Here is a 57,671-nt window from a genome sequence, read left to right on the forward strand (position 1 = left end):
CTAATGAAATTTAAGGCTTTCTTTTTAACGATTACCATTCAAAAACGTAAACCTTCAAAAGCTGAAATCTTACGTGAACAACAAATTAAAAATATTATGGATGATGTGAAAGAGCTCCAGTCCTCTTATTACAATCGTCTTTACTAAATAAATTATAAAGGGGCAATATCTTAATGAAATTTAAAGCATTTTTTTTAACTATCACCATTCAAAAACGAAAATTTACTAAAGCTGAAATCTTACGTGAACAACATATCAAAAACATTATGGACGAAGTGAAAGAGCGCCAGTCCTCTTATTACAATCGTCTTTACTAAATAAATTATAAAGGGGTAAAATCCAATGAAATTCAAAGTATTCTTTTTAACGATTACCATTCAAAAAAACAAACTATCTGAGTCTGATACGCTTCATGACCGACAAATTGAACAGGCTATGGACAACGTCAAAGAACGACAAAGTCATTATTGTAGTCACCTGTAATTCCGATTTGAAAGGAGGAATTCATGTATGAAGTTTCACCTTTTCTTTTTAACCATTACGATTCAAAAAGAAACTATATCTGCAGATGAAGTAAAACAAGAGAAACAGTATAAAAAGATTATAGATGAAATTCGTGATCGTAGAAGCAAGTACTACACTCACCTATAATTATTTGAAATTATATTAGAAACGAAAGGAGTCGATTATGATGTTAATAACGCGGTGTAAAGAAATGATTTGGATAGTTCAGAGGGATTCCACGTAGTTTAACAGGAATACTTTATACATGCATTGCAGTTAATTTGATGTGTAAAAAATATATAATAATACGCATTTCATACAATCTAAAAATTTGAAAAGATACACCACTTTTTTCAGCGGTGTATCTTCCCTAATTTTTTCTATTTCCGATTACTTCGTTTCGTTTTAAACAATCTCACTAAGTTCGAAACAACTGTTTTCGTTACTGCATAAACAGGCACCGCTAAAATCATTCCGATAATTCCAGCAAAGTTCCCTACCCCTAAAATAAGGATAATAATCGTTAACGGATGAATGTTTAATTTCGAGCTCATAATACGTGGAGATATGATGTTACTTTCAAACTGCTGTACAATTGTTACAATAATAATTACGTACAGAGCTTGCATCGGAGATACGAATAGACCTACAATAACAGCTGGTGCTGCTCCGATAAAAGGACCTAAGTTCGGAATTATATTTGTAAGTGCTGCGATAATCCCTAAAACAAAAGCATACGGTAAACCGATGATTAAATAACCAGTAAATGTAAAGGCACCAATAAACATACAAACGAGCGCTTGACCTTGAATATATGCAGATAATGTTTCGTTCGTTTCCTTTATGATACGAAGTCCTTCTTCACGGTAAGACTCTGGTAATACACTAACGGCTTTTCCTGGAAATGCATGTCCATCTTTAAACATATAAAATAAAATGAACGGTACTGTAAAAATAACTAATGCCACGTTCGTGATAATACCAAATAAAGCCGTTGCACTCGACGTAATTGTGTTTGGTATTTCTTTTAAGTATTCAATTGCATTTTTCTCAATTGTTTCAATGGAAACGTAGTTTTGTGTAGATAGCCATTCAAATAATTTATGATGGGATAGATCTTGTATGTATACTTTTCCCTCTTTTATATAAGTCGGCATGTTTTTCACTAAATCCATTAGCTGCTGTGAGATCGTTGGAACGACTACTCCAATAGCAACTCCAGTTAATGTGATGATAAAAAGATACAATAGTAAAATCGCTAAACCTCTCGGTACTTTTTTATTCTCCAAAAAGACTAACAATGGATTAAAAATGAAGTATAAAAATAACGCGATTAAAATTGGGAAAAATAATGTTGATATGAAGATACCAATCGGTTGAAATAGAAACGATATTTTTGTGCAAATAAATATAATTCCTACAACCATCAGCACTTCTAATGTCCAAAAGTGCACTTTCGATTTCAAAAAAACATCCTCCTTTAAACTAGCACTTCTTTTCATTGTACCAAAATAAACATGAATTTCACATAATATTTTCCTTTACAATATTCCAAAATACCATTAAATACACTACAATGAGATTACATACAAATTTGTGGGTAAAGGTGATAAATATGACACAATGCATCATTTGCAGAAAAGATACGAAAGAACTTAGCGAACAATATGTCATACCAGAGATATTATGTGGATATTATTTCACAAACTCCATTTGTGATTCCTGTCATGAACATATGACAACAAATGTTGACCGTCCTTTAATTAGGCATAAGCTAAGTCAATATAAGATTGAGCAAATGAAAAAACAAATCGACTCCCCTCTCTATACGAATGAACACGGTGAAGAGCTGGCAGCCGCTGAAACGGATGTTGTCGAAGTAAGTGATGAAATACTTTATTCCAATGCATTAATTATGAAACTATGTAAAAAGCACGATATTTCACTACACAATGAAATTTGGAAAGAAGAGCGTGTAACAAAAGTAGCTAGTTCTATTCAACGTGAATTACTTTTAGATAACCGTAAATATAAAATGAGTGTATTAAAAATGGCCTATACTTTTGCTGTACAAACAATTGATGGCTACTTTGACGATCCAGATGCGATTGATATTTCTAACATTCTATTAAATGCCGATTTCATGGAATTAAAGGAAAAGAGTATCGTCCGTGACTTAAGCAAAAGTTCTTTATGGAATACATTAAATACAACGAGTGAAAACCATTACTTTATTTTACTTAGTGATAAAGACGGGCTGTTCTGCTTCATTCGCCTATTTGATATTTTTGATGTTGTTGTTCATTTATCAGAAAAAAGGTACGATCTTCCATCACCAATTGTCGGCGTAAATAATGTAGACAAAAAAGGATTTTTTGTAGAAAGCTTAAAACAATATATGGACGGGCTATTTAAAGAAACTAAACCTTCTATTTAATTGACACCAGAACATACGGTCTCCTTTCTTCATGAAAAGACACTGTGTTATAATGAGTATGAATAGAACAATACAATCACATAAAACAATTAAAAACTGTATATAAATAAAAAAGACTAGTGTGCGGCTACACACTAGTCCACGTAACTTAGCAGATTGGATTGTTCATTTATCCTATTTGTTTCGTACAAACACAACAACCCACTTTCTATAGGCATAGGTGGGTTGTTATTTTTTGAGCTTGTCAATTAAGACGACAATAAACGTTAACAATGCAACGAGAAACAGTCCACCTTGCAGCAGCAACGCAATTTCACTCACGAATTATCACCCCCCTCCTACCTGGAGAAGTGATAATTGAACAACCAACCGTACCATAAGTTACCTCTTAATTTTACCATATTTATTAATTGTTTACGATGAAAAACCGCAAGCTTAAAAAATTGCGAGTTTTTTATTTCTCACTATTTTATTAAAGCATATGCATCAGCTATCATTTCACCAACGATTTTATTTTCTTGTTGCTTCTCGTCTTTTAATAAAAGGAATAACAGTTCTGCCACTTCTTCCCCCTCCTTGAACTGATTCATATAAATGAATAAATTCGTTTTTTATATAAAAAAAACCAAAGGTATTTTCGATAAGTTAACTGGGTTTTATTAAAAGACACATATGATTTGCTTGAACATCGTTACTGTTTGTTTGAAATACAGTTCGATTTATATTCATAAAAATAGTATATTTCTTTATTTGAAAGGTATTTTTCACTTACTATTTTTCATGGTCCTTAATCCGCTGTAACCAATAAGAAAACTCACATGCTAAATGCATTTGATGTGAGTTAATAAGGCTATTAGGACAAAGTGCTGGGAACTCAACAACTAGACGTACTTCTATCCCAGTATCAGTATCTTTAAATTGATGTCGAACTCCACCAATAATAGTACCATCTTTCATACGTGCAACACCTGTTGATTGGTATTGATAAGACTTATCTCTAGGTGTTTTTAATCCCGTTTCGTCACCAAAAACAATGAAAAATTGAACCGGGAACGGAGAATTACCTGTAGTTTCGATAACCTCTAATTCATTTTCCCCAAAGGGTCTTAGTACATAGTGATCAGGACAAGCTGATAAATTCACTTGATTATTTTCACGTGATTGTTCAAGCATAAAACTATCAATTCCATTTATAGCTTCTTCTGCTGTAATCCCGTCTAAATAGATACTTGTTTTTGAAAATTTTCGTCTATCGCCAGATAAAACTGAACAAATACGCATACCTATTCCACTTAATCTAAGTTTGGATTTCAACTTATCATACATCTCATTATATGAATATCCCATCTTTACTTCCGTTAGCTTTTTTATCATGGCGTCTGTATCATTTATTTCAGGCTCTTTATATCCTAATGTATTTAAAACTTTTTTAATACGTTCTCTTTTCCATTTTGTAAGTTTCTCTTGCGAAATATTGTTTCCATCGATAATAATCTTCATTTATATTCACCTTCTTTTTGATCGTATCGTAGTGTAGTTAATACTAAATTAACCATTTCTTGCTTCGTATCTAGACTCAACTTTACTTCTGAATGGGCAATACTGCTAAGACCGTATAAAATAAATCCAGAAGCTAATAATGAGTTGTCAGTATAAAAAATCCCCGTTTTCACTCCTTCTTCAATTACTTGTCGAATTAACGGTTGCATTCGTGTGAATAATTTCTGTTCCAGTTGAAAATGTTGTTCCGTCTGAAACGAACTCATATTTTTATAGGGTGCTAATTTTTCAATAAATGTCCAAAATATATCTAGAGAATCTTTCATCTTCTGCATTACAGACCGTTCATTTGAAATAAGTATTTCTTCGATTAACTCCATATTTTTCACAATGAAGCTATTTAAAGTCTCATCAACAAAATCTTCTTTAGATTTAAAGTAATAGTAAAAAAGCCCTGTTGCTACACCCGCACGATTCACAACATCTTTAATGCTAAATCCTCCCATACCATTTTTCATATATAGTTCAAAACCAATATCCATTAACTCTTGGCGTCTTATATCTGGTTCTTTTGATATTCTTTTCATACGTCATCTCCTACTATGTTTTTTGCCACGACTGAATCTGATTCAATCATAAACGACTGAACTTGATTCAGTCAATCTTATTTGATAAATTTAAAAATCAATTTAGAAACTAAGCAACAAAATTCCTACAAAAAAAGAGTAATCCCAAGAAATATGCTTCTAACCTTAGATTTATCCAAAAAGTTAGATCATATAACTAGAGACTACTCATTCTCATTAAACACGTATTTTCTTTTCAAATCGATTAAACTTTATTTTAGCTGCACCATTTCTGTCTCTACAATCATTTGAGGAAGCGACTTTTGAATTATTTCCTTTAATACATAAAGTGCTTCATTCACATAACCACCCTCAAAACCCTCTAAAGGCTCAGGTAATTCATCTTCATCTAAAATAAAATATTCTCCGCTTGGAAGCACCAAAATATCAATAATTAAGTCTTCAAATGACACTAGTTCGTCTGTTATGTGCGTATTTTTTACAATATTAAAATAAGCGCCTAAATACATTCCGTTCTTATCTCTCCATATGTATAAATTGTACGGACGATTTTCCCAGTAGTATGCAATGGTGTAACTTCCTTTTGGGATTGTTAAACTCGAATCATTTGTATTCATCGTAAATGAATACTGAACCTCATGAAATAACATGATACTTTGAGATTTCTTTTCAAGTATTAAGCAATTGTGATCTATTATTGTTGAGTCATGCCGAATTTTTCTTTCTATAATTTCACTTTTAGGCGTTCGTAATTTATTCATTTTTTGTTTCCCCTTATGCTATTTCTAGTCTTAATTATATCCGTTTATATAGCGATAAAGAAGTGTACGGTCTACAATTACACAATAAAACTCCTTCTTATTTAGAAGGAGTTTTTCACTATCCACCATTCATATGTTTTAACCTTTCAGTAACCGCATCATAAAATTTTCTTTCCTCATCCACATTTAAATGCACACGATTTACTGTTTTAGAAAATCCATATAACAACTGCGCTTTAATTGGCTCTTTTAACGTTATTTCAAAAGTTGGAGGTTCCTTTATAAATTCCATAACAGTTGCGTCAAGAACCTCTTTCTTTAAAAGTTCGCCTTTATAAAACGTAATGTTATCAATTTGTGTAAATGGTATAACGATTTTCTTTCCTAATCCAATTTGAATAATTACTTTTTCTTCCGCAACGATAATTGGATTTTTACGTATCGCTTGTATTTCAGCTAAAAAATAAAACATTGCATATATGTTTAAGATAAGTAAAATCCAAGCTCTTACTGGATTCCATTGATGAAGTAAATAATGAAAACCGATACTTTCAATTAAAGTTGCATGAATAATCATGATATAAACACCTATTGCACCGGTCTTTTTATGATATGAGTATGTGAATTCACTTTCTGATACTTTTACACGCCACGATAAAAAAGCATAATAGAATAATTTACACTCAGTAAGAATGATATTTACTGACTTACTTCTTTTCATAGTATCATCAAATGCTTGATCAATCGCATAAGAAAATGAAGAATACTCACTTCTATATTCTTTATATCGTTTTATTATTTTAGGTAGAACTCTAATAATTTTATATATCAGAAACAGTTCAAAACATACGAACAAAATTTCTCCAGCAACTATTACATACGAAACAAATGAAAAAGCTTGTAAATAATCACTAGGAATTATAAATCTTGCGAACACGTATCCTGCTATAACTACAGGAAACATATACGTTAACGAATACCTTTTTCGTATAATAAAGAAATATGTGATGACTGGAATTACAAACATAAAATCTAATAACGAACCAAGCACTACTTCTTTCGGAGCGGCTGGTACAATTGGAAGGGCATACAATAAATAGTTTGACAACATAATTAAAGATACAAGCCCAAACCAAACACCTATTCTCTTCCGAGATATGGTGACATTCATACGTTCACACCTCTATTCAAAAACCTCATTTAAATGGTCTTTATAAAATAAAATGGCACGTTCAAATTCTTTTACTTCCTCTACTTTTACGACCGCTTCCAGCAATAATTTCATCGCGGATTCATGATCGTTTACGTTGTATTTTGCTAGTGATAAAAACACTTTCATCACGTCATTTTTCGGGAACTTCTTTATCCCTGCTTCTAATACAGTAATCGCTTTATCATACTCCCCTATACAACGATACGTACTGCCAAGACCGATATACGCACCGCAAAGGGATTCACCATCAAGTCCGTTCGCGATTGCCTGTTCATAATACGGAACAGCCTCCGTTTCAAGACCCATTACATCATGTATCCAGGCGCATTGATATAGTACTTCTGCATCCCTCGTAAAATTTGTTAACCCTATAAGTATCTCTTTAGACTGTGCATATTTCTTTTCATTTCTAAGTTTAATAGCTCGCTTCAATAAATGTTCCATAAAATCCACTCCTCACAAAATGTTCATTATGCATATAACATGTATTACACATTTACGAGCAGCTAATAGCCTATTCCGTTGATTCGATTTAATAATCAGTAAGGGAGAAGTTCCCTCACTAATTTAATATTAACTCCATTACATACTATGCGACTGCATCTCTTTCTAAAAGCTTAAATTTACATAGAAGTGATACGATTACATAAATGCTCTAACATATTGATAATTTCTTTTGCAGTTTCATCTTTCCCATTACATAACTTCACGTTGCCCTCTTGTCCGATAACATGATGTACAGCGCCGCGAGAATATAAAGAATGCGGTGAGTTCGCTATCATTATACTTGCTTTCGCATCTTCCATCCTTTTGCTTGCTCTTTCAATAAGTTCTGCTTCATTTACGTCACTTTCCAGTTTAAAGCCAACGAGTATCGTTTCTGGATCCCAACTCTTTATTTGTTTTAATACTTTTGGTGCTTTTTTAAAATGAATAATTGGAGCGATGTCACTCGAAATCTTTCCGTTCATATTAAGAATATTTCCATCTTGATCACAAATCTTTTCCACAACCCAATCTGAGCCAGCAGCAGCCATAATAACCGCATCAACTTTTTCATGTGTAATAATACTTTTCATCTTATCTTGTAAATCAATAATCCCCTCAAATGGGTGCAATTCTAATTGGTCATTTACATCCATTGGCTTCTCAGCGAAATAGCCATGCAAATATATTACATTTGCTCCTTTTGTCATTAGCTCTTCTGCAATAATTCTTCCAATTGTACCTTTTGCTAAATTTGTATGTCCACGTACTTGATCCCATTTTTCTAGGCAACCGCCGCTCGTAATTAATACTTTTTTCCCCTTCATCTTAACCATCCCTTACTGATTTTTCGCACGAAACCACTCTGTTCCAAAGTCAACTGCATCGCGTTGTCTCATAAAACGGCACGTCGCATTCCCTATCTTCCCACGCGTAACTGTTCCTTTCCGTTCGTATTCAATTCCAATTTCTACAAACGTGTCAGAATCGTAATCCATTTCAACGAACTCTTTCCATACTCTTACACCTGCTTCTATAATAGGTGCTCCTGCCTTTATTAACTCGCGTGCACCTGTACGTACCTCAGATAAATGTATGGACGTATTGGAGTCGTATCCGACACCAAGTAATAATATGTATCCATCTAAATCATATATTTTTCGTAAGGGCGATTCTTCCCCAAAACTTATGGAAAGTGAATGATTTGCTATAATTTCCTCAGCATGTTTCCCCCATGCTGCAAAACTACTGAGCGGATGATTACTGCGCAATACATTTGGATATGTACGAAAACATTCAACTACTTTTCCCATTGCCCTTGTTGGTGTTATACGTGGGTCAAATGCAGGAACATTATCCCGGATAATTTGCCACCAGTCTTCTGGTACAGGTGGTCTTGACCAATGTTTTGGATCGGATAAATCTGAAGATTGGGTTGGCATAATTATCGTTCCTTCTTCTGTAACAACTTTCATTAACGCTTCTACTACGGCAACTGCCCCACCAGATATCCAACCGATTGAACTTAATGATGAATGAACAATAACTGTCATTCCTTTTTCTATCCCTAAGGTTTTTAAATCGTTTGTAATTGTTTCGATTGTATTTGGAAGTTTTGTACTCGCCACTATTTCATTCATTTTCACGATTGTTCCCCCATTTTGCTTTAAACTAATACATACATATATTATCATATTTTTCTTAATTTTTAACTTAATCATTCCGATTACTATACGTCTGTCGTTTTTATCATATCGAAAAAAGTTAAATTATGGTATATTAATTTGAAATAAATATAAAAAAGTGAACGCAATGAAAAACTTTCAATCTAGCGATCTTAATTTATACTAATATGAAATAGCCCATCACAAATGATGAGCTATGTATTTTATTCATTCTCTAAATAACAATAAAACCTCTCTACTCCCAGGTATTTCTCTCCTAAGCTTTCAATCTTAAAGTTACATTTCTTGTAAAATCCGACTGCCTCTGTATCTGTCTCAGCCTCAATATATGTTAACTCATATTCCCTAATTATTTCTTTAATCATTTGAAGTGCAATGCCTTGATTACGATATTTTTCATCAACAGCTATGTGACACATTCTCGCTCTATTTGTATAAATTAACGCTATACCTATACAACCCTTACTCCCATATTTATATAGCACTGCCTGATCATTTTTATACATTGAAACTGCTTTAATTAAGCTTTCTTCACTCGGACCGGTCGCATGCTTTAATACTTTTTTTATAGGATCTATTTCTATATGCTCAACACGTTGTAACACTCTATCTCCATCCTTTCTCATGAAAAAAGATTAGCTCTTTATTGAAAAAGAGCTAATCTTTTTACGCCGTTATTTTTTCTTCTTTTTTCACAACTACAGCTACATAACTATGAAGTATCATTCCGACAATTACAAGACTCATTCCAACCCACGATAAAGAAGACGGAATTGGAGCCGATAACCAGATCAGCTCTCCTACTAAAGCAAATAAAACTTCACCAGACTGTGTCGCCTCGACTGTTGCTAATTTTTGCGGATCATCTTTTACAAGATCTGTCGCAAAGAAGAATAATACTGTAGCAATTAAACCTGAACTAATCGCTACAATAAAACATTGAAAAACTTGACTACTTGACGGTAAACCGCTTGTAGATACTTCATAGCCAGAAAGTAAAAACCAAAATGGTAAACTTGCTAATGTCATACCGAGAACTCGTTGGAAGACATCTAATTCATCCTTACATACTTGCATCATTTTTCTATTTCCAAGTGGATATGCAAACGCAGCAATGAGTACAGGAACTACGCATAAAATGGTTTCACGAATCCCTAAAGAAGAAGCATGTTCTACTTGCATAAGAACAACACCGAATAAAATAATGCCTGACATTACTAATTCCTTCATTGGAAGTTTTTTATGTAATGGGTCTACCGCAAAAAATGGTGTTAACAAAATCCCTGCAACTATTGTAATTTGCCAAGTTGAAGCGACAAGCCACCCCGGTCCAAACGCACCCGCGAAACTAAGCGGTGCATAAAAGAGACCAAATCCAACAATACTCCATAACAACCATTCTTTCGGATTACTTTTCATATATTGAAAGAGTTGTTTTAAGTTCCCTCTATACAGAACAATAAGTAGCAGCATTGGAACCATAAAGTAATACCGTAATGATGCACTCCAAATCCAACTCCCGCCTCCTAAGTCCATCGACCGGTTTAACACAAAGGTAAAGGCAAAGAAAAACGATGCCAATATCCCTACTGCAATAGCTTTCATTATAAAACCCCTTATAATAGTTTTTTATTAAATAACTTTCAATCTATTCGAATGCAAAATTTTTCAACAGAATATTAACTTATAAAAATAATAATGTTTTTATTTATTATACAATATATTAAAATAACACTAAGAGGAATCTCTACAGCATTCGTTTGGTGAATTACGCTAATCGAAATGTGTATGTATTTTATATCCGCTGTATGCATAATGATCGGTGCATATCGTACAGATGAAGAGTTTTAACTAAAGAAATAAATTAGTTATTTGGATGTAATCATATTAAAACATATAAAATTTCCATGGTATTCACCTTAATGATGTTAGCTGCAGGACTTTCTTTTCTTTTCATTTGTATTTTAGCTTTAATAGATGAGTTTTTCTTCCTTGGTATTCTAATCTTAATCATCCCAGTCCTTTTTTTATACTATGGTTTTTATCTTTTGAAAAAAAGAAGAGAGAACACCGTTTTTTATTGGGATGATGAAGGTATAATAATTGATTTAGATGGGAATAAAGTTTATTGGTATGAGATAGAAGATATTGTATACAGCGGTTTCCCAGAAACAAAAGCGACTGTAATTTCCACTCACTATACTCATCACGAAAATATAAGAATACGCCATAAAAAATGGCAGCCAACAATTGCGCATATAATTTACTGGTATTTAATTGAGCAACCAAAAGACTACCATAAAAATTTGATGTTAACTTGGGAAGAAAAGAAACAAAAGCCAATTTAAAATGAACTCCCCTAATCTATTAATTAAGGGGAGTTTTTCACACTTACATTTAGATTATATGTAAGTGATGTTCTTTGTATAATTTTCTCAATCGATTTATATGTGCTTGATGGTACCGATTATGATCAGCTATATGCCATATTCCCCATCTTATAGTCGCACTTTCTCCCTTTTCATAGGACACTTCCCGGGTTAAATCATTTTCTGTTAGTTTCATACATTCCTCATAAAACATATGTTGCACTGCTTCATAATCTTGCATTAATTCTTGCAATGTATCTTTTCTTAAACTTGGCAATTCCCCTATTTTATTCAACATAGGCCCATATTTATTTTTAAGCCCCTGTGGAACTTCTTCTCCTCTTAAACGATATACCCAGTGTAAATCGACAACTGCTAAATGCTGAAGTAGCTGCCCTATACTATTTTCATTATTTTCAGACCCTTTAAAGGATAGTTCGTCCTCTTCTGTACCTTCTACTAAATTTTGCAATCGTTTAAATGTATCAAGAACTGTTGCATATAAAATGGCTACTTGCGGGTTCATATCTTTTTCTAAATAGAGATCTTTCATAATAACCCCCTTCTTTTAAAGAAACAACACCATATATTCGTCATCACTATATACACCATTCATCTTTAAAGCTCTCTTTTCAATTCCGTAGGTTTTAAAACCCTTTGATCCATATAATCTTTTTGCTGGTTCGTTTGTGGATACAACACCTAAGTTTAATTGCTCAAGTTTTATTTCTCTCGCTCTTTGAATTGCATTTGCAATTAATTCACGTGCTAGTCCGTTACGTCTATTTTGTGCATCTACATACATCGCAACGATATGACCTTTATGCTTATAGGCATCTTTCTCTTCCCTTAATAAAGTGACAACTCCGATTAATTGATTTTCTTCATTAAATGCACCGAATGTACAACTAGTAGTAGATGTCAAATTACCTTCAACTCGCTCAATAGGATTTTCCTGACGAATTGCCTCTTCATAAGTTGTTACAAATGCCTCTGGATTTACTTGTAATGCTTGTAAACGTAAATCCCAATATTTTTCCGCATCTTCTTTAGTAAGTAATCGAATCATTTCCCTATCCCCTTTAGTTAACATAATATTTTTATAGACTATTAAATAAAGATTGATATTCTTCTTTTAACATACTATAACGATAGCGATGAATGAATTCACCATGACGTAATCTATCATTTCTCATTATTCCTTCACAAACAAATCCAGCTTTTTCATAGCTCTTTCTAGCTTGTAAATTATCTTCGTCTACTCGTAGCCATATTTTTTCTAATTCGAATGCAGAAAAGCCAATTTGTAACATACTGTATAGCGCTGCCATTCCATATCCTTTACCCCAATATTCTTTATTTCCAATTGCAATTCCTAATTCAGCATTTTTATTTGTTTGATCAAAGTTTTTTAGGTCTACCCATCCAATGTGTACACCTTCCTTTGTAACGATAGCTCGTTGTTCATAGCCATTCTCTCGACTTACGCATGCTTCAATCCACTTTCTCGTATCTTCACGAGTGAACGGTGGATATTGATCTGGTACGACTAAATGTTTTGTTACTTTTATATCTAATGACCATTGATATCAATCTTCTACATCATCTAGTGTCAGTTCTCTTAATTGAACGAATGGTACATTCATTTTGCTATCCCCTTTTCATTTTCCGATAGAAAACCCTTCGAACACTCTTCCTCCATACTGATCTAGAGTTCTTTCTATAAAACTAATTAATTCATTTTTATCTCCTGTTTTATAAAAATGATCAAAAGCTGCTACAAATTGGTCTGCATATTGTTCGTCATATCTTTTTAACACTCTAATAAACCATTTTGAATTTCCAAGCCATTGTCCATTTACCCTCAAAACATATTCATGTACTAAATCAGCTAATAAGTTTGCGATAAACAACTCTTCTTCTCTCTTTGTTGCACCAATAAAGTCATCCAAAGCATCCGTAATAAAATATCGCTTCTGCTTCATCGTTTCTTCGGTCCATTTTGCTGGTCCTTTATTTAGTAAATCATTCGCCTCTCTTTTTAATTTCTCAACAATTTCATTCTCCCCTTTTAATGCAATCCCTTCTGAAACTAATTGTGGTAACGAAGGTCTCCCGCGGTCACAATCCATTTTAAAAAAGGTTTTATACGTTTCAAAATTATGTACGAATACTTCAACAGGCCAACCATTACTATAGAAAGATTCTCTATAACAAGATGACAAACTTTGGTCAAATATTACAATATCAAGGTCAGATGTTTTCGTAGCCTCTCCTCTAGCAGCACTTCCCCCTAGTAAAGCAACATCACAATTCGAAAATTGTGATGCAATTATGCTTCGTGCCGCTTCAATTGGTCCCATAGCCTTTCCCCTTCTCTTATTTTACTTTCTTTTTTTCAGTTCTTTCTCGTGTCTTCTTGATATAAGCTTCTGCATCTGGCGTTTTGCATGACGTTGCACCATGATCAACTTCTACTTTTCCAATTTCGCGTGCAAATTCAATTGCTTGTTGCTCTAAAGCTTCATTTCGAATCCCTATCGCAATTAAAGCACTATTCATCGCTTCTTTTTTTCTATTTTTTTCATTATGTATATGAACCTTGATCTCTTCTAAATACGGTACGAAGAAGTCATCGTCTAACGTTTTATTTTTTATTGCGATATTCGCTAATAATGACCAACCAGCTCTTCCAATCCATTCATCATCAGACTTTGTCCATTCTTCCATTCTTTCTATCGCGATTGGCGACGTACATATAGCTGTCATAAGAACGTCCATTAAACAATAATAATCAACATCTTGAACCCATCTATTTAGCTGTTCTGATGTTAGTTTCTTCGGATCTAAAATCATCGTTGCTAAAGTCCTTGCGTCCATATTTTTCGTTTCCCATAATGAAATTGCTAAATCATGATCCTTTTTTATTTTCTTTTTTAACAATTTTAAATTCGCAAAACTAACTCCAAATAACGGCTCTTTCGCCCCATGGTTTTTATATGTCTTACGAGTTTGTTCTGTCCCATACTCTTCCAGTTGCTGCATTACTTCTTCAAGTAACATATGCCCACCTCTTTTATGTTTTATGTTGACTTCATATATGTATGTACGATATATTCTACATTATTTTTTGGTTTTCCTATATTTATTTTTTAAATACGGTATGTGAAATTTTTATTGATATTCTTTAAAACAAAAAACATCCTTTTCTTTATTTTTCACACGGTTGTTCATTCACACTCTGTATACAATACTCCACTAGCGCATTCAACGGATTTATTATGTTCCTCCCTATTATATTTTCTACCCTTGTAGCAGCGTCTACCATTGATAATTGTGCAACTGAGAACATTTCGTTTCTATCTTTCATAATTTCATATAAATACTGTTCTAATTTAGCATCATGCTCTTCTTTGTGACCTTGCATAATTAACTCAAATATCCCCTCTATCACTTCTACTTTTACTTGTATGGATTTATTATTCTGATGAGCGTATATTCTTAAACGTTGCATCGTTCCTGAAACAGTACGGGTATTTGTAAATAGTATTGTCTGTGGCTCTTCAACCTGACAAATCATTTCAAAGAATGGCTCATCAATTTTCAATATAGGTATGTCTATTTTGAAATCCTCATCTAATAACGTGATATAATCTGTACAAGTTATTAAAAGTGTATCTACATCACTTTCAGCTATATACTTTATAATATCTTTTAAATCATTTCGTGCTTGTTCTCGTTCTATTTTTAGTCTGTGTGATAAGATTGGATCTACAAAATGGAGTATTTCTATTTCAAAAGATTGCAACACTCGGTCAATGTATTCAATATTTGAATGATGAGCATGTAAACAAGCTAATTTTTTCATACTTATCCTCCCTTTCTAAAACAAAAAACATGAATGAACCATTTTACATACAGTTCCATTCATTTAATTCTTGTTTCATTTTTTCAAACCTGCAAAACCGTGAAATCTTGCATACTTTTTAACAAACTTTTTTGCGTTTGTAAAAAAGTTTTTTTGCATTTCCCCCTCTAAAATTGCTAATATAGTAGAGTAGAACTTTTATAGAGAGTAGGAAAATTATGCACAATGGAATTCGGATGACAACTTTAGTGAAAAGGGCTCTGTTGATTTGCGCTGGGGTATTATTTACATACGAAGCTGCTTATGGATCAACACATATCGCTCTAGCAAGTACAGAGGATGAAGCGAAATCTGTTCAACTTGTAAGTGAAATTCAAACGTCCCTTACTCCGAAAGAAGCTCCAAAGCACTATAACGGGCAAGTTAGAAAAGTCGCTTACTTAACATTTGACGATGGTCCTGGAAAATACACAGCTGAGCTTTTAGATATGTTAAAGAGTGAAAATGCAAAAGCAACATTCTTCCTAATTGGTTCAAACGTGAAAGCTTTCCCTGATCTTGTAAAACGTGAAAATGCTGAAGGCCACTATGTTGGGATGCACAGTATGACTCATAACTACAAGAATCTTTACACAGAAGGTCATTACGTTGATGAAATGAAAGAAGACCAAGGCTTAATCTCTGGTGTTCTAGGAAAATCACCAGTATTAACACGTCCTGCTTACGGCTCAATGCCAGGATTAAATGAAGCCCTTCGCAACAAAGTTGTCGAAAATGGTTTAAAAGTTTGGGACTGGACAATTGATTCATTAGACTGGAGATACAACAAAATGCCAGTAGACGCTGCATCTGCTAAAATCGTAGAAAACGTTCTACATGGTGCTACAAATCCAACAGAAGTTATCCTTATGCACGATATTCATCCACAATCAGTAAAAGCAATACCTGGTATAATTAAAGGATTGAAAGAAAAAGGATATGAATTAGAAGCCTATAATGAGAACGAACACTTCCCATTAAACTTCTGGCATGATAATCGTATGTAATAAAAAGACTTGATTCCCTCTTGTAGGTTATCAAGTCTTTTTTTATCGTTTTGGGAATTTCCTTTGTTGCTCTTCAATAGAACGAATAATATTCTCTCTATCATCTTGAGTTATACCGATAGAAAATTCGTACTCTTCTTCCTTACACCATGCGGGGTTAAGTTCCAGCGATAAGTGAATAACAATGTTAAACTCCCCTGATTTTTCCCCCATAAATTCAAACGCTAAATTTGGTTCTATGAAATCTAGTTCGTTATATGTAGGATTTGGTAAAGATTCAAACCATTTTTTCATGTACTGTAAGTCGTATGTTTGTAAAAAAGGATCCATCGTTTCAAAAACTTTATTTTCTTCTGATAGTTTTGCCTTTACTCTTAACCAATTTCTATCACACTCGTCTTTTGCATCATTAAATTGGTAATTTACAACCTCTAAGCGTAATGCTACTTTTTCATTTTTAAAATTCATGACTATCCCTTTCTTTCTCGGAACTTTTTGTTTTATAAAGTTCTATTAATTCCGATCCTTAAAATCATTATTTATACATGAAATAAATTTGATTTGCGATATAATCTGAACTAAAGTGAAGTCCATTCCTTATCCACCACATGATGATACCTACCAAAGAGGCTGTTTTAATATCAACCGCAACATAGTCATCTGGCAAATCCTTTTTCGTATTCTCTCTTCTCGTTTCTATTAATTGCTTTAAAAATAAAAATAGTTGTTCCTCAAATTGATTCATTTTAAATAATATAAATAAATAATTTCGATGGATATATAAATAATCAAGTAATTGTGTTAGCTTTTGTTTTTCTGATAAATCTTTTGCATGTATTAAATCAACAATTTTATTAGAAAGCTCGTTTAAAATCTCATTTGTGATTTGGTCTAGTAAATCTTGAATATCTTGATAATGTAAGTAAAATGTTGTCCGATTTAATCCTGCTTTTGTTGCGACTTTCTGAACCGTTAAACTTGAAGTACTAAGATTCTCACATAGGAGAGAAAAAACAGCATTTTTAAACATTTCCCTTGAGCGAACTGTACGAGGATCTTCTTTTTTAGGTGTAGACATTTTGAAACTCCTTTATAGATTTTCTCTTTACTTACTCGACAGTGCATACCTTATATGTCGAGTAGTGAACATTTTCAACAAAACTGTTCATGGTCAATGAAAATTTATTTTGTTACCATTAATTTTATCGACACATTGTCGATAAATCAAGAAAACAATGAAGGAGTTTACCAATGCAAAAGGAAATATCAGAAAGAAATAAAAAAATTATATTAGTTGTGCTCATTGCCGGCTGTTTTTTATCAACATTGAATCAGACGCTATTAAATGTGGCGATGAGTAATTTAATGGAAGTATTTGGTGTTACGGCTGCAACAGTGCAATGGCTATCAACAGGCTTTATGCTCATAAATGGTGTTCTCGTGCCAATTACTGCGTTTTTAATGAAACGATTTACAACACGGCAGCTATTTATTAGCTCGATGCTCTCTTTGTTTATTGGGACGGTTCTCTGTGCATGTGCCGTGAATTTTGGCATTCTGTTAACAGGAAGAATGATTCAAGCAGTTGGAGCAGGAATTATTATGCCGCTAATGATGACTGTTATTTTATATTTATACCCTAGTGAAAAGCGTGGGAGTATTATGGGGACCATCGGATTTGCCATCATTTTTGCGCCAGCCATCGCTCCAACATTATCTGGATTTATCATTGAATATGTTTCATGGAGATGGTTATTTATTGGATTAGCTCCATTTGTATTAATCGTTATTATTCTTGCTCTAAAATATTTAATGAATGTTGCTGAAACAACAAAAGCAAAATTAGATATCGTAAGTGTCATTTTATCAACGATTGGCTTTGGTTGTATTATCTTTGGATTTAGTAGTGCAGGAAGCAAAGGATGGGATCATCCAGTTGTTATTACTACAATTATCATTGGAATAATCGTTACAACTCTATTCTGTTTACGTCAAATAAAGTCTAGCGATCCACTACTAAACTTATCCGTATTTAAATATAAAATTTTCACTCTTACTTCAATCATTAATATACTAATTACGATGATTATGTATGCGGATTTAATTCTATTACCGATTTACTTACAAAATGGACGAGGTTTTACTGCATTCGAATCCGGTCTACTTCTATTACCCGGAGCTGTCATTAATGCCTTCTTATCACCTATCACCGGGAAAATGTTTGATAAATACGGTGCAAAACCACTCTTTATTATAGGTTTAACATGTATCATTATTTCGATGTGGGGTGTAATTGATTTGACCGAATCCACAACTTATATGTATTTAATGGTTCGTACCATTATTCTACGAATTGGGTTAAGCTTCATTTCTATGCCTTTAAATACAGCAGGTTTAAACGCTTTACCAAGAGAACTGGGTTCACATGGTTCCGCAGTAAATAATACGATTCGCCAATTAGCAGGTGCTATTGGAACAGCAGTTATCATCACAGTGTATACGATTCAGTCAACTTCACATACTTTACAGTTATCTAATAATAACGGGAACATATCAGCTATGCAAGTAACAAAATTATCTTCTATCTTCAGCTCAAGTGATGCCTACGTATTTATGTTAGTCTTATCTTTTGTAGCTTTGATTATTGCATGTTTTATGCCTAAAAAAGTAGCACTCCAAAAATCCGAAAGTAACTCTTAAAACAAAAAATCCTACCCGTATGGAATACGAGTAGGATTTTTTATTATTTATTTCGTTTCCCCGTCTTCAGTCGTCTTCACCTTCGTTTTATTTTTATCATGATGGTTATAGTTGTACTTAGAACGATTTACTGGAGTAAAGCCTTCTGGCGTGTAGAATCGTAATAAGTCACCGTTAACAACTTGGTCGGAGTATTTTAGTGATTTTTGAACCATTTGTTCATTTTGTTTTATTTCATCTGTTATTTCTACAGGTTTTCCAGTAGCCGTATCATAGTATTTGCCGTTAAGTGCAGTAACTGTTGGACTTACGTAGTTACCGTTACGGAACGGAACGACTTGTTTATGCTCTGGTGATAATAAATCTGATCCGAATTGGACATAATTTTTTGTATCTGTACCTAGTAAGTGTAATAACGTTGGTAGAACGTCAATTTCTCCACCGTATTGATGTTGTACGCCGCCTTCCATTCCTGGTACGCGAATGATTAAAGGTACACGTTGTAATTGAGCATTTTCAAATGAGTTCATTTCTTTACCCATTATTTGAGACATTGCTGCGCTATGATTATCTGAAATACCGTAATGGTCACCGTACATAACGATAATTGAGTTATCGTATAAACCAGATTGTTTCAAGTAATCCATGAATCCTTTCACAGACTCATCTAAATAGCGTGCTGTTTGGAAGTACGTATCTACTGATGAATCACCTGTTTTAGCTGGTTCAATCGTTGCTTCCGCTTTATCAATCGGATAAGGGAAATGGTTCGATAACGTAATGAACTTCGTATAGAACGGTTGTTTCAACGTTTGTAATAACGGAATTGATTCGTTAAAGAATGGTTTATCTTTTAAGCCATAGTTTACTACATCTTTTTCGTTCATATCATAGTATGACGCATCAAAGAAATTATTAAAACCAAATGATTTATAAATTTCATCACGGTTCCAGAACGTTTTGTAGTTACCATGGAACACTGCTGATGTGTATCCTTGCTGACCTAAAATAGCTGGTGCTGATTGATATGTGTTATGAGCTTTATTTGTAAAAACAGATCCTTGCGGTAATCCAAACATTGAGTTCTCTAACATGAACTCCGCATCAGACGTTTTACCTTGTCCTGTTTGATGGAAGAAGTTATCAAAGTATAACGTATTCGCATCTTTTGTAAATGAATTTAAGAATGGTGTAACCTCTTGGCCATTTAGCTTATAGTTTAGTAAAAAGTTTTGGAATGACTCTAAATGAATATAAATTACGTTCATTCCTTTTCCTTTACCAAAATACTCAGGATTTGGACTTGCATACGTTGATGAAAGATAGTTTCTAACTTCTGTCATATTATCCCCATCAGCTAATGCTCGTTCTGTTGATGCTTTCGCACTTTGAATACCATCATAAATCGTAAAGTTGTACGCGCCTAAATATTTCACAATATAATTACGATCGAAGGTTCTAGTTAATAATTCAGGACGATCAGATTCTGCAAGACCTAAGTTAACGCTAAAGAATAAAATACCCGCTACAAATACTAGCGATAATTTATGCTTCGCAACACGGATTGGTTTAGGATTTACAAATTTCGTTGCGACTAAAACAATTAGAATGATCGTATCTAAGAAATATAGTGGATCATATACGTGTAGCAATGCAAAAATACTACCACCTAAATCTCCAAAGTTATTCGATTGTGTTAATGTCGGGAACGTAATAAAGTCGCTGAAAAAGCGATAATATACTACGTTTGCGTATAAAAGTATAGACATTAACAAATTAATAACAATTAACCAAATGTAAGCTCGTTTCCCTTTTGCAAATAATGCTAGACCTAAAAATAGAACTGCTGAGCTTAACGGGTTGAAAAACAGTAAGAATTTTTGGATTGTGTTCGATATCCCCAAATTAAATTCTGTCACATATGCTGCATATGTTTTTAACCAAAGTAAAATAACGGCAAATACGAAAAATCCAAAATGATTACTTAATACTCGTTTACTCTTTAATAAAAATTGTTGCATCTCTCCACCTCTTTTGATCATCCAAGGCTTATTTTGTATAAGTCTGTCTCTCTATTCAATTTTTCTTCTTCAAATAGATTTTATTTGTTTAACTATATGAAGAATATTAGTAATTATAATTTGTAACTTTTAATTATTCAACTATTTCTTTTTAAACATTTTGACCTTGGTTTCTATTTAACATAATAAATTTGTAACATTTCCTTTTTTCTTCCAGGGGCTCATCTACTAATTCTGACTCCACAAACTATAATCCTTTATTTCCTCATTTGCAAACTAATCTATCTCCAATTTTGGTACATATTTCACATAAAAAAAAGTGTAGTTTGAAATATTTGCTCAAACTACACTTTTTCTACAAACTTATCCTTTATAACTAATTTCTCCAGTTTCAACTAATTCCTTTAGCCCCATAAACATTAAATTCCATCCATGCTCAGAACCATCATGATAGTCTTTAAGTGCTTTTTCAACATCGGATTTTGCCCAATTCTCCTCATGCGGAACGATAATATTTTGTGAAAATGTCATTTCAGATCCTTGTTGTTTCTCCATTATTTCAACTACAATTGTATCTTCTAATTCACTAAACTGTGGCATTTTAAATGTAAATGCTAATTTTTCAGGACATTCATTTCAAAATATTCCCCAATTGCTCGATAGTCTTTTCCATTACGATGGTCGACAATTTCCCAGCTTCCGCCTACCCCAGGAGTATTTCTTGTTATTTTATTCGTCCCTTCCAACGTAAAAAACCATTTCTTGATCATATCAGGGTTTATCCATACTTCAAAAACTTCTTCTGGTGCAACATCAAAATCCCTTACCATCGTTAATGTTATTTTTGAATAATTATTCATTTTAGCCCGCTTTATTTAAATGCGAAGATTGTATTTCTTTTCAACAAAACCCCCGCTCTCATAAAGAAAGCGAGGGTTTTAACTATTTATTATTGACCTTTATACATTGCATCTACTTGTTTTTGAAGTTCTTCATTTTCTAAGTACTCATCGTAAGTAGCCTCTTTATCGATTACACCGTTTGGTGTTACTTCGATAATGCGGTTTGCAATTGTTTGTACGAACTGATGGTCATGAGATGTGAATAACATTGTACCTTTGAATGCAATTAAACCGTTGTTTAATGCAGTGATAGACTCAAGGTCTAAATGGTTCGTTGGATCGTCAAGTGTGATTACGTTCGCACCACTTAACATCATTTTAGATAGCATACAACGAACTTTTTCGCCTCCAGATAATACAGAAACGTTCTTCTTAACTTCTTCACCTGAGAATAACATACGGCCTAAGAAACCACGTAAGAAGCTTTCTGACTCATCTTGTGGAGAGAATTGGCGTAACCAATCAACTAAGTTGAAGTCACTGTTCTCAAAGTATTTAGAGTTATCTCTTGGGAAGTACGATTGAGATGTTGTAACGCCCCATTTGAATGAACCGCTATCTGGCTCCATTTCACCCATAAGGATTTTAAATAATGTTGTCATCGCAATATCGTTACGACCAATAAATGCAACTTTATCACCTTTATTTAAAGTGAAGTACACATTATCTAACACTTTTTCGCCATCAATTGTTTTAGAAAGACCTTCAACAGTTAATAAGTCATTTCCTATTTCACGCTCAGGTGTGAAGCCAACGAATGGATAACGACGTGATGATGGTCTAATATCATCTAATGTAATTTTATCTAATAATTTTTTACGAGAAGTTGCTTGTTTCGCTTTAGATGCGTTTGAGCTAAAGCGTGCAATGAAGTTTTGTAACTCTTTTACTTTCTCTTCTTTTTTCTTATTAGCATCTTGTGTTAATTTTAAAGCTAATTGGCTTGACTCATACCAGAAGTCATAGTTACCAACATAAAGTTGAATTTTACCGAAATCAAGATCAGCCATGTGCGTACAAACTTTATTTAAGAAGTGACGGTCATGGGATACAACTATTACTGTATTTTCAAAGTTCATTAAGAAATTTTCTAACCATTGAATCGCTTTTAAGTCCAAGTGGTTGGTAGGCTCATCTAGTAATAGAATGTCAGGTTTACCGAATAAAGCTTGAGCAAGTAATACTTTTACTTTCTCTGCCCCAGTTAATTCTGACAGTTTCTTATCATGAAGATCTTCACCAATACCAAGTCCTTTTAGTAAAATTGCAGCTTCTGACTCAGCTTCCCAACCGTTAAGCTCAGCGAACTCACCTTCAAGTTCAGCAGCACGCATACCATCTTCATCACTAAAGTCTTCTTTCATGTAAATGGCATTTTTCTCTTGCATTACTTTGTAAAGTTGCGTGTGACCCATAATTACTGTTTCTAATACTGGGAACTCTTCATATTCGAAGTGATTCTGTTTTAATACTGCTAGACGCTCACCTGGCGTAATATGTATGTCACCTGTTGATTGTTCGATTTCTCCAGATAAAATCTTTAGAAATGTTGATTTACCAGCACCGTTCGCTCCAATTAAACCGTAGCAATTACCTGGCGTGAATTTTATGTTAACATCTTCAAATAATTTGCGATCCGCAAAACGCAAACTAACGTTACTTACTGTAATCATTTGTGTCCTCCTACTAATACCGCTTATTTCAGCGTTTTCTCACCGATTGTCTTAAAAACCGCAAATTACGATTCACTTATTGTAGACTATAGCTATTATATAGTAGAAGATGGATGAATAGCAACGGTTGATTGCTATTCATCTCCTTTCATCCATGAATAAAATCCTTATTTTTTAACGAAACAAGATTGTACAGAAATAAAATAAACTTTAAGGAGGATTTTTTGAAGAAAACATTAATAATTGGTGCGTTATGTATATCTTTAGCTTCTTTAACTGCTTGCGATGGTAATAACAATGCAAAAAACACCTACTGAATCAAAATAAGAAAAAAAGAAACGAAAGTAACAGTAGGTTCAATTATCTCTGAATTTAAAAGTGCTGGTCTACAAGCAGAAAATCCAACTGGACTTTCAGAAAAAGAATTTGGTAATCTTCGAAAAGAAGGAAAACGTATTATCGTACCTGCGCTCGGTGAAAATGAAGGCAGTAGATTATTCGAAATTACAAAGAAAGACGACTAAGAGAAAGTTAAGAAATATTACGATGAATTTGGAAACTCATCTCCTATGTTATTCTCTCATACATACGCAAAAGGTAACTTCCTTTTACAGATGAATGGCAATATAAAAGACGAATAATTTGCAAAATATAAAGATGTGATGGACAAGTTTATTTTCTATTACTTAATTTCTTTGTGTAATTCTTCATTTTACTCGTTAACCCTATTAAAGCAGGTAACAATATTGGCATCACGATTAAAGCTAATAGTAAAAGTGCAATACCAACAACTGATGCTACTTGTATAAGTGTCAATACTCCTGAAGGGATTAATGCTGCAAATGTTCCGCCTAAAATAAGTGCCGCTGATAATACGACTCCTCCTATGTGACGAGATGCATTTACGATTTTCGTTACTGAATCCCCTTCTAGCTCATTGTATCGCATCATTACAAAAATACTATAATCCACTCCTAAAGCGACAATCATAATAAAGCTAAAGAATGGAACATTCCAGCTTAATGACCCTACGTTTAATAAGTGTGCACTAATTTGTTCACTAATACCAAGTGATGCAAAGTACGCTAATATTAATGATCCAATAATAAAGATTGAGTTTAAGAATGAACGAGTAATAACGATTAATACAATCGCAATTCCAATTAACATTATTGTAGCAGTACGTAAGAAATCCTGCCCGGTTACTTCTTTTAAATCAACGTTTCTAGCTGTTGTCCCACCGATCGCTTTTTTTGCTGATTTTAATTCTGTACCATTTAACGTACCGTCTATCGTTTTATTAATTTCTTGAATGATTGGCATCGCTTCTTTTGAATACGGATTTACATCTAAAATGATGGTCATTTTAGCAATCTTTCTATCCTGTGACATGTACGTGTTCAATGCTTTTTGGAAATCTTCTCCCCCTAGCACTTCTTTTGGGATATAAAATTTCTCAGAGCTTTTTGATTCATTAAGTTCGCCTAAATATTTCTGAGCATCCCCTAGGCCGTTACTTACTTTTCCAAGCCCTTCTGTACTTTTAGATAAGCCTGATTGTAATTGCCCCATCTGTTCTTGCAGGTCTTTCAGTCCAGTTAATAACTGTCCTTGCCCATCATTTATTTTCGTTAATCCGGATTGTAACTCAGCTGATTTGTTCGCAATTTGTTTTGAACCTGTAGCCCCTTCGTTTAATCCGTTTTTCAGTCCAGTAGTTCCTTTTTGTAACTCGTTAACACCATTATTCATTTCTTTTAAACCATTATCGACTTTCAATAACGATTGATTCGCTTCTTTAAATGAATCCATTGCCACCTTATGCTGCGTTGCTAATTGATTTAATTCTTTTGAAAGTATATTTAATTGTTTTTGAGCCTCCTTAGCAATTCCTAACGTTTGCTGTATGTTCGGATCATTTGCTAATTCTGGTTTCGTTTGAATGAAATTGGTCATTAACATTTCAATTTGTTCATAACCTTTTTTCGCGCCATCAATCGCTTGAGAAATACTTCCGAAATATTGATCGTAAGAACTTAAACCTTTTTCTAACTGTGCATAACCAGCATGAAGCTGTGAAGTTGCATTTGATAATACACTTATATTTTCGTTTACTGAAGCTAAACCACTCTCGATTTGCTGCGCTCCTTTGGCACCGTCGTTTATGCCATTCGATAATTGATTTAAAGCAGTCCCTAATGCTGATACACCATTTTTCGCCTCGTTCGTTCCATCAATTAACTTTTGAACATTTGCGAGACTATTTGAATCATTACTACTCATTTTATCTTTCGCATCCGTTAATCCATCATTGATTTCTTTTATGCCACCATTGGCATCTCCTAATCCTGTATTCAGTTCTCCGGCTTGTTTCTTTATATATAATTCTTTTATCTTATCACCGGTTGGACGCGTCGGTGAATATACCTCTGAAACTCCTTTAACTTTCGAAATTTTATCAGTTAGTTCATCTAAAGTTTGTAGGGAGGTCGCCTCATCTAACTTGTTATTCGATTGAATGACTAACGTACTTGGTGAAGAAAAACCAGGAGGAAAATGATCTTCTATGACGTTAATCCCCATCTTTGATTCATACTTATTATCTACTTCAAATAAATCATTGTAATTAAGTATGTTAGAGTATTTTAATACGAAAGGAATCGATATCACGAATACGATGATTAAAGCAACAAATGGTCTTGCTACTGAGTTTTTCGCAAAGAATCCCCATAAGCGACTATCCTCATGACCTTTAAATGTTTTAACTGGATAAAACATTCCTTTTCCTAAAAGCACCATAAAAAATGGATTTAAAGTCGTTAATACGAGTAGTAATACTAAAACACCAATTGCTACCGCTGAAGTAGATTGATATAATTTAAAACTCGCTAACGCAAGTGATGCAAAACCAATTAGTACCGCTATACCGCTATATAATACGGTTTTACCTGCCGATTTAAATGTTTCTTTCGTGGCCAAAAATGCATTTTCTTGTTTACTTAATTCTTCTTTAAATCTCGTAAATAATAAAATGTTATAATCTGTTCCTACTCCAAACAGGACGACGACTACAAACACTTGCGTAAAGTTTGAAAATGGAAAATTAAATTGATCTACAAGATGAGCAATAATCCCCATTGAAACTAAATACGACACACCGACTGTAAGAAGAGAAACAATCGGAACAACTGGTGAACGGAATACGAGGATTAATACTACAAGAATGAAAATGATTGAAATAACTTCAGTCTTTTTCACTCCCTCTTGAGAAGATTTAAGAAAATCACCCGCTATTAAGTCACTTCCTGTTAAGTACGTTTTTACCCCTTTCGTTTGTACTTTTTTATGAAGATTATTTGCAACTTTTGATATTTCACCATGCTTTTTATCTATTGATATTTGCGTTAAAATAGTCGTATTATCTTTAGAAACTAATTGTTTCTCCAAGTCTTTATTATCTAAATGTGAAACAACTTCCTTTATTCCTAATTGCTCTTTTTCATTTTGCAGGGCGTTGATTGTTTTTGTTATTTCCTCTTTTTGCTCAGTAGTTAAAGCAGCTTTATTTCCACTATTAAAAACGGCTATAATTTCGTATTTTTCAGTCCCGTCTTTATCCATTTCTTTTATCATTTTGTCAGCAATACTACTTTGTTCTGTTTTAGGAATCGTAATGTGCCCTTTTTCTTTCACTAATTTATCCATATTAGGCATCGTTACGATCATTGTAATAGTAATAACTATCCATAATAGAAAAGATAAACTTCTCCAACTTTTTAGCTTGCTCATTTGAATCATCTCCCGTTTTTAGCGTTTCACGTTAAGTACGGAATGAATATTCATTCCTACTCTTTTAAAACTATCATTTCGGAATGAACGTTCATTCCTATTATCCTATTATTTTTTTCAATTCTATTAAACCACTACCTACGGAATGAATATTCATTCCTTTAACTGTACAGATATATCATCTCCTGTAATCGTTTTTTATATTTGTTTAGGAATGAATGTTCATTCCTGTCCATATAGAGCTATAGAATCAAATGATTCTAATAGCATTCCAAGAGCTTTCTTCCAATTCTTTTACTAATTCTTTTGAGTATTCTAATTGCCCTGTTGCCATTACTTTAGTTAATTTTTCTAACGGTTGATATACAATAATAATTAAAGCAACTGGAGGCAATGGACGAAGAAAACCTTTTGCGATTCCATCTTCTATAATATTCATAAAGAAGCCTATAAAATCGTCAAATATTTTGTTACTCTGTTCATCAAGAAAATAACTATCACAATGAGAATTTGTAAAAAGAAAAGCATCCACATTGTTTCTCGCAAATTCAAATAAACGGTTATAAATATGACTAAACTGTTCACGAATATTTGCTTCAACAGGAAAATCAGTTTTTAGTATTTCAGATAATTGCAACATGCTTTTTGAAAATAATGAGTTAACGAGTGCCTCTTTATTTTCAAAATAGCGATAAATAGTACCAGCGCCGACTTTTGCTTTTTCAGCGATCATCGGAATTGTCGTACCATCGTAACCACGCTCTGCGAAAAGTTGTATCGCAGCATCAAAAATATCCTCTTGTTTGTTTTTAGCCACTTTTCCCACCTCAATTTTCAGGAATGAAAATTCATTCCGTTTTTAATTATAAATTACATGGATTAAAAGTCAAGTGTGCTACACAGTTACGTTTTTTAATCCCATATCTGTGAGTGAAATTATATCGGCGATTTTCAAGATATATCAGCGCAACTCAAATTTTATCAGCGATTTTCAAGATATATCGACTTAACGACAAAAAACAACAAAATAAGAGCGAACTGTACCAAAACTTTATTTGGTACAGTTCACTTTCAAATATACAATTAAAAGAAATCATAAATAAACGCTTCACGCACCGGGACTACATTCTCAAATGTTCGTATCTCCTCTTCGCTTCCACTAATTAATTCAAGCTTACTTAGCTCTAACGGACGTTTATAGCCAAACATTATTGTAGATAGCGCATTAATGTCCAGCTTAATTCCTTTATCTATTGTTTCTTCTTTCATAATTGTTATTTCCTGATTTGCAAGTCTCACCGTTACGTTATTCCACGGAGCAAATGAATCTGTAACGTGTAAAATCAATTCTTGCTGCGCATCGTTCCAGTTCAACTCATATTGTTTTAAGAACTGCTCCACATCTACAATTCTTCCCATAAAATATGGTTTTATTTCTGCCTTCACGCGTGGCTCTCGCAATGTATATAACAACGGTTCTTTCTCACTTAATATCATTCCAACTTCTTTAATCATAGAATCATGCTGGCAAATAAAGTTCCATAGGCCATTTCTCGCTTCATTATGCAGTGGAACAAATTCTTCTATTGTCATTTTATAATTTTCTATTTTATATAACACGTAACCAGCTGCCGTTTTATTTTCATCATAGTAAATCGCTAATGTTAAATCATGATAGACCGCTTGTAACCACCATTTTTCACTGCGAACTAGCATACCTGAAAAGCGTTCTGCAAATGTTTCATAAATTTTCTCTACTTCTTCTGGATGGTTTTCTTTATTAAAACGTTTCACAATACCATTTACTTGTTTTTTCATAATCAAATCGCTCTTCTCCATATGACATACAAGGCGATTTGCACAAAGCTCCCATCCGTATTTGCGGTAAAATGAAACAGCAAATGGATGTAACATCGATACTGTATAACCAGCTTTTTTCATCGTTTGAAGCGAATGTTGAAGCAGTTCTTTTACATATCCACTTCTTCTATATTCCGGATACGTCGCTACCCCTGCAACGCCTCCCATTTTAAATTTTTCTGTGCCTATGTAAATATGAAACGGAATAAGATGCAATTTTGCTGCTAAGTCTTCCCCTTCCATAATGCCGTATATTTCATGACTTTCTTTCATTCGAGTCATTTGTTGCTGCACTCGTTCCTCATCTGCTTTATATTGAAAAGCGTATTCTGATAAACATAATGCTTCTCTGAATTTATCTTCTTTTAATTGTATGACGTTCATCTTTTTCTCCCCCATTCCCTATATGTATTGTACTATCATTTTGAATGTTTCGGGTTGATGATTAGAAATATATCAACGTTTTGAATCCCAGATAAGATTGGTAGGAAAATACGGATTTACAACGTCAAGTAAATCCCATAATAAAAAAGCTTAATTTCTCGGTATAGTAAGGGAGAAATTAAGCTTTAGTTAGTTAATATGACTTACAAAGGCACATTTACCACTTTAAATAATATTAGGGTGATTTTTCTCGTTGTAAAGTTATAGAAAATTAATCCCCCGCATTATCGTTCTATTTACAGATTCTTAATCATTGTGCGATGAGGAATACCCGCATCTATAAATTCTTCAGAAATACTTTCATACCCTAAGTTTTCATAGAAACCAATTGCATGTTTTTGGGCATTCAATTTCACTTTAGAAATGCCCTGATTTTGTGCAAACTTCTCAATTTCATTCATAATTAATTTTCCAGAACCTGCTTTGCGATCAGTTGCCACTACACAAATTCGTTCAATTTTACCAACGCCATCTACAATACGAAAACGTCCAGCTCCAATTGGCTTGCTATTATCGTATAACACAAAATGAGTAGCGGTTTTGTCATGTTCATCAATTTCTTCTTCTACATCGACTTGTTGTTCTTCTATAAAAACCTTTTGTCGAATAGCGTAAGCATCTTCTAATTGTTGTTGATTATTTACGATTTCTACTATCATAAATATTTCTTCCCTTCTAAGTTAAAATGTTTCATCAATTGTCCAGTTAATTAATTAAATGAAAACGATTAAAATCAATAGGTACCGTTCTTCTTGTTCGGCTTCTTTTCAACGTTAAGGGAAAAATCTTGTCTCAAAAGTCCTATTGTTGTTAAATAGTTCATTTTTAACATTATAAGTAGCTTGCTTATAATGTCCTTACGAGCTTAATGTATATTTATACTGTATATCTGCTTTTCATCCTATTATTTCGCTAAATTTTGAAGTTCTTTAAAGAATGTAGGATATGATACACCTACTGCTTCTGCATCTTCAAGCGTTGTTTTTCCTTCAGCTATACAGCCAGCAATTGCAAGCATCATGCCAATGCGATGATCTCCGTGACTATGTACTGTATCGCCTTTTAAATTTGATTTTCCGTAAATAATCATTCCATCATCAGTTGCTTCTATGCGAGCCCCTAGTTTTGTTAATTCAGCAACGACTGTATCAATACGGTTTGTTTCTTTTACTTTTAGCTCGTGTGCATCTTTAATAACTGTAATACCTTCTGCTTGTGTTGCCGCTAAAGCGATAACAGGAATTTCATCGATTAATCTTGGGATAATATCTCCACCAATTTCAATCCCTTTTAATGAAGATGTTTCAATTGTAATGTTTGCAGCTAGTTCTGATGCACCTTCATGAATTGGCTCTACAGTGAACGTAGCACCCATTTTCTCTAAAACATCTATAATACCTGTACGAGTTGGATTCATTCCTACATTTTGTAATACTAGTTTACTATTTGGAATAATTGCGCCTGCTACTAAGAAAAATGCTGCGGATGATACGTCACCTGGCACTTGAACATCTGTTGCGATTAACTTCTGGCCACCCGCTAGTTTTACGGTTTTCCCCACGCGAGTTACCTTTACACCGAACGCTTCAAGCATTCTTTCCGTATGGTCGCGTGAAATATGTGGTTCTGTAACAGTTGTTACACCTTCTGCACGAAGACCTGCAAGTAAAATAGCTGACTTTACTTGTGCGCTTGCGACAGGTGAAGTGTACTCAATTGCTTTTAAATCTCCACCACGTATTGTTAGCGGTGTAAACGTTCCTTCTTCTCGTCCATCAATGGTTGCACCCATTTGCTTTAATGGATTTGTTACACGTTTCATCGGTCTTTTTGCGATAGACGCATCACCTTGTACGCAAGAGAAAAATGGTGTGTTTGCTAATATACCTGACATTAATCGAATTGTTGTACCAGAATTACCAACATCTAATACAGTTTTCGGCTCTTGTAAACCTTCTAATCCTTTCCCAACTACAGTGACTTCATCACCGTTTTGCGTAATGTCTACTCCCATTTCTTTAAAACAAGAAATTGTACTTAAACAATCTGCACCAGGTAGGAACCCTTTAATTGTTGTTTTTCCTTCTGCAATCGCACCGAACATGACAGCACGGTGCGAAATGGATTTATCACCAGGTATTGTAATTGCTCCATTCAATCCGTTAGTTACTGTTTGTATTGTAGTTTCTTTCACGTTATCACCCTCTTTTTAAATTGTTTCATACGTTTGGTATTCTTCTTTTCCTAGCGCCAGCTTTGCCTTCATACGATCTTCTTCTCTTTGGAAGCTAATTCTAAGTACCCCGAGCAATCCTTCGCGTGCTTCTAAAATTTGCAAGTTTGTAATGCTAATTTCCTCTTCTGCTAAAATACTCGTAATATGAGCTAAGGCCCCTACTTTATCTAAAACATCGACGTATAAGTCATAATAGGCAGGAATTGCACCTCTTTTTCGCACTGGTAAAGAATCACGGTATTCTTTTGCGTCAGCGAAATAGTTTTGTATTTCACCTGCATCTCCTTTAGAAACAGTCTTATATAACTCTTCCATTTCTGAGATCCATTCTTCTAATAGTTCCAATAAATGCCCGCGATTTTGCTTTACAATATCACTCCACATTTTCGGGCTACTAGATGCAATGCGTGTAATATCTTTAAATCCGCCAGCAGCTAGTTGATGAATGAGCGGATTATCTCCTGCATGTTTCTCAACTTGCTTTACTAAACCTGCTGCGATAAGATGCGGAAAATGACTAACAATTCCTGTTACATAATCGTGTTCTTCCGTATTTAAAACAAGAAAATGTGATCCTGTTCCTTTTAACCACCCTTTTAGTTCTTCCACTTGTTCATTTGGCACATGGTTCATCGGTGTTAAAATGTAAAATGCATTTTCAAATAAATGTGCCTTTGCACTTTCAACTCCCGTTTTATGAGAACCCGCCATCGGATGTCCACCAATGAAAGAAACTTCCTTTGAAAATAAAGCTTCCGCTTCGTTCATAATAGACCCTTTTGTACTACCAACATCAGTCACTATAACATCTTCTCGTAAACGAAATGACGCAAGTTTGTGTAATAGCTTCTTCGTTTCTTCAACTGGAGAAGCAAAAACAATTAAATGTGCCTCTTCACATGCACGCTGTAAATCAACTGCTATTTCATCTACTACGTGTAATTCTTTGGCACGCTCTACTTGCTCTTTAAATATATCGTAACCTGTTATCGTTACTTCGTGTTCTTTCTTAATTGCTAATGCGAGAGAACCTCCTATTAAACCTGTTCCAATTAATACTACCTTTTTACACATCTGCCTCATCTCGAGACTTACTTTTTTTATTTTCAAAGTGTTGTTTTAACACTGAAATCACTCCTTCATTTTGCTCCCTTGTGCCGACTGTAATACGGACACCATTCGGGAACGGACGAATAATAAACCCTGCGTGTGCACAAGCTTCATAAATCTCTCCACCATTATCTACCGTCAAGAAAATGAAATTTGTTTGCGGCGGATAAAATGGAATTTCGTTTTCCTTACAAAAACTTTCATATTGTTGTATTCCCTCTGTATTAACACGTACAATTTCTTTAATAAACGCTTCATCGTTAAATGCAACCGTTGCTGCTTTTTGCGCTAATGAAGATACGTTAAATGGCAAACGTACGACATTTAATTTCTCGATTAACTCTTCCTGTCCAATCGCATAACCAATGCGGAAAGAGGCTAATCCGTACGCTTTAGAAAACGTTCTAAGTACAAGAATGTTGTTATGTTTTTCTAAAAGCGGTAATGTCTCAGGGAAATCTTTTGCTGTTACGTATTCATAGTACGCTTCATCAATGACAATTAACGTATTTTCACTAATGCTTTCAATGAACTGAGTCAATTTTTGCTCATTCACATATGTGCCTGTGGGGTTGTTCGGATTACAAAGCCAAACGATTTTCGTATTGTTATCAACTGCTGACGAAATTTCATCTAAGTCGTATACACCGTTATTTAAAGCAACTTCTTTCACTTCACAGCCTTCAATAACTGCATGATGACGGTACTGTGGGAATGTTGCGCCAGCCGTTACAATGTTATCTCCAGCTCGCAACACGGCGCGACTTATTATTTGAATGACTTCATCCAAACCACTACCGCAAAGTATTTGTTCCATTTGAACATGTAATTTCTCTGCGATTGTTTGACGGAGCGTTGTAGCACCTCCGTCAGGATATAAAGCATGTTCCAACCACGACTTTTGCAATTCTTCTAAAACACGTGGTGAACAACCGAATGGATTTTCATTCGATGCTAATTTCACAAATGAATGATCTCCGTACACTTCTTTCATTTGTTCTGGTGATTTACCTGGTTTATATGGTTGTAATGATGATAGTTGATCTTTTACTTGCACGTTAAACCCACCCTTTTATTAAAATTCTTTTGCGTATTTGTTATGTTGCGTAATATTTTGCTTTAATAGTTCCATGCGATCTTTTCCGAATTGTTCGACTAGTGCATCTGCAAGTTCCCATGCTACAACAGATTCAGCGACAACACCTGCTGCCGGCACTGCGCAACTATCAGATCTTTCAATACTCGCTTGGAATGCTTCTTTCGTATCAATATCAACGCTTGCTAACGGTTTATATAATGTAGGAATTGGCTTCATTACGCCTCTTACGACAATTGGCATTCCTGTTGTCATACCGCCTTCTAAACCGCCGGCGTTATTTGTTTTTCTTGTGTATCCATTTTCTTCATCCCACATAATTTCATCGTGCACTTTACTTCCCGGCTGTCTTGCCGCTTCAAAACCAATTCCAATCTCAGCACCTTTAAACGCATTCACGCTCATAATAGCACCGGCAAGTTTTGCATCTAATTTGCGGTCGTAATGAACGTAGCTACCAACACCAATTGGCATACCTTCTGCAATGACTTCGACAATACCACCGATTGAATCTCCACTACTTTTCGCATTATCGATCGCATCCATCATCTCTTGTTCTACTTCTTTATCTAAACATCGAACTGGTGAATTTTCAGTTATCGTTTGAATTTCTTCAATTGGTAAGTTTGAAATACGCTTCGCTTGCACCCCACCAATTTCAAGAACATGCCCTGCAATTTCCACGCCTAATTCTTTCAAAATTTGTTTCGCAACTGCACCAGCAGCTACACGAACTGTCGTTTCTCTTGCAGATGAGCGCTCTAATACGTTTCTTATATCACGATGACCATATTTTATCGCTCCGTTTAAATCCGCATGTCCTGGACGTGGTTTTGTAATTGTACGTTTCATTTCTTTACTTTCTTGCTCCGAGATCGGGTCTGCCCCCATTACTTTCGTCCAATGTTTGAAATCATCATTTTTTACGATTAACGTAATCGGCGAGCCAAGTGTCATTCCATGACGTACACCACTTACAATTTCAACTGTATCTGTTTCAATTTGCATGCGTCTTCCGCGGCCATGCCCTTTTTGTCTTCTTAATAACTCTTTATTAATATGTTCCGCCGTAAGTGTTAAACCTGCTGGTACACCTTCTAAAATAACTGTTAACTGCGGCCCATGTGATTCTCCAGCTGTAATATATCTCATTTCTCTTGCCCCTTTACTATTTTTTTGTACAAAAAAGTCCCTACTGAGCGCTCAGTAGGGACGATGTTTATCGCGGTACCACCCTAGTTGTAGACAACTTTCGTCTACCTCTCTTCTTCTTTAACGATCGTTTGACCGTCTTTCCCTCCAAAAGTTGGCGGAAAAGATGCTCCAAGGCTGTAATTCATGCTTACCTTTGTACTGATTCACACCGGCCATCAGCTCTCTTTAACAGTGAGATAAGCACTACTGTTTCCTCTTCAGCGCATATATGATATGGAATTAAGATAATTTATTTTTGAAACCTTTTAACTCATCCATGAATCTATGGAATTCTGGAATATCCATTTGTTGTGCAGAGTCTGATAATGCAACTGCTGGGTCTGGATGTACTTCAGCCATTACTGCATCCGCTCCAATTGCAAGTGCTGCTTTCGCTGTTGGTAATAATAGATCTCTACGTCCAGTTGAATGCGTCACGTCTACAATAACTGGTAAATGTGTTTCTTTCTTTAAAATCGGAACTGCTGAAATATCTAATGTGTTACGTGTCGCTCTTTCGTATGTGCGAATACCGCGCTCACATAAAATAATTTGGTCGTTACCTTGCGCAATAATGTATTCCGCTGCATTGATGAACTCATCAATTGTTGCTGCTAACCCACGTTTTAATAATACTGGCTTGTTAACTTTACCTACAGCTCGTAGTAAATCGAAGTTTTGCATGTTACGTGCGCCAACTTGAATTACATCAACGTATTCTAATGCCATTTCCACATCGTTCGGATTTAAAATTTCACTAATAATCGCTAAGTCGAACTCATCTGCTACTTGGCGTAAAATTTGTAAACCTTCTACTCCTAAACCTTGGAAATCGTATGGAGATGTTCTTGGTTTGAAAGCACCACCGCGCATTAATTTTAAACCTTGGTCTTTCATTGCTTGCCCTACTTGGCGAACTTGCTCTAAGCTTTCTACCGCACAAGGTCCCATAATGAACGTTTGTGTTCCGTTTCCAATCAATTCGCCTTTCACATTAACGATTGTATTTTCTTTTTTCTTTTTACGTGATACTAGTAACGCTTTACGGTTATCATCTTCTTGTAATTCTAAGCTTGCTTTGAAAATCGTTTTGAAAATATGTTGAACTGTTGACGTTTCGAATGGTCCTTCGTTATGCTCTGCGATCATATCCAGTACTTCACGCTCACGTACTGGATCAAAACGTTTCGTACCTTGTACTTGTTTTTGCTCCCCGATTTTTTGAACGATTTCACCGCGTTTGTTTAAAAGGTGTAATAGTTGTAAGTTAATTTCATCTACCTGTTTACGTAATTGATCTAATTCGTGATTTGCCATTTGGAAATCCTCCTCTAATGTTTTAAAAGTATAGTAAGAGAATAAAAAATTCTCTATTTTCTGAACTGGTTAATTATACAAATTTAAAGTGGAATCGATACCTCTTCTTATTTTAAACTAATAATTACCATAAAGACACTAACTACTAGTTAATAAGGCACTTTTTTGTACAAAAAAGCCCTACTGATTGAATCAGTAGGGACGATATTTATCGCGGTACCACCCTAGTTGTAGACTTATTTCGTCTACCTCTCTTCATTGTTAACGATCAATGTGACCGTCTTTCCCTTCATAAAGATACATATCTTTACTACGAAAAAGATGCTCCAGGACTGTAATTCGCTCTTGTTTTTGTACTGGTTCGCACCACCCACCAGCTCTCTGTTACAGGGAAACAACAACTACTTCTTTTCCTTTCAACGCATGTTTATTATATTTTCAAGTTGGACCGTCAAAATACAAAAAGTCCCTACTGAATAAATCAGTAGGGACGATATTTATCGCGGTACCACCCTAGTTGTAGACTAACTTTCCGTCTACCTCTCTTCACTGTTAACGATCAATTGACCGCTCTTTCTTCATAAAGACAATGCTATCTTTACTACGAAAAAGATGCTCCAAGACTGTAATTCATGATTATCCCTGTACTGGTTCACACCACCCACCAGCTCTCTGTTACAGTAAGACTAACCACTACTGTGATCTCTTCATTGCACTTTGTTTATTCAAATGTGTTTGAAATTGAATAAGTATGATTCGTATTATAGAACGCTTTTCAAAACACTGTCAACAACTTTTTATTTATTTTTTAAATTTCCGTTTTCGCCCTATAATTCCTCTTGTAAATTCCCCATTACAATTCCGATGCGAATTATCTCATTTTCTATTAAATTTAACACGTGTTTTTCTACTCCATACTGGATTAATAATTCTTTTATTTGTATGATTTCATTTTCAAGTAAATCTGCTTCTTGGCACGTCTGAAGTAAAGTAAAAAACACATCTGCAAACAATCCTTTATACGCTTTCATACTCTCGTTCTTTTCAAGTATCTCTATAAATAACTGTTTCATTTCTTTTTGATTACATTGCCCTTCCACACCCTGAAATTTACTCGAAATAATATTTAGTCCCTTTTCTAAAACCTCATCCATACATAAAATAATGCGTAAGAACATGACATGTTCTCTCGTTGTTATTACACCTATTTTCGGACGCTCCCTTAAAAAACCACTAAGCCAAGCTGTCCAAAATTTTTGTTGTTCCTTGCCACTTAACGTTTTTACGTAATAGCATAAATACTGCATAAATTTAATTTTATTCTCTTCATTTTCTTGCATAAAAAATGGATATAACCAATCTGTTTTTTGCTCCCAATATAATACGCATTTAATAAATACAAAGCTAAGCCATTTTAAAAACGCTTCTCTCGTATGGGGATGAAGTACATCTATATGCTCTACCGCATACTTAATATATTTCTTTATCTCTGTAAATAAAGGTACATTAATTTGCGTATAACATAATCCTGCCCACGCATATTTCGTAAGCTCACTTTCTTTCTTTAAATCTAAGTACGGTAAAAGATATTTTCGACACCATTGTTTCTCAATATGATATAAAAACGTAATATCTGCTGTTAAACGAGCAAACATATATTTCGTTCTATCCGAAGTAACCCTTACCTGTTCCTCAAATAAAAATAAATATTCATACACATTACGATCGTATAAATGATCATATGCTAAAAGTTTTAGTAATACAGCTGTCATCTTTCCAACAGGATGCTGTATAGATTCATTGTAAAACTCTTGTTTTCCAATCTTAAAATCTGTTTCCCCTCTCATAACTTGTGGAAATACTGAAAAAGCAAAGCGCTTTACAACTCGTATACTTTTTACATCTAACTCTTCTAATCGATTACTAATTTCATATAGAAAACTACTAATTAACCAATGAAACGCGGTGTTTCTAACAAATTTCTGTAATAACGGTATCATCTTTTGAATTTGCTCATTCGTCAAATTCCTATTATTTCGCCACTCTCTAATACAAACAAACCATACTTCATTACTTATTTCGTGTACGCCTACTAGTTGGTACGCAAACGAAATACTCCACTCTACATTCAATTTACACGCTTTTGATAGCATCTCTAAAAAATGACGTTGTTCAAAAACACCATCTTGTGAAAATTGCCACACTTGCTCCATTATTTCATCGTCTTTCAGCTGCAGTAATCCATCCGCTGTTACATTGCATGTAATACGTTGTTCATTTGACTCTTTCTTTGGAATACTGTATCGATCAGAAGAAAAATGAGGGTGTTTCTGTTTCATTAATTTATATCCATCTATCGTGCATTGACTATTTGAATCGCATGTAAATAATAAGTCTAAGATGAGACACGCATCAAACGCCCTCTCTTCCGCAAGGTACTCTAATACATATTGAACTACTTCTTCTTTCGTTTCTTTTAAAGCATCTACATAATAACTCTTTAAAAGTTGAAAAACCTCATGTTTACATGTGAAATCTAAAAGAACATCTGCATGTAACAACCATTTCAGTTTGTCATCCGCTGTAACGAATACATTTTTAATCATTGCTTCAATCGCAATTTGCTTTTGAAGTACACTTTCCGTTTCTATCATTTCTGTAATATAATAATTTGCTTTATTCTCATTGTTTTCACATAAATATGTAAGACACTCTTTTACAATTTGAATTAAAAATGTGAAGTCATTTTGTTGTAACTCCTGCACCAAAATTTCTCTATCTTTTTTTTTTAGCGCATGTTGTCTTAATGATAATAGTTGTATCTTTTCTAATCCCATAACCATAATCGGATTTGCATAGTACGCAATATGTGGTCTCATTTTCTCTTTCCAAACTCGCTCCACATGAGAAAAAATAGGCACTGGCAAACGACTCGATTCTTCGAGTTCTATCGACTCTTGCGTATCATTTCCCCATCTTCTTACACGTTTCAATTTAAGTTTCCCGTCCAAAATAAATGTTAACAACAACAATCCAATTTCTTTATGTTCAGGGAAAGAACATTTTTGCAATAAATATGAGATCATTTCAATAGAGCTACTATCTTTCTCTGCCGTTTCTAATAAAAGCAATGTCCATCTTGCAAACAACAAAGGATCCATCATTTCTTTCGTTTCGTTTAAGTAAGTGCAAATTGTTCGCCATAATAACGGGGATATTTTAGAATAATTTTTAAAAATCAATTGAAACAGTTCTTTTTGATGACTAAATAGAAATTGCTCCACTAACCATTCCGCAAGTAATTCATCAACTTCATCATACTTTGCTGTAAGCAGAAATAAATTTCTTAGTTTACCTTCTGCTTCAAGCCATTCCACCCATTCATAATCACGAGCAAATTCAACAAAATACCGAACGGTTTCTATTTTTTTTATTGACTGTTTTATATAGGATAATTGCTCCTGCTCTACTGAGGGAGGAACAGTTACAATATCACGAATACGCATTCTTTTCGTAATATAATTATCTCCCATTAATTCCGCCCATCGTTTCACCGCTTTCACAAGTGATTGATGATTATTTGCTTTATTTGGATACACAATCGGCCTTATTCCCAAATGCTCCCAATGGTATGTATTATCACCTTGTGCGACGAAAGCATAACGCCTTGTACTCGGTGGTAAACCTGTTGCTAAATATTTCATTACTGGGTCATTATGACTATACCCAACGAATAAAACGGTGTAATTCGAGAATAAATCAACTAAAAATCTCCTCGCCCAACCTTCCGTTAAGTAAGCCCTTCCAAAATCACCATCTGTTAAAATTAAAGCTTCTTTCTCCTGCTCTATATTCCCATGTATGTAAGCTAAGCCTTTAAACGCTCTTCCTGTCGGTAATGCAGGTGCATAATAAATATTTAGCTCTCTATTCATTTCCTTAATTGCATACGTAAAATGTTGATCAAAGTTTGTCGTTACAATGCGAACATCCGTATCTAACGGGAACAACCTTGGAATGGCATAATGTAATGGATTCGGTTTTGATTTTTCTATATTAACAAGATCTCTTGCAACTTGGTGTACATCTTTCGTTTTCGCAATTTTACCAAGATAATAATCGTGTGGTTCTGTCATCTCACGTTTTTCGACATATAAAGCTTTCGAAATTTCATCAACTAAATCATCGAAATTCGGTAAGTTTGATTTCCCTTTCATAGACACTCCCGCTCCAACGAATAGTACTAACTTCCCTTGTTCAAGATGATCAATTAACTCATCAGGAATTTCTACTTCTGAAGTAATCCACATTCCGGATTCCCCCTTACCTAAAAATGTCATCTACTCTCATTTTACTATAACATTTTTTTGTTGTTTTTATAATATTTAGATAAAATTTCAAACATGAAAAAGTTTTATCTAAATAAATCCGTAACAATGTATGAACTCCTGAATTTATTGCAAAACTATGTATAAATCGGAGGTGTAAATATTGAATGATTTTACTGTAATAGTAATCAAATTTATATCATGTATTATCGCTTTTAGTATCGGATTAGCTTTATTTTTTCCCGCTACGTTCGTCCAAATTATTTCTTTTAGTCTATTTGTTACAATCGTTTCTTATATGTTTGTTGATAAAATCATTTTAAATCGAATTGGCGATTCTGCTGCCATTATGACGGATTTCTTACTTACGTATTTAAGCGTTTGGATTTTCGGAAATATTTTATTAGACAACTACATGCAAATCGCATGGGGCAGTATCCTTTCTGCCATCGTCTTTACGTTATCAGAAGTAATCGTCCATCGCTTTTCTCATTCACGTACTCGTCATAACAACGATAATATTCGTATTAATCGCCGATTTGCATACGGTACAGAGTTTGCTGAAGAACAGAATGTGTTGGATAAAGATAAAAAGAAGTAATGTTTTGATGAAGGAGCTCCATCGCCATCAAGCTAAAAAAAGCAAATACCCCAAAACGAATAAATTGACATCTCCAAGAGGAATTGTACATTTTTTTGTTTTTTGGTGTAATAAAACGCTAATGTTGATGAGCATGGCATGTGTGCTACCCCTTCTAAAAAAGTAAAAAACAGTGTTTATCGAGAGTAAACCATCTTAACTGTAATAACTAATTAAAGAAAAAGGCAGAATCTGTATCCGAAGATCCAGATTCTGCCCTTTTCTTTAATCGCATTTTTCTATTTGGTCACCTTCTTCACCTGCATTTTCTGCCGAACTATCCGTTCCGCCTCCCACTGCATGTTGCTGTTTGGTATTAGAACTTTCGATGGCAGCGTTGGTTCCCGCTGCACTGTCTTCTCCACCACCACTTGCCACTTGAGTAGCACCAGCCTGTTCCTTACGGGTTTTATTAATTTGATTATTGATGATAATTACAAATTCTTCCTCTTCATCCGAAGTTTCTTTTTTCTTTTTATGCGGCTCAATCTGGTCCCCACTAATTCCTTTATTTATAGCTTCGCCTCCAGCGCCCACCGTTCCTTGCTGTCGGGTATTCGATGAATCGATTGCTGCATTACTTCCTGCTGCACTATTTTGTCCGGCTCCACTGGCAATTTGTGTTGTATTCGGTGCAAATGTAATCTGATTATTAATGACAATGACAATTTTTCGTTTATTAGCAAGATTTCCCAAATTAATTTCTTCTCCATCTTTTTTTACAAATCGAAACGTGATTTTTTCATTGTTTTCCATATTCTCCCCCCTTTGTAATATTAAATGACTGGAGAATGATAATGGATTGGACAAGCGTATTTTTTTATAAATATGTGCCCCCACCCACAATGAAGGGTGTATTACCGGGTTCCGGTATTTTTCTCGTATTAGGTAAGTCGGCTTGGCGACAGTCCAGCATCCGCCGAATTTTGGAATGCATGGAGAAAAGCCTTATAGGGGATATAGAAAGAGAGATTAGTAGAAACATTGGTATATAAAGGTTTCTAGGTTTGATTATATTTTTCTATTTTCTTTTCTTATTTAGATTTATCAGCCAAATATCTAGCATAGTGAATTAAATTTCTAGCTACATCTAGTTCAAGATTAAATATATTAGGTACCCCTGGTCTCCAATTCACCTCAAATAACCACAATTTTTGATCTTTATCAATCCCTACATCAATTCCTAACTCATCAAATAATACATCCCTAAATAAAGAATTAAAATGGTTAGAAAAAGTTACTGCAAATCGTTCTAAATACCTTTTAATATTATACCAATCGTTATCAAACTCGGCTTTTAAAAAAACATCTAAATAAGTACTATAACCACCCTTAGCCATATTTGATACAATACTTCCTAATGGACCTATTCTCGGGAATATAGAAGTAACAACCCACCTGCCTTCCCCATTTCTTTGAACATGCAATCGGAAATCATAAACATGACCAGATTTCATTTGACATGAAATAAACTGTTGAACTATGTAACCTTGCTCTTGAATCTTATCAGATATAAAGCTCCGTAATTGTTTTTTATTAATAGATGAAATTTGTTCTGACTCATTCATACTGTAATTCATCCCATTTTTTTCAATGAAAACAATACCACTACCTTGATGTCCAGAAATAGGTTTAATAATAAGTTTTTCATAACGATTAATCATATCAAAAAACTTATTAACATCATTTAATTCATAAAAAGGAATAAGATATTGCTTAAATTTTTTTGCTCTATTTATTCTGTTATATACACTTAATTTATTTCCAATTGAATGACTTGTAAAAGGAACTTTTTCATGTAGATAATCATAGATTTGCTGATTTTTATCACTAACATGAACACTTGCATTGTAAATAACATCTGGAAAAGAAAATTCTTGTTCAATCCAATTACCATTTTCATAAGTTTTACCTAAAATCTTCTTCGTTTCTATATTTACTTTCCCTAAAGTAAAATAAAAAAATTCCACACCTTCAGCTTTAGCTACAGCAGCATAAGTATATGCTTTCTTTACGTCATTCGGATCTTTCCGATGATGAAGCATTCCAATTATAGTCATGTTAGTTCTTCTTCCCTTCTTTCTAAAGATGTTTTTCAAAACAAATATCAAATTCATTATATATATATTCATGTTCTTCCTCATTCAACCATTTTTCGAAAAATCCAGAACAAGCTTAACCTCATTTTAATATTCTACCTATAGAAATAATAAATCTAAGGGTTTATAAAATAATTAAGGTTAGGGTGGCATAAAATGGATACTATCGTTTTCATTGAAACAAATAAATCTGGATCAAGTAGGGAAGCAATCAAAGCAGCTGAAAAACTTAATTTCTTTACTGTTTTATTAACTAAAAAAACAAAATTTATTAATGAACGCACTATATTCCCTGATGTACATCAGATGATTTTCACTGATATAAATGATTATGATAATATAATTACAACAATTGAAAAATTAAATAAATCAGGAAAAAACATAAAAGGGATATTTAGTTTTATTGACCCTTATGTTTATGTGGCTGCGCGTTTATCAGAAAAATTTTGCTCAAACTCACATACTGTATCTACTAAAGCTATCTATCGTATGGAAAACAAAATATTAACTCGTAATGTACTTAAAGAATTACCAATCTCACTCAAATATTTAATTTACAAACCAACAGAATCATTATCATCTTTTCTTGAAAAAACTAAAGAGATGAATTTCCCTCTTATTGTAAAATCCCCTAAATCAACAGGATCCAAAGATGTATTATTAGTAAAAAATAAAGATCAATTAATCTTATCTATACAAAGTCTTTTAAAAAAACTACCTAATGAAGAAATTCTACTTGAAGAATATATAGATGGACCTCAGTACTTAGTTGAAATTTTAGTTCAAGATGGAAAAGTCCATATTATAGCAGTAATTGAACAAGAAATTACACTTTTTGAACGCTTTATTGTTACTGGTTATTCTTTACTAGGACAGGTAGACAAAAGACTATACAATAGTCTTTGCAATGCAGTTAACTCTGTAATTCAGGCTTTTAATATGAAAAATGGAGCGTGTCATCTAGAACTCCGGAGAATAAATAATGATTGGAAATTAATTGAGATAAATCCCAGAATATCAGGTGGAGCAATGAATGACATAATTGAAATTGGACATGGAATCAACTTAGTGCAAGAGACTATTCAGTTAATGTTAGGAAATAAAACTTCACTAAATAAAAAACATTATAAATATGTGTACGCTCATTACCTAACAGTTAAATCTAAAGGAAAACTAATTCGAGTTACTGGGAAAAACCGTAGTTCTAAATATCCTGGTGTAGAGAAAGTTTATATAAAACCTAAAAAAGGAACTATCCTAAAACCACCTTCATCAATGGGACATCGATGTGGATACGTTTTAGCAGCAGCCAATTTTAAAACAGAAGCGAAAAAAATAGCTTTAGAAGCAGCTAAAGAAATTTCATTTGAAATCCAAAAAGAATAAAAACAACATATATACACCAACAGAGAAAATATACTAAAAATCACATCTCTTATAACTCTAATTATTATAATCTGTCATTATTCATAATAAAAAAATCACTCCTCATCTATTTTTATATGGGCTATACACCAGCGAAACTCCCATTAATGCCGTACGATGCGTTAACTTATGCAATTAGTGAAAAATTTAATTTGAAATTCGGTAAAGCAAAAATTTCAAGCGATTTAATAAATATTTGTGTGGCTGGTACAATATGTGTAATTTTCATTCAATCATTAGGCTCAATTAGAATCGGTACACTAATTGCCGCCCATTTTATCGGCAAAATTTTTGAGTGGATGATACCAAATTATCAACCAGCTCTTCTACACTGGGTATTTAAAACAGAGAAAACTTCCTAAGGAGTCATAATAAAGTATAGGAACAGGGGAATGTCTAATTTGTAGATGTGTATTTAGTAGAGAAGTGCAAAATACTAATTATACGGATTGTGATAGTGAATTTTTTCTTCGAGGGATAGCACCACATCGCTATCAAGCTAAGATTAATTTGTATCCATATAATCAAAAAAGATGCTATTTTTTTTGAAATATACAGAAAGGATGGTGTTTTGTATGACTTTATCGATTCAAGATGAGTTTCATTTATTCGCTGAAAAACTACAGTGATTTCTATCTCCAAACATCCTTCAACAGCTCGCGCAGGAGACGGGTTTCGTAAAACGTAAAAGTAAGTACGTTGCTCGAGATTTGGTCGCTTTATGTATTTGGATTAATCAACACGTAGCAAGTGATTCCCTCACTCTATATCGACCGTAAATCGAACTTTTCCGGCATTTTTTTATTTGAAATCGATTTATCGACTCACTTCGACAACTTGTTTTCAAATAAAAAAAGCGGCCACTCTTTTAGAGACAGCCACTTTCCCACTTACGATTCCACTTTCAAATCTTTAAATGCAACAACATCCGCAAATGCTCCAAACACTGCGTTATGATGCTTCACAATATCTTCAGCACGTAATACATCAGTATCAAACGTACTATGCGCATCACTCACTAAGGTTACTTTGTACCCTTCACTACATGCTCTGCGCGTTGTCGTGTCCACACAGTACTCTGTTTGCATTCCTGAAATTATTACGTGCTCAATTCCTTTTTCTTGTAACACTTCGTTTAAGTTTGTCTTATAGAATGAATCTGGTGTCGTCTTTTCAACGATACTATCACCCTCTTGTGGTGCGATTGCCGCATGCACTTTCCAACCATCTGTCCCTTTTTCCAAAGGATGATCTTTCGGCCCGTTATGTTGTACATAAATAACTGGAATATCATTTGAACGACATGCCCCAATAAGTTCTTGTAATGTTTGTAAAAACCTTTCCCCATTATATACTGGCATTCCCGCTGTATACATACCCGCTTGCACATCAATAACTATTAATGCTTTTTTCATCTCACACAGCTCCCTTTGTTTGTATAAGCCCTTTCATAAATCATTATAATTGTTTATATTCCATCATCCAACAATCTTCTAATTTCCCCTCATGCAGTTCATGTTCCTTTAAAATCTTCACTTTTTTAAATCCGCATTTTTCATAACACTTTATCGCACGTTCGTTATTTACTTTAGGGTCCATTGCAATTGCTTCTGCACCCACTTCTTTCATAATGTATGTAATTGCTGCTTGAACGAGTTCTGTTCCAATTCCCTTTCCCCAAAAGAGTGGTTCACCGATAAATTGGTCCATTCCCCATACATTTTGTGATTCTTCATATCCATATAACGCTTTCCATTCAAAATCAACTGGATACATTTGAATGTAACCGATCGGCATTTCATCAAATCCTACTAAGCATCTTTTTTCATTACTGTTTGGATTATGTATAAAATGAGCAAGTACCTCTTCTACAGATTGCGGATTATCTCTTCCTTCATAAAACTGTAGGACTTCTGGGTCTGTTAACCATTTAGAGATGATAGGTGCATCTTCTTCTATTACATATCTAACCGATAAATTATTGTTTTGAAATAACATGTAGCACCTCGTTACTAGTATTTTATAAACTGTTAAACTTTATTTTACATCAACATCTTTCTTATTTAATTACCTCTACTCCCCCCATGTATGGACGCAATACTTCTGGGATTATAACTGAGCCGTCTTCTTGTTGGTAGTTCTCTAAAATAGCTGCTACTGTACGCCCTATAGCTAACCCAGAACCATTTAATGTGTGCACAAATTCTGGTTTTGCACCTGGTGTACGACGGAAACGTATGCTTGCACGACGCGCTTGGAAATCTTCACAGTTTGAGCAAGAAGATATTTCACGATATCCCCCATAACTTGGTAACCAAACTTCAATGTCATATGTTTTCGCAGCTGGAAATGCTATATCAGCTGTACATAATACGATAACTCGATAAGGTAATCGTAACAATTGTAGTACTCTTTCGGCATTCGCAGTTAATTTTTCTAACTCATCGTATGATTCTTCTGGCTTAGTATATTTAACCATTTCAACTTTGCTAAATTGGTGCTGGCGAATAAGTCCTCTCGTGTCACGTCCTGCACTACCGGCTTCAGAACGGAAACATGGCGTATGAGCGGTAAAATTAATAGGTAATTCTGCATCATTTAATATTTCGTCACGATAATAGTTCGCTAATGGTACTTCCGCCGTTGGAATTAAAGAGTAATCTGTGTCTTTTAATGTAAATACATCTTCCTTAAATTTCGGGAATTGTCCGGTTCCTATTAAACTATCGCTATTTACGATAAACGGTGGAATCACTTCCGTATATCCATGTTCTTCAACATGTAAATCTAGCATAAAGTTAGCTACTGCTCGCTCTAAACGTGCTCCCAAGCCATTGTAATATACGAAGCGGCTTCCTGTTACTTTTGCTGCTCGCTCAAAATCTAATAACCCTAATTTTTCAGCAACTTCCCAATGTGGTTTTGCTTCAAATGAAAATTCGTTTATTTCTCCCCACTTACGTAATTCAACATTATCATCTTCTGATGCTCCAATAGGAACTGTTTCATTAGGTATATTTGGTAATGCCATTAATATAGCATTCAATTCCTCTTCTACATTACGTAACTCATCATCTAATGTTTTAATACTTTCTCCTACTTCACGCATTTCACTAATAAGTTCATTAGCATCTTGTTTTTCACGCTTTAACTTCGCAATACGCTCAGATACTCCATTACGTTTACTTTTTAATTCTTCTACTTTTACTAACAGTTCACGACGATTTTGATCTAATTCTTCAAATGTATCCAATTCAAGAAACTTTCCACCGCGATTAATCAATTTTTTCTTTACTTCTTCAAAATTAGCACGTAATACTTTTACATCTAACATATCTTATCTCTCCTTTAATAAGTGACTAATGTCACCGTCTTCGTTCACATTAAGCTTTTAAGATAGAGAATTTCACTAAAAAACACAAAAAACTCCCGTCCCTATAAAAGGGACGAGAGTTAACCCGCGTTGCCACCCTAGTTGAAAGCATAGAAAATATAAGCTTTCCACTTAAAAAATTAACGGTTTTTAACCGGAAACGATTACTAACTTCATATTGAAGGGTTCCACATTTCGCTCAAGGACGGATTCACAAGCGCTTTCTATCGGTTTACACCACCCACCGACTCTCTAAAAGAAAAGATACTTGTTACTACTTCCTTTCATAGCTTTTAAACAATATAAAATTTAATTATCATTACTTTACAATAATTCTGTTTATTTTTCAAGAAAATATTGTATCTTTAAAATAAAGAGTTCATATAATCAAACCACAAATAAACTGGAGGTTATTTACGATGTCTCATATCACTTTGAAAACAATAACTTCTACAAACTGGCGAGAAACGCTTACTAAAACAATTTTTAATGTAACAAAGCAAAAAACTAAAACAATTTGGAGATGAGAATTTGAAATCAACTTTAATCATTCTTCGAGGAAACTCCGCAAGTGGCAAAACAACAATCGCAAAAGAACTGCAAGAACATTTTGGCCAAGGTACACTTCTAGTCTCTCAAGACGTCGTACGTAGAGATATGCTAAAAGTACACGACACGATGAGTAACTTATCTCATGATTTACTATTTGAAATTACGAAGTACGGAAAAGGAAAATGTGAATTTGTTATTTTAGAAGGTATTTTAAACAGTCATAGATACGGTGATATGCTGAAAAAATTAATACATTATTTTGATGAAAATACGTTTACATATTACTTCGATCTATCATTGGAGGAAACATTTAGACGCCATAACACAAGGGACAAACGGCATGAATTTGGTGAGGATGCATTACGGAAATGGTATAATTCGCACGATACAATTGAAGTTGCTAGAGAAACTGTATTTACAGATGATTTCACGCAAAAAGATATATTTCATGCGATTCTGAATGATGTTGCGATGCAAAAATAAGACTGACAGAATGAGTCAGTCTTATTTTTATTATGTACTTTGTATTTCAGTTTTCATAACGGAACACTCTTTACATAAATAATAATATATATTCATTTCGCCGAACTGAAAATCAACTACTGAAATAAGTTCCCGTCCCTCAAGGTCTTGTGTAATTGTAGCAACATATTTCATCTCTTTCGAACAAGTTGGACATCCTAAATCTTCTGGAACATCATCGTATAAAGGTGCTCCCAACAATCTACATACATATTCCGAACCGAATAAGTCAAAAGCTTCCCAGTAACTATCTTCATCAGTAGGTATATCTTCATTTTTCATATTCGTTAGCTTTACATTAGTTTTTGGAAGATTGACCGGTAGCTTATACTCATCTTCCATAATCCACTCTTCCGTATTGTCTTGCTTTATCATTTGTACCGTTTTGCCCCCATTACTTAATTGAAAATATTGCGGCTCCCACACCATCGCACAATTCAAGCAAGAGACGAATGGTAACACATTCATTTCATCATTTTTAAGTTCAGCAAGCCTCTCATCTTTCAAATCTAAACTAAAGATTTGATGCATTTTCTCACCGCATAACTTACATAGTGGTAATTCACAATCTTGACCACCGAAATAATGATTATATGAATCTTTCCCTTCCATTACTCTATAGCCTTTCATTTCATTGTAATGTGTTCCATATAATTCCATTGTCATATTTAATCCTCGCTTCATTTAAATCAAAAAAATCCTTTCACTTTTCCTGTAAGGAAATTAACACTCAAAGTCATCTTCCTGAGCAGTTGTTATGATAAACTCTTTTAAATTCGGGGCATATTCCTCAATCTCTGCACCTTCATGATACCAAAGATATATTATATCACCCATTATTCCGTTATTTGATTTGAAACACAGTTTATCTCCTGAGCCATCATCACCTATTATAATAAAGTTTTTTGGTATATCTTCATCTCTAATTTCAGCATTTTGTCTAATAATATCATCCCAAGTTTTTTTAAGATTTCTATTATCTTTAATAGGATAAAGTGTCCATTCTCCTATTTCAGCATTATTAACTAATTTGAAAAGGTGCCTATACTGCTCTGGGAAAATAGCACCTAACTTTTCTTCAGTTTCCTTTATACCTATTTCGTCTACTCCTGTTTTCCTAGTTTGAATGATCTTTCTTACTTCTTTCATGAGGTACACCTATCCTTTAACCTAAATAACATAATTTCTAATTTTCTAATCAAAAGGCTCATTATTTTCTCCTTTAAGTATAAGTATTAACGTTTCATCTCCCTCTTCCTTATACTAAATAGTTGTCGCGATTCCTGCCAAAAATAAACTTACAATTGCTAAAAATGGTGTTCCGGCTATTGCACCTCTTAAGTGAAACATATAGTCTTTATACCCTTTCATCCCTTCTGTACTAGGAATAACAACAAACCTTGGAGTAATCCAGCAAAATATAAGCCAATCGATTATTAATAAATCTACTAAATTGAAAATCATTAGAATCCCCAAAGTATGTAAATAGGCCTCAATATACAATAACTTTCCATGGTGGTGTAGTATATATGTAGAAATAAACGGTGTTCCGAAGAGAATAATATTGTAAATAATTCCGAAATAAAACGTTTGTTTTTTTTCATTTATCGATTTTGGCAAAACTACTTTTTGAATTTCTTTCGGATAATCATTTAACCAAAGGCGAGGATTATAATATGTAGACCCTAATATCATAATGGACAGTATAAAAGACATGGAAATGCCGACAATCATCATTTGTTCAATTTGCCCCACAAACATCCCTCCTTATTTGCAATTTCGACGTACGTAATTCACTTAATTAGACATTGTATGCATGTTATGACCTAAAAATTATCTAATACCATTATTTAAACTTTTTCGTTACAATTTGATTTTTCCTAACGTCCATTCCTATTCCTTGCAATATGGTTGCAAATTTAATAAAGTAAATATCTAATTAGTGACCCGGAAGGCAATAAAATAGAAATCACTATTTAACTATCGTTTATCTTTTCTGAAGAACAAATGAAAATTAGTTTGGAGGAGTCATATGCATAAGCTACATTTCAAAAAATTTGAAGCAACAGATTTTAATCTATACTTCCAGCTCGTATCGAACGAAAAAGTCATGGCACAAATTACAGAGCGCTCCATTCCGTTAGAAGAAGCGCAAAATGACTATGAAAAATTGTTAAGACGCAATGAAAAACATAAACTGTACGGGTCTTATAAAGTTTATGACAGTGCAACAAATGAATTTATCGGCCTTGGACATGTAACAGTGAATGAAGATAATGTAAAAGAAGCTGAAATTGGGTATATGATTTTGCCAGAACACTGGGGAAAAAGATATGGTAGTTATATTGCAAGAGAATTAATTGAAATAGCGAAGCAGACAGATGTAAACGTACTAAAGGCAATTATCGATCCAAATAATATCCCCTCTCGAAAAATATTAATAAATGTTGGTTTTACATCAGATGTAGTTTGTGAGATTGATGGATTACCTGGGGAAATTTTAAGCATATATATTTAACTTTATTAAGGCAATGCTGCATTTGAGATACATGTAGTGTTGCCTTTTATTTATTATCTCGATTCCCTGATAGACCCGAAAATCCCATTCTAGGAATAATCAACCTCACTCATTCATTTACTTATAACGTATAGTCAGTTCTATTTTTCTATTTGATTTTACACCTGACGAATAACATTTTAGATATTTTATTTTGTGACAAGGAGAGAAGACTTAAATGAGTAATCAAAATATTGAACTTACAGGACGTATCGTAACTCCCGGAAATCCAGAATATAATTCCGCTAGAGAGGAATTCAACACATTTTCAACTTCCCGCAAAGTATTCCGCCCTTTTAATAGTCGATACTGAAATTTATAGTTTATATTTCTAGCAAAAAAGGAACGATTCTTTCCATAAAAATTATGGAAAGAATCGTTCTTTTTCAATGCTGGATGTATTTCATTTCTTTTTTCATCTTTTTTTAATGTTCTTTTCATCCTAATTTCATCTGAATCTCATTCTTATTAGTTACACTCTGTTTATACATAAATAACTAGTAAGGAGGAATCATATATGAAAAATTATGAGACGGACCAAAATAAGAATAGAGATAATATCCCTCTTCCTGATGAAGTCACTTCCGTTTCATCACGAGGTTGGCAGATGCTGAGCAAAGTTCCAGAAGTCACGATTTTCTTCTGGATTATCAAAATCATGGCAACTACAGTGGGCGAAACAGGTGCGGACTTCTTAAATACCAACTTGAACTTTGGCTTGACTAAAACGACATTTGTTATGAGTGCTCTCTTGCTCATCACACTGTTCTTCCAGTTCAGATTGAAGAAGTATGTTCCAGGGATTTACTGGCTCACTGTCTTGCTGATTAGTGTTGTCGGCACGCTGGTCACTGACAATCTTACGGACAACTTCGGGGTCGCTTTAGAGACGACCACCATCTTTTTCACCCTCGCGCTACTGGCGACTTTTGCCGCTTGGTACGCGAGTGAGAAGACATTGTCCATTCACTCTATTTACACGACAAAGCGAGAAGCATTCTACTGGCTGGCTATCCTGTTCACCTTCGCCTTAGGTACTGCAGCTGGTGATCTCGTAGCAGAGAGTCTCAACTTAGGTTACTGGATTTCAGCGCTCATATTCGCTGCATTAATTGGTGCTGTAACCGTCGCTTACTACCGCTTCAAATTAAATGCAGTGTTGGCCTTTTGGATCGCTTATATTTTAACTCGTCCTTTCGGCGCCTCTTTTGGCGATTATTTATCACAGCCTCACGATTCCGGTGGTCTTGGTCTCGGTACGGTTGGAACAAGCGTAATCTTCCTCTTAACAATCTTGAGCTTAGTTATTTATTTGACCAAGACGAAAAAAGACGCGAGCCCGAGCCTTAATTAATATATATTTTGTCTAAACCTTAAAATAGGTGACATGATTTCCTAATCGTTATTACAAAATTTCAACCAAAAGAAAATTAAAAGGCAATACTACTTTAAACTAACAGTAGTATTGCCTTTATATAAAATAAATCATTATTCCCTTGTTTCGTCTACTATACTATGAATTAAAGAAATTAGAGCTTGTTTTGTTCCCTCATCTGTAACTTTTGCATCATCACTAAATTTAGTGCGTACAGACGGGATTAATAACGAGCCATTTTGAACGACAACTGTATCTAACATGCCTAGTGTAAGTAACAAAGATTCATGGGCTTTATCCCCTCCCGCAATTGACGGTGAAGCTGTTATGATCGCCACTGGTTTTTTATATAGTTCCGCTGAAGACACAAGCCATTCTAATGCATTTTTCAAAACTCCTGGTATACCTTTTGCATACTCCGGTGTACAAATAATCAGTGCATGTGATTCGCTTAATGCCTTTCGAAACTCTTGAACAACAACCGGTGCTCCCACTCGATCTACATCCGGATTAAAATGAGGAAGTTCCTCTATTCCTTTATATATAGTGTAATCTACTCCATCTGGAATAAATGCGGCCAAAGTTTTTAATATGTTTGTATTGGATGATCCTTTCCTAATGCTGCCTGAAATCGCTATGATTTTTTTGTGTTTACTCATATGATCGCCCCCCTACAAACATCATACTTATGCAGCCATTGAAAAATCAAAAATAATTAACTATTTAACAAGTTGTATATTCATTAATTTTGTTTACATAATAATATTATGTAAACAAAATTATCCTTTTAACGAGATTGTACTTGTTTTCCTACTAACATACATACCAACTACATTACAAATATAGTGCCCCCTATTAGCATCAACGAGAAGGAATAAACCTTGTAAAAAAACATTTATAACTCCACTGATACGCAGAATAATAAAAGAGAATAATTCAAAAATACCCTATGAATCATTCTCTTTTTATTTTCATATTTTAACATGCTGGATATGCCTTAGAACCCAAATAACGTTCTTTTATAAGTTGACGATGATGAAGCTCATGACCAGCAATTATGTTTGCTAATGCAAGAACCGTGACTTCAGAATTGTTCGCAATTCCCCTTTGTAACCAAGCTTCTTTATCTAAACTTTTAAGCAAATGCATAGTAGATTGGCGAACAACTGTTAAATTCTCAAGAAGATCTTGCATAGATTGCTTATCAAAAGCTGCTCTAAGAACATACATATCATCGTTATATCCAGGAAGTTCTGCTGTCTCGCCTCTTGCTATGGAAAGCAATCGATACGCCATAATACGTTCAGTATCCGCAATATGACCGATTACTTCTTTTATACTCCATTTATTAGGAGCATATCTAAAATGTCCATCACTATCAGAAATATCCTTCAATAAAAGATTCGTTTCCTTCATTTGTTGCTCTAGAATATGTATGATATCTCCATCTGGTATTAAGTTTATGTACGTTGAATAATACGGGTTATATTCATTTGCTTCTGGTCTCTTTTTCATGCTTATCATCCTTTTTATCTTATCCTTATATACAACTTACCATAAATTATTATCATATTAATCAAAAAAATTTAATTTTAAAACAAAAGTTCCCCATCCTATAGGATTACATTAACAAAGCGACTCATCCCCAAGCCCCCAACTAAACCATTTCCCATGCCCTTCCGTCTCCCCAACCGTTTCACAATATTCGTTTCCGTGAATATAATAATCAACATGAAGATCCCGATCCCACATGTTGTTATATAGGTGGAATACATCACGTTTTGCACCAATTTCTTTAATTTGTTTTTCTAGCGTATGTTTCACACCTTCTGGTATTTGATTCGCTACATGTGTATGGAAAATACAAATCACCGCATCTTCACTTATTTGATTTGCAATGGCCGGGAGAAGTGCTACCCCGTCACCTTCTATTAATTGTACTGATTTTGCTTTTACAAGCGTTGCTGCTTGATCGAATAGTTTCAGTCTTTCTTTATGTTCTGGCCAAATAAGCGCTCGTAACCATAAATAGTCTCCGTCATCATTTAAATCGTTCACATGTAAATCTAGTCCGATTCTTTCTACGACAGGTGGACTTTGTTTTAGCAAATACGGCATATTCTCCCCTCTTATTTCAGAGGTTAAATGAACATTCGATTGTGTATTTCCATACACTTTTTCCATTCCATATGAATAACGATATTGATCCCAAAATAGTTGTAATCCAGAACTTGTACCAATCTCTATTAACGCTAACGGTTTGTTCACTTTATTAAATATGTAACAGAAACTTGGATACAAATAGGCACATCGTCTTACTTCATTCGTTTGAACGAGTTTCGTTTGTAATAAAGTAATTATTTCTTCACGATATACATGGCAAAAATCTTTAAATTGGTGAAAGGCATTTTCAAAATTTGTATCAGCATCTTCAACTAAACTATAATAATACCTTTTTAAACTGTGTTCTTTTCCTTTTAACAATAAATAATGGACTGCACCTAATAATAAGTTTGGGATTGGTTGACCAGGTTGTGCGTAGGAAGCTAACGTAAGAACTTCCTCATCTTTAGAAATTTTTATTGATAAATACTCGTATAAATCACTTGATCCTTTACATTCATTCTCAGAAAAATTCCGAAAAAAATTTGCGATTTGTTCTTTTGTAAGCATTGGTATCCCTCCTGTTTTATTTTCAGAATAATCTTACCATTAATTTGTTTTTTACTCTATTTTTTCAAATTAGATGTAATAAAAACAGATTCTTACAAATTCCTAAAGATAAAAACTTAAAAATAAATGTAGTAGTAAGTTTTTTTGAGATAACATCAAACTGGAATTCTTCTCCAAATTCCGCTTTACTACAATGCTTTTTACCCTTATGACAGAAGAATTCTGCGAAATAAAGCGTTAAATAGTTTAAAATTATCAGATAACACTAGATATTTTAGTCTATTAATTATTATAATAGAGTATGAGATGGTTATATAATTGAGACAAAAAAGGTAAATACCTAGGTGGGGCCTAGGTGGTGTTTTCTTTTTACGGCTTAGATATAAAAACACCTACTCTTTTTTGCCAATATAGGGGATGGAGAGATTATCATGAGCAACATGCAGCAAAAAACAGACGTTATCTTAATTGGCGCTGGAATTATGAGCGCAACGTTAGGATCATTACTTAAAGAATTGGCACCTGAATGGGAAATTAAAGTATTTGAAAAACTCGCAAATGCCGGAGAAGAAAGTTCTAACGAATGGAATAATGCTGGTACAGGACATTCTGCGCTATGTGAGCTTAACTATACATCCGAAAAATCTGACGGGTCTATAGATATTGGTAAAGCTGTAAAAGTAAATGAGCAATTTCAACTTTCAAGACAATTTTGGGCGTATCTTGTTAAGAAAAATTTAATTCGTAATCCACAAGATTTTATTATGCCACTACCTCATATGAGTTTGGTGCAAGGAGAAAAAAATGTCGAGTTTCTAAAAAATCGTTTTGAAGCGCTTTCAAAAAACCCTCTATTCCAAGGAATGGAATTTTCTGACGATCCTGATACATTAAAAAAATGGCTTCCACTTATTATGGAAGGCCGTAACTCTAATGAATCAATGGCTGCAACGAAAATCGATTCTGGAACAGATGTTAACTTTGGTGCGTTAACACGCATGTTGTTTGATTACTTAAAAACTAAAAATGTCGAGCTAAACTACAAACATAGTGTCGAAAATATTAAACGTACGAAGAACGGTTTGTGGGAAGTGAAAGTACACGATATGAATAGTGGGAAAATCGAACACCATACTGCAAAATTCGTCTTTATCGGCGGCGGTGGCGGTAGTCTACCTCTACTTCAGAAAACTGGTATTCCTGAATCAAAACATATTGGAGGATTCCCAGTAAGTGGACTATTTATGGTATGTAAAAATCAAAAAGTAATTGAGCAACATCATGCTAAAGTTTATGGTAAAGCTAAAGTTGGTGCTCCGCCAATGTCTG

At 34.1% G+C, this 57,671-nt stretch carries 55 protein-coding genes, 7 pseudogenes and 4 other annotated features (1 of these 66 running past the window's edge); of the genes and pseudogenes, 18 read left to right on the top strand and 44 right to left on the bottom strand.

The window, feature by feature from the left end:
• Positions 1-3 precede the first annotated feature (3 nt).
• The 4 genes from BAU27_RS28910 to BAU27_RS28925 are packed head-to-tail and all read left to right on the top strand — an operon-like array spanning position 4 to position 651.
• Entirely contained in the window at positions 4-147 is a 144-nt protein-coding gene (locus tag BAU27_RS28910; RefSeq protein ID WP_071746263.1) for a YrzI family small protein, read from the top strand.
• Positions 148-173: 26 nt separating this feature from the next.
• On the top strand, positions 174-317 hold the full coding sequence (locus BAU27_RS28915) for a YrzI family small protein (protein WP_071772841.1): 144 nt from the start codon (positions 174-176) through the stop codon (positions 315-317).
• 25 nt (positions 318-342) lie between these two features.
• A complete protein-coding gene (locus BAU27_RS28920) occupies positions 343-483 on the top strand; it encodes a YrzI family small protein (RefSeq protein ID WP_000669808.1) in 141 nt (46 codons plus the stop codon).
• Between the two features lie 27 nt (positions 484-510).
• On the top strand, positions 511-651 hold the full coding sequence (locus BAU27_RS28925) for a YrzI family small protein (RefSeq protein ID WP_071746286.1): 141 nt from the start codon (positions 511-513) through the stop codon (positions 649-651).
• Positions 652-884: 233 nt separating this feature from the next.
• On the opposite strand, the gene BAU27_RS28930 is transcribed toward BAU27_RS28925, so the two are convergent.
• Positions 885-1,970 carry an AI-2E family transporter gene (locus tag BAU27_RS28930; RefSeq protein WP_071746287.1) on the bottom strand — a complete coding sequence of 362 codons (1,086 nt, stop codon included), beginning with the start codon at positions 1,968-1,970 and terminating at the stop codon, positions 885-887.
• Positions 1,971-2,119: 149 nt separating this feature from the next.
• Here BAU27_RS28930 and BAU27_RS28935 point away from each other — a divergent pair, with 149 nt between their 5' ends.
• Entirely contained in the window at positions 2,120-2,941 is an 822-nt protein-coding gene (locus tag BAU27_RS28935) for an HNH endonuclease (protein WP_071746288.1), read from the top strand.
• 228 nt (positions 2,942-3,169) lie between these two features.
• Here BAU27_RS28935 and BAU27_RS33125 read toward each other — a convergent pair whose 3' ends face one another.
• The 11 genes and pseudogenes from BAU27_RS33125 to BAU27_RS28985 all read right to left on the bottom strand — a co-directional run bounded on the left by BAU27_RS33125 (position 3,170) and on the right by BAU27_RS28985 (position 10,778).
• The gene (locus BAU27_RS33125; RefSeq protein ID WP_001289319.1) at positions 3,170-3,262 is read right to left on the bottom strand and encodes a putative holin-like toxin; all 93 of its coding nucleotides are present in this window, start codon (positions 3,260-3,262) and stop codon (positions 3,170-3,172) included.
• Between the two features lie 143 nt (positions 3,263-3,405).
• Positions 3,406-3,519, bottom strand: a pseudogene (locus tag BAU27_RS28940) (alkanesulfonate monooxygenase); the annotation flags it as partial.
• 193 nt (positions 3,520-3,712) lie between these two features.
• Positions 3,713-4,441 carry a hypothetical protein gene (locus BAU27_RS28945; RefSeq protein ID WP_071772842.1) on the bottom strand — a complete coding sequence of 243 codons (729 nt, stop codon included), beginning with the start codon at positions 4,439-4,441 and terminating at the stop codon, positions 3,713-3,715.
• The gene (locus BAU27_RS28950) at positions 4,438-5,028 is read right to left on the bottom strand and encodes a TetR/AcrR family transcriptional regulator (protein ID WP_071746290.1); all 591 of its coding nucleotides are present in this window, start codon (positions 5,026-5,028) and stop codon (positions 4,438-4,440) included. Before BAU27_RS28950 ends, BAU27_RS28945 begins: the two co-directional genes overlap by 4 nt.
• Positions 5,029-5,279: 251 nt before the next feature.
• Complete coding sequence (locus tag BAU27_RS28955) at positions 5,280-5,789, bottom strand: ribonuclease FAU-1 family protein (protein WP_071772843.1); 510 nt, start codon at positions 5,787-5,789, stop codon at positions 5,280-5,282.
• A gap of 118 nt (positions 5,790-5,907) precedes the next feature.
• A complete protein-coding gene (locus BAU27_RS28960) occupies positions 5,908-6,960 on the bottom strand; it encodes a hypothetical protein (RefSeq protein WP_071772844.1) in 1,053 nt (350 codons plus the stop codon).
• Positions 6,961-6,972: 12 nt separating this feature from the next.
• Complete coding sequence (locus tag BAU27_RS28965) at positions 6,973-7,446, bottom strand: tetratricopeptide repeat protein (RefSeq protein WP_071772845.1); 474 nt, start codon at positions 7,444-7,446, stop codon at positions 6,973-6,975.
• Positions 7,447-7,625: 179 nt separating this feature from the next.
• Entirely contained in the window at positions 7,626-8,315 is a 690-nt protein-coding gene (locus BAU27_RS28970) for a phosphopantothenoylcysteine decarboxylase domain-containing protein (protein WP_071772846.1), read from the bottom strand.
• Between the two features lie 12 nt (positions 8,316-8,327).
• Positions 8,328-9,128 (bottom strand): AAC(3) family N-acetyltransferase, encoded by an 801-nt coding sequence (locus BAU27_RS28975; protein ID WP_139254709.1) that lies wholly within the window; start codon positions 9,126-9,128, stop codon positions 8,328-8,330.
• A 248-nt stretch (positions 9,129-9,376) separates the two neighbouring features.
• Positions 9,377-9,778, bottom strand: coding sequence for a GNAT family N-acetyltransferase (locus tag BAU27_RS28980; protein ID WP_083596223.1), 402 nt, complete (start codon positions 9,776-9,778; stop codon positions 9,377-9,379).
• Positions 9,779-9,839: 61 nt separating this feature from the next.
• A complete protein-coding gene (locus BAU27_RS28985) occupies positions 9,840-10,778 on the bottom strand; it encodes a DMT family transporter (RefSeq protein ID WP_071772849.1) in 939 nt (312 codons plus the stop codon).
• Between the two features lie 317 nt (positions 10,779-11,095).
• On the opposite strand from BAU27_RS28985, the gene BAU27_RS33130 reads away from it, so the two are divergent.
• On the top strand, positions 11,096-11,521 hold the full coding sequence (locus BAU27_RS33130) for a hypothetical protein (protein ID WP_071772897.1): 426 nt from the start codon (positions 11,096-11,098) through the stop codon (positions 11,519-11,521).
• A gap of 49 nt (positions 11,522-11,570) precedes the next feature.
• Here the strand turns inward: BAU27_RS33130 and BAU27_RS28995 are convergent, their stop codons facing one another.
• The 6 genes and pseudogenes from BAU27_RS28995 to BAU27_RS29020 all read right to left on the bottom strand — a co-directional run bounded on the left by BAU27_RS28995 (position 11,571) and on the right by BAU27_RS29020 (position 15,410).
• On the bottom strand, positions 11,571-12,095 hold the full coding sequence (locus tag BAU27_RS28995) for a DinB family protein (RefSeq protein ID WP_071772850.1): 525 nt from the start codon (positions 12,093-12,095) through the stop codon (positions 11,571-11,573).
• 15 nt (positions 12,096-12,110) lie between these two features.
• Positions 12,111-12,611, bottom strand: coding sequence for a GNAT family N-acetyltransferase (locus tag BAU27_RS29000; protein ID WP_071772851.1), 501 nt, complete (start codon positions 12,609-12,611; stop codon positions 12,111-12,113).
• A 31-nt stretch (positions 12,612-12,642) separates the two neighbouring features.
• Positions 12,643-13,188: pseudogene (locus tag BAU27_RS29005) on the bottom strand (GNAT family N-acetyltransferase).
• 15 nt (positions 13,189-13,203) lie between these two features.
• The gene (locus BAU27_RS29010; RefSeq protein WP_071746302.1) at positions 13,204-13,905 is read right to left on the bottom strand and encodes a nucleotidyltransferase domain-containing protein; all 702 of its coding nucleotides are present in this window, start codon (positions 13,903-13,905) and stop codon (positions 13,204-13,206) included.
• A gap of 16 nt (positions 13,906-13,921) precedes the next feature.
• A complete protein-coding gene (locus tag BAU27_RS29015) occupies positions 13,922-14,605 on the bottom strand; it encodes a DNA alkylation repair protein (RefSeq protein ID WP_071746303.1) in 684 nt (227 codons plus the stop codon).
• Positions 14,606-14,753: 148 nt separating this feature from the next.
• Positions 14,754-15,410 (bottom strand): aspartate/glutamate racemase family protein, encoded by a 657-nt coding sequence (locus tag BAU27_RS29020; RefSeq protein WP_071746304.1) that lies wholly within the window; start codon positions 15,408-15,410, stop codon positions 14,754-14,756.
• 218 nt (positions 15,411-15,628) lie between these two features.
• Between BAU27_RS29020 and BAU27_RS29025 the strand changes: the two genes are divergently transcribed.
• Positions 15,629-16,456 (top strand): peptidoglycan-N-acetylglucosamine deacetylase, encoded by an 828-nt coding sequence (locus tag BAU27_RS29025; RefSeq protein ID WP_071772852.1) that lies wholly within the window; start codon positions 15,629-15,631, stop codon positions 16,454-16,456.
• A 42-nt stretch (positions 16,457-16,498) separates the two neighbouring features.
• Here the strand turns inward: BAU27_RS29025 and BAU27_RS29030 are convergent, their stop codons facing one another.
• Both BAU27_RS29030 and BAU27_RS29035 read right to left on the bottom strand, forming a co-directional pair.
• Positions 16,499-16,924, bottom strand: a complete 426-nt coding sequence (locus BAU27_RS29030) for a WapI family immunity protein (protein WP_071746306.1) — start codon at positions 16,922-16,924, stop codon at positions 16,499-16,501.
• A 67-nt stretch (positions 16,925-16,991) separates the two neighbouring features.
• Positions 16,992-17,534: a TetR/AcrR family transcriptional regulator gene (locus tag BAU27_RS29035; RefSeq protein ID WP_071746307.1), complete on the bottom strand. Its 543-nt coding sequence runs from the start codon at positions 17,532-17,534 to the stop codon at positions 16,992-16,994.
• 173 nt (positions 17,535-17,707) lie between these two features.
• Here BAU27_RS29035 and BAU27_RS29040 point away from each other — a divergent pair, with 173 nt between their 5' ends.
• Complete coding sequence (locus BAU27_RS29040; protein WP_071772853.1) at positions 17,708-19,156, top strand: DHA2 family efflux MFS transporter permease subunit; 1,449 nt, start codon at positions 17,708-17,710, stop codon at positions 19,154-19,156.
• A 47-nt stretch (positions 19,157-19,203) separates the two neighbouring features.
• On the opposite strand, the gene ltaS is transcribed toward BAU27_RS29040, so the two are convergent.
• The 3 genes and pseudogenes from ltaS to BAU27_RS29055 all read right to left on the bottom strand — a co-directional run bounded on the left by ltaS (position 19,204) and on the right by BAU27_RS29055 (position 23,752).
• A complete protein-coding gene (gene ltaS / locus BAU27_RS29045) occupies positions 19,204-21,177 on the bottom strand; it encodes a lipoteichoic acid synthase (RefSeq protein WP_071772854.1) in 1,974 nt (657 codons plus the stop codon).
• Positions 21,178-21,540: 363 nt separating this feature from the next.
• Positions 21,541-22,037 (bottom strand): annotated as a pseudogene (locus BAU27_RS29050) (SRPBCC family protein).
• An 89-nt stretch (positions 22,038-22,126) separates the two neighbouring features.
• Complete coding sequence (locus BAU27_RS29055; RefSeq protein ID WP_000633869.1) at positions 22,127-23,752, bottom strand: ABC-F family ATP-binding cassette domain-containing protein; 1,626 nt, start codon at positions 23,750-23,752, stop codon at positions 22,127-22,129.
• 224 nt (positions 23,753-23,976) lie between these two features.
• On the opposite strand from BAU27_RS29055, the pseudogene BAU27_RS33135 reads away from it, so the two are divergent.
• Positions 23,977-24,393 (top strand): annotated as a pseudogene (locus BAU27_RS33135) (stress protein).
• A 31-nt stretch (positions 24,394-24,424) separates the two neighbouring features.
• Here the strand turns inward: BAU27_RS33135 and BAU27_RS29065 are convergent.
• The 10 genes from BAU27_RS29065 to BAU27_RS29110 all read right to left on the bottom strand — a co-directional run bounded on the left by BAU27_RS29065 (position 24,425) and on the right by BAU27_RS29110 (position 41,138).
• Positions 24,425-27,541 carry an MMPL family transporter gene (locus BAU27_RS29065; RefSeq protein WP_071772855.1) on the bottom strand — a complete coding sequence of 1,039 codons (3,117 nt, stop codon included), beginning with the start codon at positions 27,539-27,541 and terminating at the stop codon, positions 24,425-24,427.
• A gap of 250 nt (positions 27,542-27,791) precedes the next feature.
• Positions 27,792-28,358 carry a TetR/AcrR family transcriptional regulator gene (locus BAU27_RS29070; RefSeq protein ID WP_071746311.1) on the bottom strand — a complete coding sequence of 189 codons (567 nt, stop codon included), beginning with the start codon at positions 28,356-28,358 and terminating at the stop codon, positions 27,792-27,794.
• A 266-nt stretch (positions 28,359-28,624) separates the two neighbouring features.
• Complete coding sequence (locus BAU27_RS29075) at positions 28,625-29,785, bottom strand: GNAT family N-acetyltransferase (RefSeq protein WP_071772856.1); 1,161 nt, start codon at positions 29,783-29,785, stop codon at positions 28,625-28,627.
• Between the two features lie 296 nt (positions 29,786-30,081).
• Positions 30,082-30,504 (bottom strand): GNAT family N-acetyltransferase, encoded by a 423-nt coding sequence (locus BAU27_RS29080; protein ID WP_071746314.1) that lies wholly within the window; start codon positions 30,502-30,504, stop codon positions 30,082-30,084.
• Positions 30,505-30,749: 245 nt separating this feature from the next.
• Positions 30,750-32,039 (bottom strand): 3-phosphoshikimate 1-carboxyvinyltransferase, encoded by a 1,290-nt coding sequence (gene aroA / locus BAU27_RS29085; RefSeq protein ID WP_071772857.1) that lies wholly within the window; start codon positions 32,037-32,039, stop codon positions 30,750-30,752.
• 15 nt (positions 32,040-32,054) lie between these two features.
• Entirely contained in the window at positions 32,055-33,155 is a 1,101-nt protein-coding gene (gene tyrA, locus BAU27_RS29090) for a prephenate dehydrogenase (RefSeq protein ID WP_071772858.1), read from the bottom strand.
• A complete protein-coding gene (gene hisC, locus BAU27_RS29095) occupies positions 33,148-34,248 on the bottom strand; it encodes a histidinol-phosphate transaminase (protein WP_071772859.1) in 1,101 nt (366 codons plus the stop codon). Before hisC ends, tyrA begins: the two co-directional genes overlap by 8 nt.
• An 18-nt stretch (positions 34,249-34,266) precedes the next feature.
• A complete protein-coding gene (gene aroC / locus BAU27_RS29100; protein ID WP_071772860.1) occupies positions 34,267-35,439 on the bottom strand; it encodes a chorismate synthase in 1,173 nt (390 codons plus the stop codon).
• Positions 35,440-35,492: 53 nt separating this feature from the next.
• Positions 35,493-35,712, bottom strand: a binding site (T-box leader).
• A 9-nt stretch (positions 35,713-35,721) separates the two neighbouring features.
• Positions 35,722-36,798 carry a bifunctional 3-deoxy-7-phosphoheptulonate synthase/chorismate mutase gene (locus BAU27_RS29105; protein WP_001273572.1) on the bottom strand — a complete coding sequence of 359 codons (1,077 nt, stop codon included), beginning with the start codon at positions 36,796-36,798 and terminating at the stop codon, positions 35,722-35,724.
• Positions 36,799-36,992: 194 nt separating this feature from the next.
• Positions 36,993-37,227 (bottom strand) — a binding site (T-box leader).
• A gap of 54 nt (positions 37,228-37,281) precedes the next feature.
• Positions 37,282-37,518: a binding site (T-box leader), on the bottom strand.
• 107 nt (positions 37,519-37,625) lie between these two features.
• On the bottom strand, positions 37,626-41,138 hold the full coding sequence (locus BAU27_RS29110) for a DUF4020 domain-containing protein (RefSeq protein ID WP_083596227.1): 3,513 nt from the start codon (positions 41,136-41,138) through the stop codon (positions 37,626-37,628).
• Positions 41,139-41,289: 151 nt separating this feature from the next.
• On the opposite strand from BAU27_RS29110, the gene BAU27_RS29115 reads away from it, so the two are divergent.
• Positions 41,290-41,727, top strand: a complete 438-nt coding sequence (locus BAU27_RS29115; RefSeq protein WP_071746320.1) for a YndM family protein — start codon at positions 41,290-41,292, stop codon at positions 41,725-41,727.
• 264 nt (positions 41,728-41,991) lie between these two features.
• Here the strand turns inward: BAU27_RS29115 and BAU27_RS29120 are convergent, their stop codons facing one another.
• Positions 41,992-42,522: a hypothetical protein gene (locus BAU27_RS29120; RefSeq protein ID WP_071772862.1), complete on the bottom strand. Its 531-nt coding sequence runs from the start codon at positions 42,520-42,522 to the stop codon at positions 41,992-41,994.
• 278 nt (positions 42,523-42,800) lie between these two features.
• On the bottom strand, positions 42,801-43,898 hold the full coding sequence (locus BAU27_RS29130; protein WP_071746323.1) for a YheC/YheD family endospore coat-associated protein: 1,098 nt from the start codon (positions 43,896-43,898) through the stop codon (positions 42,801-42,803).
• Between the two features lie 123 nt (positions 43,899-44,021).
• On the opposite strand from BAU27_RS29130, the gene BAU27_RS29135 reads away from it, so the two are divergent.
• The 3 genes and pseudogenes from BAU27_RS29135 to BAU27_RS29145 all read left to right on the top strand — a co-directional run.
• Positions 44,022-45,251, top strand: a complete 1,230-nt coding sequence (locus BAU27_RS29135; protein ID WP_071772863.1) for an ATP-grasp domain-containing protein — start codon at positions 44,022-44,024, stop codon at positions 45,249-45,251.
• Between the two features lie 56 nt (positions 45,252-45,307).
• Positions 45,308-45,652: pseudogene (locus tag BAU27_RS29140) on the top strand (DUF6198 family protein); the annotation flags it as partial.
• 213 nt (positions 45,653-45,865) lie between these two features.
• A pseudogene (locus tag BAU27_RS29145) lies at positions 45,866-46,054 on the top strand (IS4 family transposase); the annotation flags it as partial.
• A gap of 126 nt (positions 46,055-46,180) precedes the next feature.
• On the opposite strand, the gene BAU27_RS29150 reads toward BAU27_RS29145, so the two are convergent.
• The 3 genes from BAU27_RS29150 to serS form a co-directional block, all read right to left on the bottom strand.
• Positions 46,181-46,705, bottom strand: a complete 525-nt coding sequence (locus BAU27_RS29150) for a cysteine hydrolase family protein (RefSeq protein WP_071772864.1) — start codon at positions 46,703-46,705, stop codon at positions 46,181-46,183.
• Positions 46,706-46,748: 43 nt separating this feature from the next.
• Positions 46,749-47,288, bottom strand: a complete 540-nt coding sequence (locus tag BAU27_RS29155; RefSeq protein ID WP_071772865.1) for a GNAT family N-acetyltransferase — start codon at positions 47,286-47,288, stop codon at positions 46,749-46,751.
• A gap of 61 nt (positions 47,289-47,349) precedes the next feature.
• Positions 47,350-48,624: a serine--tRNA ligase gene (gene serS, locus BAU27_RS29160; protein WP_071772866.1), complete on the bottom strand. Its 1,275-nt coding sequence runs from the start codon at positions 48,622-48,624 to the stop codon at positions 47,350-47,352.
• 105 nt (positions 48,625-48,729) lie between these two features.
• Positions 48,730-48,960: a binding site (T-box leader), on the bottom strand.
• Between the two features lie 234 nt (positions 48,961-49,194).
• Between serS and BAU27_RS29165 the strand changes: the two genes are divergently transcribed.
• Positions 49,195-49,698, top strand: a complete 504-nt coding sequence (locus BAU27_RS29165) for a kinase (RefSeq protein WP_071772867.1) — start codon at positions 49,195-49,197, stop codon at positions 49,696-49,698.
• A 30-nt stretch (positions 49,699-49,728) separates the two neighbouring features.
• Here the strand turns inward: BAU27_RS29165 and BAU27_RS32115 are convergent, their stop codons facing one another.
• From BAU27_RS32115 to BAU27_RS29180, 3 genes are all read right to left on the bottom strand, one after another.
• Complete coding sequence (locus BAU27_RS32115; RefSeq protein ID WP_071772868.1) at positions 49,729-50,403, bottom strand: hypothetical protein; 675 nt, start codon at positions 50,401-50,403, stop codon at positions 49,729-49,731.
• A 57-nt stretch (positions 50,404-50,460) separates the two neighbouring features.
• Positions 50,461-50,886 carry an SMI1/KNR4 family protein gene (locus BAU27_RS29175; RefSeq protein WP_071746330.1) on the bottom strand — a complete coding sequence of 142 codons (426 nt, stop codon included), beginning with the start codon at positions 50,884-50,886 and terminating at the stop codon, positions 50,461-50,463.
• Positions 50,887-51,000: 114 nt separating this feature from the next.
• Positions 51,001-51,492 carry a nitroreductase gene (locus tag BAU27_RS29180; protein ID WP_071746331.1) on the bottom strand — a complete coding sequence of 164 codons (492 nt, stop codon included), beginning with the start codon at positions 51,490-51,492 and terminating at the stop codon, positions 51,001-51,003.
• A 277-nt stretch (positions 51,493-51,769) separates the two neighbouring features.
• On the opposite strand from BAU27_RS29180, the gene BAU27_RS29185 reads away from it, so the two are divergent.
• The 3 genes and pseudogenes from BAU27_RS29185 to BAU27_RS29190 all read left to right on the top strand — a co-directional run bounded on the left by BAU27_RS29185 (position 51,770) and on the right by BAU27_RS29190 (position 53,648).
• Positions 51,770-52,255: a GNAT family N-acetyltransferase gene (locus BAU27_RS29185; protein WP_071746332.1), complete on the top strand. Its 486-nt coding sequence runs from the start codon at positions 51,770-51,772 to the stop codon at positions 52,253-52,255.
• Positions 52,256-52,472: 217 nt separating this feature from the next.
• Positions 52,473-52,562, top strand: a pseudogene (locus tag BAU27_RS33140) (BBE domain-containing protein); the annotation flags it as partial.
• A 249-nt stretch (positions 52,563-52,811) separates the two neighbouring features.
• Positions 52,812-53,648: a COG4705 family protein gene (locus BAU27_RS29190; protein WP_071772869.1), complete on the top strand. Its 837-nt coding sequence runs from the start codon at positions 52,812-52,814 to the stop codon at positions 53,646-53,648.
• 134 nt (positions 53,649-53,782) lie between these two features.
• Here BAU27_RS29190 and BAU27_RS29195 read toward each other — a convergent pair whose 3' ends face one another.
• From BAU27_RS29195 to BAU27_RS29205, 3 genes are all read right to left on the bottom strand, one after another.
• Positions 53,783-54,328, bottom strand: a complete 546-nt coding sequence (locus BAU27_RS29195; RefSeq protein WP_071746334.1) for an NADPH-dependent FMN reductase — start codon at positions 54,326-54,328, stop codon at positions 53,783-53,785.
• A 319-nt stretch (positions 54,329-54,647) separates the two neighbouring features.
• Positions 54,648-55,184: a DinB family protein gene (locus BAU27_RS29200; RefSeq protein WP_071772870.1), complete on the bottom strand. Its 537-nt coding sequence runs from the start codon at positions 55,182-55,184 to the stop codon at positions 54,648-54,650.
• A gap of 111 nt (positions 55,185-55,295) precedes the next feature.
• Positions 55,296-56,342, bottom strand: coding sequence for a DUF2332 domain-containing protein (locus tag BAU27_RS29205; RefSeq protein ID WP_071746336.1), 1,047 nt, complete (start codon positions 56,340-56,342; stop codon positions 55,296-55,298).
• A gap of 431 nt (positions 56,343-56,773) precedes the next feature.
• On the opposite strand from BAU27_RS29205, the gene BAU27_RS29210 reads away from it, so the two are divergent.
• On the top strand, positions 56,774-57,671 hold the 5' portion of the coding sequence (locus tag BAU27_RS29210; protein WP_071772871.1) for a malate:quinone oxidoreductase. 605 nt of this gene lie beyond the right edge of the window; the window shows 898 of its 1,503 coding nt (coding positions 1-898); it begins with the start codon at positions 56,774-56,776; the stop codon falls past the right edge of the window.

The sequence above is a fragment of the Bacillus sp. NH11B genome (assembly GCF_001884205.1).
In the GTDB taxonomy this organism is placed as follows: domain Bacteria; phylum Bacillota; class Bacilli; order Bacillales; family Bacillaceae_G; genus Bacillus_A; species Bacillus_A proteolyticus.

Excerpts from the sequence above, each read along its gene's own strand:
- BAU27_RS28995 (WP_071772850.1), bottom strand. The coding sequence starts at position 12,095 with ATGAAAGATCTCTATTTAGAAAAAGATATGAACCCGCAAGTAGCCATT.
- BAU27_RS29120 (WP_071772862.1), bottom strand. The coding sequence starts at position 42,522 with ATGGAAAACAATGAAAAAATCACGTTTCGATTTGTAAAAAAAGATGGA.
- BAU27_RS28945 (WP_071772842.1), bottom strand. The coding sequence starts at position 4,441 with ATGAAGATTATTATCGATGGAAACAATATTTCGCAAGAGAAACTTACA.
- BAU27_RS28920 (WP_000669808.1), top strand. The coding sequence starts at position 343 with ATGAAATTCAAAGTATTCTTTTTAACGATTACCATTCAAAAAAACAAA.
- BAU27_RS29035 (WP_071746307.1), bottom strand. The coding sequence starts at position 17,534 with ATGTCTACACCTAAAAAAGAAGATCCTCGTACAGTTCGCTCAAGGGAA.
- BAU27_RS29175 (WP_071746330.1), bottom strand. The coding sequence starts at position 50,886 with ATGAAAGAAGTAAGAAAGATCATTCAAACTAGGAAAACAGGAGTAGAC.
- BAU27_RS28970 (WP_071772846.1), bottom strand. The coding sequence starts at position 8,315 with ATGAAGGGGAAAAAAGTATTAATTACGAGCGGCGGTTGCCTAGAAAAA.
- BAU27_RS29010 (WP_071746302.1), bottom strand. The coding sequence starts at position 13,905 with ATGGGACCAATTGAAGCGGCACGAAGCATAATTGCATCACAATTTTCG.
- aroC (WP_071772860.1), bottom strand. The coding sequence starts at position 35,439 with ATGAGATATATTACAGCTGGAGAATCACATGGGCCGCAGTTAACAGTT.
- BAU27_RS28925 (WP_071746286.1), top strand. The coding sequence starts at position 511 with ATGAAGTTTCACCTTTTCTTTTTAACCATTACGATTCAAAAAGAAACT.
- BAU27_RS29040 (WP_071772853.1), top strand. The coding sequence starts at position 17,708 with ATGCAAAAGGAAATATCAGAAAGAAATAAAAAAATTATATTAGTTGTG.
- BAU27_RS28975 (WP_139254709.1), bottom strand. The coding sequence starts at position 9,128 with ATGAATGAAATAGTGGCGAGTACAAAACTTCCAAATACAATCGAAACA.
- BAU27_RS28985 (WP_071772849.1), bottom strand. The coding sequence starts at position 10,778 with ATGAAAGCTATTGCAGTAGGGATATTGGCATCGTTTTTCTTTGCCTTT.
- BAU27_RS28915 (WP_071772841.1), top strand. The coding sequence starts at position 174 with ATGAAATTTAAAGCATTTTTTTTAACTATCACCATTCAAAAACGAAAA.
- BAU27_RS28965 (WP_071772845.1), bottom strand. The coding sequence starts at position 7,446 with ATGGAACATTTATTGAAGCGAGCTATTAAACTTAGAAATGAAAAGAAA.
- BAU27_RS29130 (WP_071746323.1), bottom strand. The coding sequence starts at position 43,898 with ATGAATATATATATAATGAATTTGATATTTGTTTTGAAAAACATCTTT.
- BAU27_RS29030 (WP_071746306.1), bottom strand. The coding sequence starts at position 16,924 with ATGAATTTTAAAAATGAAAAAGTAGCATTACGCTTAGAGGTTGTAAAT.
- BAU27_RS29190 (WP_071772869.1), top strand. The coding sequence starts at position 52,812 with ATGAAAAATTATGAGACGGACCAAAATAAGAATAGAGATAATATCCCT.
- BAU27_RS28935 (WP_071746288.1), top strand. The coding sequence starts at position 2,120 with ATGACACAATGCATCATTTGCAGAAAAGATACGAAAGAACTTAGCGAA.
- BAU27_RS29185 (WP_071746332.1), top strand. The coding sequence starts at position 51,770 with ATGCATAAGCTACATTTCAAAAAATTTGAAGCAACAGATTTTAATCTA.
- BAU27_RS29080 (WP_071746314.1), bottom strand. The coding sequence starts at position 30,504 with ATGATAGTAGAAATCGTAAATAATCAACAACAATTAGAAGATGCTTAC.
- BAU27_RS29025 (WP_071772852.1), top strand. The coding sequence starts at position 15,629 with ATGCACAATGGAATTCGGATGACAACTTTAGTGAAAAGGGCTCTGTTG.
- BAU27_RS29015 (WP_071746303.1), bottom strand. The coding sequence starts at position 14,605 with ATGTTACTTGAAGAAGTAATGCAGCAACTGGAAGAGTATGGGACAGAA.
- BAU27_RS32115 (WP_071772868.1), bottom strand. The coding sequence starts at position 50,403 with ATGACAATGGAATTATATGGAACACATTACAATGAAATGAAAGGCTAT.
- BAU27_RS29110 (WP_083596227.1), bottom strand. The coding sequence starts at position 41,138 with ATGACATTTTTAGGTAAGGGGGAATCCGGAATGTGGATTACTTCAGAA.
- BAU27_RS29155 (WP_071772865.1), bottom strand. The coding sequence starts at position 47,288 with ATGTTATTTCAAAACAATAATTTATCGGTTAGATATGTAATAGAAGAA.
- BAU27_RS28910 (WP_071746263.1), top strand. The coding sequence starts at position 4 with ATGAAATTTAAGGCTTTCTTTTTAACGATTACCATTCAAAAACGTAAA.
- BAU27_RS29150 (WP_071772864.1), bottom strand. The coding sequence starts at position 46,705 with ATGAAAAAAGCATTAATAGTTATTGATGTGCAAGCGGGTATGTATACA.
- BAU27_RS29065 (WP_071772855.1), bottom strand. The coding sequence starts at position 27,541 with ATGAGCAAGCTAAAAAGTTGGAGAAGTTTATCTTTTCTATTATGGATA.
- BAU27_RS29055 (WP_000633869.1), bottom strand. The coding sequence starts at position 23,752 with ATGATTACAGTAAGTAACGTTAGTTTGCGTTTTGCGGATCGCAAATTA.
- BAU27_RS28950 (WP_071746290.1), bottom strand. The coding sequence starts at position 5,028 with ATGAAAAGAATATCAAAAGAACCAGATATAAGACGCCAAGAGTTAATG.
- BAU27_RS33130 (WP_071772897.1), top strand. The coding sequence starts at position 11,096 with ATGATGTTAGCTGCAGGACTTTCTTTTCTTTTCATTTGTATTTTAGCT.
- BAU27_RS29105 (WP_001273572.1), bottom strand. The coding sequence starts at position 36,798 with ATGGCAAATCACGAATTAGATCAATTACGTAAACAGGTAGATGAAATT.
- BAU27_RS29205 (WP_071746336.1), bottom strand. The coding sequence starts at position 56,342 with ATGCTTACAAAAGAACAAATCGCAAATTTTTTTCGGAATTTTTCTGAG.
- BAU27_RS28955 (WP_071772843.1), bottom strand. The coding sequence starts at position 5,789 with ATGAATAAATTACGAACGCCTAAAAGTGAAATTATAGAAAGAAAAATT.
- BAU27_RS29020 (WP_071746304.1), bottom strand. The coding sequence starts at position 15,410 with ATGAAAAAATTAGCTTGTTTACATGCTCATCATTCAAATATTGAATAC.
- BAU27_RS29195 (WP_071746334.1), bottom strand. The coding sequence starts at position 54,328 with ATGAGTAAACACAAAAAAATCATAGCGATTTCAGGCAGCATTAGGAAA.
- ltaS (WP_071772854.1), bottom strand. The coding sequence starts at position 21,177 with ATGCAACAATTTTTATTAAAGAGTAAACGAGTATTAAGTAATCATTTT.
- BAU27_RS29200 (WP_071772870.1), bottom strand. The coding sequence starts at position 55,184 with ATGAAAAAGAGACCAGAAGCAAATGAATATAACCCGTATTATTCAACG.
- BAU27_RS29000 (WP_071772851.1), bottom strand. The coding sequence starts at position 12,611 with ATGATTCGATTACTTACTAAAGAAGATGCGGAAAAATATTGGGATTTA.
- tyrA (WP_071772858.1), bottom strand. The coding sequence starts at position 33,155 with ATGTGTAAAAAGGTAGTATTAATTGGAACAGGTTTAATAGGAGGTTCT.
- BAU27_RS29135 (WP_071772863.1), top strand. The coding sequence starts at position 44,022 with ATGGATACTATCGTTTTCATTGAAACAAATAAATCTGGATCAAGTAGG.
- BAU27_RS28960 (WP_071772844.1), bottom strand. The coding sequence starts at position 6,960 with ATGAATGTCACCATATCTCGGAAGAGAATAGGTGTTTGGTTTGGGCTT.
- BAU27_RS29075 (WP_071772856.1), bottom strand. The coding sequence starts at position 29,785 with ATGAACGTCATACAATTAAAAGAAGATAAATTCAGAGAAGCATTATGT.
- serS (WP_071772866.1), bottom strand. The coding sequence starts at position 48,624 with ATGTTAGATGTAAAAGTATTACGTGCTAATTTTGAAGAAGTAAAGAAA.